Raw genomic sequence first — 57,104 nt, 5'->3', positions numbered from 1 at the left:
CATCAGCCCTGGGACGACACTGACTCGAGCCTCGATGACCAGGTCGATCCGGCGCTCGTAGCCCTCCATCATGCCGCCCAGGACGCGCTTGAAAGGACTCGGCATGTCGAAGCCGAGCACGCCCTCGTGCATGTCGTGACACAGGGCGGCGAGCGCGAAGTGCGGGAGACCGGTACGCTCCATGACGACGCGCCCGCAGACCAGGCTGTGCATGCCGACGGTGTAGGGAACGATGATCTTGCCGCCCCAGCGCCGGATCCGGGAGAGCGAATGGACGACAGGGAAGATGTCGAAGTCTGCGGCGACAGGATCGAGCACGTTGAAGTACCTGAGCCCGCCGACCGACATGTCACCAAGCGCAAGTGGTTTCCGGATCATGCGTCCTCGTCTTCCGGCAGCGCGTTCTGGATCAGCCTCAGGACGCCGGGCAGCTCACGCTTGAGGGCGTCGACTGCAAGACGAGGGGGCTTGCTGCTCGGGGTGATGAGGGCGATCGTCAGCTTCTCCAGGCGGCTGAACGCGGTTCGGATGGCGGCCACATCGACGCCGGCCGGCTGCTCGTCGGGGAAAGCGGTTTCGGTGAAGTCCTGTTCGACGACTGGCGCCGGCGGCGCGGCTTCCCTGGGGCTCGGTCTCCGGCTCCTGGTGCTGGACGGACGGCGTCTGGGTTGAGACGTTCGGCGTGCGGGCCTGGAACTGCGGGCGTGGCTTGCTGCTCATGACAGCGGGGTTCCGTATCTGATTTCCGCCGGCTTATGCCGGGCGTGAACGTGGTGATGACGCGATCGCTACGGCAGATGAGGATGCGGTCGTGCGCGATGACGGCTCTCGCTCCCATAGCGAGGGTGCGAACCAGCCACTGCCTTAGCCCGAGGGTGGGTGGAGCAACATGTTCAGCGGAGGCGCGCTCCGCAGACCCCAGCCAAATGTTTGACACACCACGTCTTTTCGTCTTACTTATTTGGAATGTAACGCGGATTCGCATCGTGGTTGCGAGGAATGCAAGAATGCGCGAACGCAGATCGCTTCTCATAGACCCGATACAGAACCCGGACCTTCATCGTCATTTGACGCAACGAGTCGGGTATCATCCTGAATTCAACCTGCCTGATTTTCTGATTGAGAAGCTGGATCGGCTCGAGGCTGCTACGAATCCGCCAGTCGCGCCGACGTAGAGACTGCCGATCGGCTTCGCAAATCGCAGCAAGATCTATGCAGGCATCGGGAAGGCTAGCTGCGACCGAATTTCAGTCGAAGCCGTAAATCGATTTAGCTGCTGTCGGTGAATTGACATCATTACTCGATCGCCCAATTGCTTCTCCATTGAGTATGCGTGGAGGATGCAATGTCGTCGTTCAAATGTCCCGTTTGCAGCGAAGCTGCACACACTGTCCTCGATCTTTCGGAAGATGGCATTCGATGTGCTTGTCCCCACTGCGGGGAGTTCGGGCTGTCGGACGCCAGCTCTACTTCTCTCGCTAGATATAACGGCCAGGTTCGGCAGGGGCTCTTAGCCGCTGCCATCTCACGGACGCAGCCGGGTCAGTTGCCGGTCATTACTCATATCGACTGAATGCTTGTGGCGTCGATGCTGGAAAGCGGAAGTTGAAGGCGCCCACAATTGCCCCGCCGCAGGAAAACGTGCACGCGTGCTTACCTAGGTCAGGCGATGCGAGGACGCCCTTCTGGAAGAAAACGTTCGCGAAAGCCACGATCCACCGCTCGTAGTAACTGAGATCGACGAGCTTGGTGCCAGTGCGTCGACGCCCCGCCGCTTCTCTCCCGTGTTGATGATCTTCTGGAGTCGAGAACGTCGGCCAGGGCGTGGCATTGCTTGTCCCACGGGACGGCGCCGGGGAAGCAGCCGAACACGGCGCGGATCAGGCCAGATCGAAGTTTCGCCTCGTGCGACTGCGGACTAGGCTGGGCTCGATCGCAGCTTCGGCGCCAGACGAGATCGGTATGTGAAGATATGAAAGAGGAGTGCAATTTCTTGCACTCCTCTTATACCCGCTCGCGTATGGAGCGGACTCCGCAAGGACGGCGCCGGCTAGTCGACGCTGTGGTTCGCCCGCTCGCGAGTGGAGCGGTTTCGCCTGTCCAGCAACTTGCATATACGGGAACTGGATTTGCTTTGTAAGATGCGAACGTCGTCTTTAGACGTTTATCGTTAAATTCTGGTTTAGGTGAATTTCCCAATTCAATCCAACGCGTTGTGGGAAAACGATAAATTGCATGGCGACTATACCCTTGACCGAAGATCTTGCGCGAGCACCCGGGCGCATCGACTACGAGTCCGACTGATGCCCGCATCCAGGACCCCGATTGGGACTCCACGCTCGAGAAGCTGGTCCACGAAGAGGCCGCGTCGGGTAACTGATGAGCCCCGCCCGTCGTTGCCGATACAGCGAGCACGTCGTGAAGAAGTTCGACTTGTCGCAGCGCTTGGCATGCCGGGTCAGGGGCAGCATCGGTCGACACAGCGCAAGGTGCCGAAGGGCCATGTCGGTGATGCGACGCTGACCGCTGATATCGTTAAACTCCCTGGCCAGTATGGTCGCTCCGGCTACAGGCGGATCACCGCCTTGCTGCAAGAGGCGGCGAAATCGAGGAGGCGCTCCGCTCCGAGACTTCGGGTGGGAGGATGAGATCCTCCAGGCACCAGGTGACGATGTCGACGGGCTCGTTCGGGACGAGGTAGGACGGGGCCGTCGGCGATTTCTTCCAGGAAAAACCTAGGTACAAAGGCTGATCATTATACCGGCTCCGAAACATTCAGATGAAGCAACTGAGCGTCCGCTTGGGAGCACCCGGCCGTGAGGCAATAAGCTTCCATCCTGATTGTCTTGCCGCGGCTAGGAATTGTCGAAGGTCCCCAAAGGCGGCCCGAGACCTGAGGGTCCCTTCTGCGACCTCTGCCGCTGGCGCCGTCAATTTTGCAGGGGAGCTCGAGCTGATGAGCCGAGCCGCCGCCATCCCTCCTATCCCTCCGCCGACCTCGGACCGAGTCCTGCCGGGTGTCGGGCTTATGCTCGTCTTCTGCACGGTCGCGCCTTTGATCGACGTCGCGTCGAAGATGGCTGTCCAGACCGTTCCGGCCGGCACGGTGACACTGGCCCGATTCGTGATCCAGGCATTGCTGATGACGCCGATCGCTCTCGTGATGGGCCTGCCGACAGAGATCAATTCGAGGATCGTGCGGTTGACGCTGCTACGCGCGCTCGCCGCCATCGGCTCTACCTTCTGCTTCGTCGCCGCCGTCCGGCTGATGCCGATCGCCTATGCGCTGGCCATCGCCTTCGTATCCCCCTTCATCTTGTTGTTGATGGGAAGAGTGATTCTGAAGGAAGAAGTGGGCCCACGCCGGATCGCCGCCTCGGTCGTTGCTTTCCTCGGCACGGTCCTGGTGATCCAACCTTCTTTCGCCCGCTTTGGTACCACAGCTTTCCTTCCGATCGGCAGCGCCTTCTGCTTCGCGCTTTACATGCTGGTCACACGGCATCTCAGCTGCGTTCAGCATCTGGTGACGGTGCAGATCCACACTGCCCTGGCCGCGAGTCTCCTATGCCTACCACTCTTGGCCATTGGTAGCTTTGCGGACGTCGAGCCCATCCGTTTCGTTCTTCCGCACGGGGTGGTTTGGCTGTCATGCCTGTCCGTCGGTATCGCCGCGACCGTGAGCCACCTTGCCATGACATTCGCGCTGGCTCTCGCGCCATCGTCCACTCTGGCACCCCTGAACTATCTGGAGATCGTGACGGCGACGCTCTTCGGTTTCCTGTCTTTGGCGACTTCCGGAGGGAATGACGTGGACCGGGATCGCCGTCATCGTGAGTTCGGGCCTCTATGTCATCCATCGCGAGCGGCTCGTCGCGAGACTGCCCCGCTAATCTCGGGGCAGATCTTCTTGAAGAACCAACTGCAAGCGCTCTCGACATCCATCCAGTGGTCGCACCTCGCCAAGGATTGAGGGAATGAGGCAAGAGAGCCAGAGAGGGCGGCCCGGTCCAGCTTTGAAAGACTTCGGTCAGAAGGACCGTCCGGCGCTCCGCAACCGCTTACTCGCGGTCTGCACCAAGTGGAATGGCGTGCTTCAGGGTACAGTCCTCGCGATCATAAACCGAACCGTCGGATCTCGTTCTTGCCCCGAATCCGGGAGCGCTCGGTGTAGGTGCCCACTTGTCGATGCCTACCTGCATCGCGGTCTTCAGTCAGGGATCTTGATACCCAGTCGCCCTCACGGAAACTTCGTAGAGTCGGGGATCCTGACGGAACCACAGCCCTCCGCTTTCGTCCGAATCACGCGGAACGTAGTCGAAGGTCACACGACTCGTCTCTATCGTTTCGCTGCCGCGTTTCAGGGTCCCCTCGACCTCCAATGCCGTGGCCGTGGCGCCAGAGAGGTTTCGGGCCCTGATGCGCACGAGGTACCCACCGCTCGTGGGCTCGACGCCTGTCACCATAAGACGAACGTCAGGCACGTCGGCCTCCTCGCCGGGCAGCTCCAGCGCGACTACCGTAAATGTTCCGATTGCGATGATCGCGCCGAGGCCCGCGCAGATCCATTCGGTCAGCGGCTTTCCCATCTAAACCACCAACCGCGCAATGCCTGCGCCCAGCGCGGCGGGAAACCCAAGCACGACCGAGGTCGTGGCGGCGAGCGAGAGCGAGCCCCCATCCAACGAGCCGAAGGTCCAAAGGACGTAACAGCTCGCAACCAGGACGAGGCCGTAACCAGCTACGGTGAAATGCAGGAAGGTCCTCCAGAAACCCACGCCCTCCGCTCGCTCCTCCTGGCCGGCGAAACCGACTGTATAGACGAAGAGATGGAGAAGGATGACAGACAGCGCCATCAGGCCCATCGTACGACCCGGCGTCATGCTGACGGCAATAAGCAGCATTTCCTCGGTCGGCGCGACGTTGAGGGCCATAAATAGCGCCCCCGCCAGCATCAGGAAAAGCTCGGCTGCGTAGCCCTTACGCGTGGCTCCGGCTTGATCACCGGCGCCCAGTTGCTTCCGGGCGAGCACGGCACCCATACCCGCGGGAACTGCCTGCACCGCTGCCATTCCTACGACATCGCTGAAACTGCTTCCGGCCTTGAGGATTCCGAGCACCCACAGGATCGCGATGCTGGTGACCATACCGACACCAAAGGCGACGATCCCGTCAAGGAGGGCGTCCAACGGTCCATCCGCTTCCTCGAAGCCTGAATAATAGGCTAGCAATATCATCACCAGGAGGCCCATCACCAGGAAGGCAAGAAACCGGCCGGCGTCGATCGACGCGCCGATCTCCCACATCTCCATCGTCATGAACATCGGCAAAGCAAAGAGAATGGCCCCGCCGAAGGCTCGGGCGAGTCCGAGCAGGAACTCCACATCGTCTCGGTCGGCGTCGACATCGAGAGCATCGGTTTCAGCGATGGCCATTTCTCCTCCCCACGGATTTCCCGGTGCCACATACAACAGGACAGCAGGTGGAAAGCCAGCGGGTCGAACCGCAGCTTCGCCGTCCGCCACTAGTGTCTATCAAACCGGCAGCGGGCCACGATCTCCGTTGTCAGACAGGTCAAGGGCGTTGAACCAGTGCCTCCGGGCCACGACCGGTTTCGCTGTGGTCACTGATCGGATCGCGTCTCGAGGAAGGCTGTGACAATTCCAACTGTCAGAATGCCAAGCAGCACTTCTATCCTTACCTCAAAGGCGACGCGAAGGACGAAGACCGTAGCCAGTACTGCGATCAGTATCGTGGCGAAGTTTTGGAGATTGGACATGTAATTGCACCGGGATGGATTGAGAGATCGGGCCGTCGTTAACCAAGCGCTGGGCGGTCGAGCTCGAGATCTTGACATCGTGCGGCTGCTCCGCGGCGAGATCGTCATCAGCGTGCTGCCGGCATCAAACTGCGTCACTTCTCTTCACACAGTGCTCTTACGACCGCGTCGCGGAGCGCTGGGAGGATGTCAGCTTCAAATTCAGGATTTTCAGCTGCCCAACGCCGTACCCGCCACGAAGGATGAGGCAAGGGAAACACGGTCGGAAGATAACTGCGGAAGCTAGCGACGCGCTCCGAGACCTTGCCTCTTCCGAGCATGTGGTCCTGAGCATAGCTTCCCACCAACAGGGTGAGGCGAATGTTTGGCATTTTTTCGAGTAGCCGCTCACGCCAAAGGGGTGCGCATTCTCTTCGAGGAGCCGCATCTCCACCGCCAGGTTGACGGCCCGGATAACACAGTCCCATAGGCAGGATTGCCACGCTTTCCGAATCATAGAACACGTCCTTCGACAGGCCCGTCCATTGCCGAAGACGGTCTCCGGAATCGTCGGAGAAAGGAATCCCGCTCTCGTGAGCTTTGCTTCCAGGAGCCTGGCTCGCTATGAGGATTCGTGCTGCTTCAGAGATCTGGAAGATCGGCCTAGGCCCTCGTGGCAACACGAGCGAACATACCCTGCATGCTCTTACTTCAAGCGAAAGCTGCTTCATCTAGCCCTGACTTGCAAATTATGGACGCTGGACTGAGACACCAGCGACGCGATCGTTGGGTCTGGATCCGTCTTCCAGAACTACAGCCATCTACGGGCGGCGCGTTTGCCGCCATGTGCCGGAGGAAGGGAGCAGAAAATCATTCCGGCACGGTCACGCCTCGCTGCTTCAGCCAGTTCTGCATCCTCTGGATCTCCACAGTCTGGTGCTGGATTATCTCAGCCGCGAGTTGGCGGTTTGCAGGATCGGTGCCGTAGCGAAGCTGGACTTCCGCCATGTCCACCGCGCCCTGGTGGTGCGGAAGCATGCCGAGCACGAAGGCGACGTCCGGGTCGGGATGCGCCATCCCCTCCATCATCGGCTTGTGCATCTTCGCCATGGTCGCCTCGTAGGCCGCCCTGGAATCGCGGGGAGCGCCAGTGTTCGTAGTTGGAGCGCCTGCGGACACCTCCTCGAGGTCCGGCTCTCCCATTGGCGGAGCGCCGATCCCGCCGATCGCCTGAGGTCCATGCGGTTGCTCAGGATTGTGCGAATGGGTAGCCATCTCCGTGGCGGCCGCCGGGGCAACGCGTCCCTCAATGCCGTAGAAAGTCATGTGAAGCCCCCAGTACCCGGTGGCGAACACCACCAGCGCCGCCATGAGACCCACCGGGACGCCTGCAAGCGAGCGCTTGATGGCAGGCAGGAAGTGAACCTGCCTCGTATGGTCCGCGGCGATCGCCACGATGATGGCCATGATGAGAGCGTGACCGATGAGGTCCACGCGCCCGAAGGGGTAGACGGCAGCGTTGAAGATGAAGAAGAGCGAAATCGCGGACAGGCGGCGCACGAGAGGCGTCCAGAGCAAGCCGAAACCCATCGTGAACTCGGCGACACCTGCCATCGGGATGAAGACGTCGCGGGGCATGCCGAAGGTCAGGAAGGGCTTCTCCTCGACGAGGGGATAGAACCAGTCGGGATAGGCGAACTTCTCAAGGCTCGACCACATCAAGGCAATAGCCACACCCCAGCGGAGAGCCTCGAAGCGGTGCTTTTTCCACTCCGGGTTTTTGGAGGAGGCCAGTACAAGGTAGGCGGCCACGCCAACGCCGAGCGCTAGATAATCAAACAGGTGGAAGAGGTCGTAATCTCGTAGGGCCAAAACCCAAAGGAGGATGATGCCCGCTGCCGAAAGCGGCATTGTCCGTTTCGAGAAAACGCCGAACGCGATCAGGAGCTGGACCCAGGACACCCATTCCGCGGGTGTCTTGAGATCAGGCGTAAGGTAGACGCCGCCGACCGCGAAGATCGCAACGAAGAACGCCCCGATGACGACGTGAACGAAGTCGTCGAGACGGTTCCAGAGCGGATCAGAGATCCGGTCCATGCCTTTGAGGATTACCTCACCAGTGGCCGATCGTTCGATGGCGCGGGTGGCGACGAAGAAGACAAGCACAAGGACGATGCCCGCCCAGAACCAGGGATCGGCCAGCGTCCGGGAGATCGGCGCGGGCGGCGCGCCTACGATGTACGGCGCGAACCACTTGACGTGAGCTTCGGCCACGGAAGGGAGCAGGGCGAGGACCGCCGTAACGAAGGCGGTCGCTGTCGCAGCCTTGACCGGCACGCCGCAGTGGCCAGATGGTTCAGCCGTTCGCCCGGAGAGGGGGAGGAGATTGCGGAGCATCTTATGGGTCTCGTACGGGAGAAAGCAGGGAAAGGTAGAATCCGCTGACCGGCGGGTTCGTGGAGTCAGGCGACCAGACGATCAGCCGGATCGTCATCCAGTTCGTCAGCAGGGCCGAAAAACTCGTAATGGACGCGGTCGCCGGTCACGCCGGAGCGCCGAAGGCCGTGCACGAGTGCCGCCAAGAAAGGCTTCGGGCCGCAAAGGTAATAGTCCGCATTCTCGACGGCGGTGTTCTGTCGGAGCCAGTCGATCGTGATGACGCCCTCGGCATCGTGGGTTTGCCCCAGCACGTCGCCGTCTCGTGGCGAGAGATAGAAGGTCGTAGCCTTCATGTTCGGACGACCGTCCACGAGCCCACGAACATGATCACCCATGGCATGGGTGCTGCCGTCCTGCGTGCCGTGGATGTAGTGGATGTGAACACCTGCCCCCCGTGTCGCCACCGCTTCGAGCATGCTGACCATCGGTGTGAGACCGACGCCGCCCGACAAGAGCACGACCGGGCGCTCGATCTTGTCCCCCAGAAAGAACTCCCCGGACGGCGGCGCAACCTTCAATATCGAGCCGACCTCGACCTGGTCATGTAGCCAGTTCGAGACCTGGCCCAGCAGCTCCCGCTTCACCGAGATCCGATAGGTCTCGTCGTTCGGCGCGGACGAAACGGAATAGTTGCGCTTCACCGTCTCGCCACCCTGAAGTTCGAGCTGGAAGGTCAGGTACTGACCCGGGCGATGACGCAGGATTGGGCTGCCGTCCACGGGGCGCAGCACGAAGGACGTGACGATGTCGCTCTCCCGCCGCTTCTGCTCGACACGGAATTCGCGCCATCCGGACCAGCCCCCATCAGAGGTGGCGAGATCGTTGTAGAGCTTCTTCTCCCGGCCAATGAGGATGTTGGCGAGGAACCAGTAGGCTTCGCCCCAGGCGGCGAGGACTTCCTCCGTCGCCGCGTCTCCCAAGACGTCCTTGATGGCGGCCAGGAGCGCGTTCGCCACGGCCGGATAGTGTTCTGGAAGGATCTGAAGACCGACATGCTTCTGCGCGATCCGTTCGACCGCGGGGCCAAGAACGCCAAGATTGTCGATGTTCTTAGCGTAGGCGAGGATTGCGCCGGTCAGCGCCTTCGGCTGGGATCCGGTCTCCCCGTGATGCGACGGGTTGAAAAGAGCCCGGATCGCCGGATCCTCGAACATGTGCGCATACATGGTCCGCACGATCTCCAGGCCGTGTGCCTCGAGGGCCGGAACGGTCGCCTTGACGATCGCGGTAGTTCGTTCGCTTAGGGGCGAAGTCATGGGAAGCCTCTTGTCATGGTGGTTGAACCGACGCCTGAGTTCGCCGAGCGCTTCAGGGCACTAGTGGCGGCGGATTTGTTCGCGTTGGCGAAGGAACGGGCCTGAAGAGCACACCGGCCATCAGGCTCTCGGCGATGCGATGCGCCTTCTGCTCGATCTGAGCGGCCGCGGACGGCTTAAGGGTCCGACGTGCCGCATCGCCCCAGAGAGAAAGCCAGCGATGGAAGTGTTGCGGTCCAATGAATTCTCGCAGAGAAGTGTGGGCACCGAAGGGATTTCCCTTGTAGCGCCCGCTGCCAAGCATCACCGAAGACCAGAAGTCGCTGATCTTCGCGATGTGCACATCCCAGTCAGAGACCTTCGCAGCGAAAATCGGCCCAAGGAGCGGGTCGGCTCGAGCGTCCGAATAGAACGCGCGAACCAACTGGCCGAGCTCGGCTTCAGATGGGAGCACAACGTTCTCGGCGTCGGGATCGGGCGGCATTGAGGTCTTCCGCTAAAACATGCACGAATAGTGCATCAATAGGGGCGGTGTAGCACGTTGCGGAAAAGATGCAACGGGTTTACATGTTTCTAAAGCGAAGGATCCCGACCCCGTGCGGCTCACCCTCTACACCGACTATTCCATTCGCGTTCTGGTGTTTCTCACGGCCCGAACAGGAGGCCTGGCGTCGATCGCGGAGATCTCCGAGACCTATGGCATCTCAAAGAACCACCTGATGAAGGTGGTGCAGGATCTGGGCAAGGCGGGGCTCGTCAGGACCGTCAGAGGACGCTCCGGCGGAATCGAGCTAGCGCGGCCGGCGGACGAGATCACGGTTGGAGAGGTCGTTCGGCGAACAGAGGACGGCTTCGAGCTCGTTGATTGCGGATCCTGCATCATCGCTAAAGCGTGTGGCATCCGCGGCATCTTGAAGGAAGCCACACAGGCATTCCTCGCCGTGCTCGACCGCTACACGTTCGGCGACCTTCCGAAGAGCGAACTCGATATCCTCGACATATTGGCGGCCTTCCCGGACGTCAGGCGAAAGACGGCGGAATGCGTTGGTGGCCCCGACGCAGTCTGAACGACGGGCGCAGGGCATCGCCGGGTTGGTGGCTGCGGCAGACTGGAGCGAAAAAATTGGATGAGCCTTACTACACCATCGGCCATTCCACACGGTCCATCGAGGAGTTCGTCGAGCTTCTGCAGGGCTCGCAGGTTCAGATGGTGATTGACGTCAGGACGGTCCCCCGCTCCCGAACGAACCCGCAATACAATCGCGATACCCTTGGCGCTACTCTGGAGCCGCATCAGGTAGGGTACGAGCACATTCCGGAGCTCGGCGGACTGCGGGGAAAGCAGCGGGACGGGGAAGCCTCGCGGAACGGCTTTTGGAAAAACACGAGCTTTCGAAACTATGCCGACTATGCGGAAACGGATGCCTTTCTGCATGGTATGGCTCGACTGCGGACGTTGGGCGGTGACCGGCGGGTGGCCCTCATGTGTGCCGAGGCCGTCTGGTGGCGGTGTCACCGGCGTATCATCGCCGACCATCTGCTCAGCGCGGGTCAATCGGTCTTTCACATCCTCGGGAAGAATCATGTCGACCCCGCCGAGCTTAATCCCGGTGCAAAGGTGGCGCCGGACGGATCGTTGTTCTATCCAAAAGGTGATGACTAGCAGGGCCACCAGTTTTTGCTGTCATTTTGGGTCGCCATCGAGGATGCTTTCCCTCGTGCAGTTAGCGCCTGCATTTGCGAAACATCTTTCTGAGGTGAGTCGCAATTTAATATGTACGCGTAAAAATAGATAAACTTGAATACCTGCCGCCAATCACTTAGTGATTTACACATGGATAGCGAGCTTTGACCGCGATGAAAGCCGCCAGCAAATGAGTTGATGCCTTGGTCCAGGCTGTAGGGAGTGTTCTTTTGATCATGGCAATCGGTCTCGGTCTGCCAAGCTTCCTCGCTCTGGTCGAAGGGGATGTGCCGAGAACCAACGTCGCAACTGCGGCTGCCACTGTGGGAACCAGCGCGGCGTTCACAGGAATCGGAATGGCGTTCCAGAATTACGGCTACCTACAGGCCTTGCTGTGCGTCCTTCTGGCGATGGCAATTGGCGTCGCTATAGTGTGGCTAGTGCCAAGAAATCGAGGCATGTCGCTGATGCCGTTCGTATCTATCGCCTTTCTCATGTCATACTACTCAGCGATCTAGGCCCGCCCGGCGGGCACAAGCGAGCGGCGGAGCTGCGATGGGCAACGATGTCGATTTTCCTCGAGACGAGCCGAGCGAGTATTCGTCTCCTGCTTGCTTCCTTCACGAGCTGGATCCGGACTTCGCAGGCACCAACAATGCCGGAACTGACGGAGCTGTGGGCGTAATCCGCTGGCGCAAGTTCGAGCGTCCAAGACTAATCGAGATGCGCAAAGCAATAGCCGCCGACGACCGCAAGAGCATGGACACCGTCCTAGCCGCCAAGCTGTCACGTCTGCTCTCGTCGCCAGGTGGGAGGGTCGTCAGCATCTACTGGCCGATGAAAGGTGAGCCCAATCTGATCCCCTGGGTCAAGAACTCGCTTCCGGACGGGGGCACGGTTGCTCTTCCCGTCGTTGTGAGCAAGGGCGCCCCGATGGAGTTTCGCAGCTGGTCGCCTGGAGAGCCACTCATCAGGGGAGTCTGGAACATTCCCGTTCCGGAGAGCGGCGTAACCGTCGTTCCGGACGTCGTGATCGCGCCTGTCGTCGGATTCGACAAGCGTGGCTATCGGCTGGGATATGGCGGCGGGTACTTCGATCGCACCCTCGCTGCCCTTGCGCGCAAACCGTACGTCATTGGCATCGGTTATGCGCAAGCGGAGATCGAGACGATCTACCCGATGGAGCACGACATCCCGATGGACGTGATCCTGACCGAAAAGTCCTGCACTGCCTACGCCCCCTCCAGCCGTCTCGCCAGCACCCTGGACATCGCGGACAGCAGATCCGTCTGAGTGACGAGGCCGCGAATCCACCGGTCGTCGTCGACGATGACCACGGAGTGCGTCATTCCGTCGGTAAGGGGCCCGATCAACTCGATGGCGGGGGACCTGGGGGTACTGATGGCCGCTTCGGCCATCACATCTCCGACGAGACCGCTACGCCGGGTCAGTTCCCGAAGTCCCACTATTCCTACGAGCCGGCCGCTTTCGTCGGTGACCGGCAGCGTTCGCACGCCGTGGTCCAGCAGCAGAGCGAGTGCCACTTCGGCGTCGGCCATTTGACTGACCGAGATCACGTCCCTGGACATGATGTCGGCGCACGAAAAGTCGTCGTGCTCCCTCAACAGGGAACGCAGCTCGATCCGGCGAAGCAGCCTGTCGAGATCCTGCGGGTCGATGTCGAAGGTTTCTCCCAGGTCCGCCAGGGCGCCTTGGATGTCCTCCGCCCGAAAGCCGACACGTGCGGCCGGCGGCAGGTCTGATGTGCCGTGGGTGTTGACCGGCGCGGCCTTCGGGACGTGGGGGTACGAGTGAGATGAGAACCGATGGAAAAACAGGCCCAGGAGGACGAGCACCACTGAGTTGACGGCGATTGGAACGAATGCGAAGGCGTACCCCGCCGCCAGTACCGTCGGACCGCCAATCACTGCCGTCAGTGCGGCCGCTCCCCCGGGGGGATGCAGGCAGCGTGTCAGGGACATCGCGGCGATGGCCAGCGCGACGGAAAGGCCGATCGCCAGCATCGGGTCGTCCACGAAGTGGACTACGGTAATGCCGACGAGCGCGGAAACCGTGTTCCCTCCGATGATCGACCACGGCTGAGCTAACGGACTGGCGGGGACCGCGAAGAGCAAGACCGCAGACGCGCCGATCGGCGCCACGATGAACGGCAGGAATGGATCGCGCCCCAGTGCCGACGAGCAGATGAATCCTGTTAGGCAGATGCCGATGAAAGCACCCACGCACGCAATGGCGCGATCACGAAGCGTGGCGCCGGCAAGTATGGGGACGAAGAACCTGAAAGGCTTCCGCGTCGGCGGATCGCCCGGGAGGGGCGGGGGTGTGAACATTAGGTTACCTGATCGAGAGATTGTCGCCACCGCTATGCCGAACGTGCAAACACTTCAAGGGTCTGCAACGCGGCGCGAAGCAAGCCGAGCCGCAGATTTGCTCGGTTTGCCCCTTTAAGCAGGCATGGGCGGGTTAATCTGGAGAATCCCTTCCGATCCGGCATGGCTGGCAAAGTCACCTGATGAGCGCATCTGCGGGTGAGGGATTCGCCCAATAGGATTCCCCGCGTTCCCACATGCGCCCGACCGCTACAACCGGCTGGGTCCCATCCGCGGCAAAAGGCGTCGTCAGGCCTAGCAGCGGCAGGTAAGACACGGCGCTGTAGACAAACTCGATCCCGCGAGTGTCGGCGAAGCTACCAAGGACCGCAGCCCCTAGACCTCCCGCACCGAAGGCGAAGCCGAAGAATATGCCGGCGACGAGGCCAACCCGACCTGGCAGCAGCTCCTGGGCGAAGACGACGATCGCCGGGAACGCTGAGGCGAGGATCAATCCGATGATGGCGCTGAGAAGGCCGGTGAAGAAGAGGTCGGCGTAGGGGAGCATCAGCGCGAAGGGAATGACCCCGAGGATCGAGAACCAGATCACGAAGCGAGCGCCCAACCGATCGCCGATCGGGCCGCCGACAAAAGTGCCGACCGCCGCTGCTCCGAGGAACAGGAACAGCATGAGTTGGGCTTCCCGGACGGTAAGGTTAAACTTCTCGATGACGAAGAACGTGAAATAGCTGGAGATGCTTGCCATGTAGACATTCTTCGTGGCCGTCAGCAGGATCAGGATGACGAGGGCCCAGAGCACCTCCTTGCGGGGCAGGGGGAGGCTGCGGCTGGCTGGCGCGCGAGTCGCGTTCAATCGTTGCTGGGCCGAATACCAGCGGCCAGCCCAGCTAAGGATCACGATCCCCAGCATGGCGATCAAGGCGAACCACGCAATGCTGCGCTGACCGAAGGGTAGAACGACGAAAGCGGCAAGGAGGGGGCCGATCGCGGTTCCCGCATTTCCGCCGAGCTGGAATAACGACTGGGCGAAGCCGTGGCGACCGCCGGAGGCGAGCCGTGCGATGCGCGAGGATTCCGGATGAAAGACTGCCGAGCCGAAGCCAACGAAGCTCGCCGCAACGAGAAGCAGCGCAAAACTGTCGGCCCGGGAAAGTAGAGGAGGAGCCCGCACATCGTGCTCAGCATTCCGACTGGGAGTGAATAGGGCAGTGGCCAGCGGTCCGTGACGATGCCGACTGCCGGCTGAAGTAGCGACGCCGTGACCTGGAAGGTCATCGTCAGGAGGCCGATCTGCACGAAGTCGAGATCGTAGTTCTGCTTCAGGAGCGGATAAAGCGAGGCCAGAAGCGACTGCATGATGTCGTTCAGCATATGGCAAACGCTGACGGCGACCAGTACCGACAGCGTCACCCGCTCGAAGCGGGGTGCGGCGGGAGCGACAAGGGTCATGGCGCGGACTCCTTCGGCCACCGCAGCTTCAGTGCATTGGGGGCGCGAGCAAACGAGGAGGTCATAGCGCCGTCAGGAGGGCTTCTCAATTAGCTTCACGGACGATCAGGATGGACGGTGGAGGTTGCCGGCGCAAAGCCACCGAGGGCCCCGGTAACTCCGGAGCAGAGTCGCGTCGGCTGACGATCTGCTGACGTGGGTCTTCGGTCAAGAGGGACGCAGTGGGCGGAAACAGGGTCGTTGAGCCAACGGTCGGTGCGAAGCGTGGCAGCATTGTAGTGTCGGCACTGCTTCACGTATCGGGCTGCTCCTGCGAGGCGGGAACGGCCTCTTCCGCTGCCACGAAACCGATTTTCGAGTGGGTGCCGTCAGAAAAAGGTTTGGTGGTCGATGCGCCGCAGCGACAAAGCGCCGTCAATGATTTTGACGTGTAGACGTTTCCAGCGGTATCAACCAGCCGGATGTTGCCCTTCACAATGTAAGGCCCATTCTTCTTTGCTTTTATTGTGAAATCAGACAAGTTACTCTCCTGGTTTTAGTGCGGTGGCACGTCATCAAATATTTTCGGCCATATCCAAGCATTAAGGTGTCTTGGCGGCCTCCGGTTCGTTGGTCTGACGTTTCCCTTTGGCCAATACCGCGACCTAGGTCCAATGAGATCCAGCGACTTGGCAGCCTCGATCGTAGCTAAAGGCGCATCGTTTCAGCCGTAGCGTCGATATACGTTTCAGCAGCGGACCCTACCGCGACACAGGCCTGTAGCGATTGACGCTAAGCTTCAAATAGCTGGGTATTCCGACAGGGGCAGGACCAGCATAGACCGCTGATCCTCAATCCGCCGGACACCGTCGACATTCTCGATGAGTACATGACAGGCATCCCGTTCGGCGACAGAATTGTAATATCCGCGCAAGAGGACAATGCCATCCTCCACCGCGACATCACCCGCCCTGGCCGTCGACCAAGGCTCCATTCTGAGCTCCTGCAGAATGCGGCTGCGAATACCGACATCGTCGTTGGCTGCTCCTACCAAGGGCCGCTGCGCCTTCGCAATTGCGCTAACGAGGTTTGCACGGCTGACGATGCCGACCACCTTGCCATCCTTCATGACGGGTAGTCGCTTGACGCGCTTGGTTTCGAGAATCTCCGCGATCTCCGCCACGGGCGTGTCTGGAGTCGTTGTGAAGACCCTGTCCGTCATGACGTCGGCCACATGTTGAGCGTGGGATTTGATATATTCTGCCGCGAGGGCGGCATTCCCGGTCAGCAGTTCCAGCCACCAGGAACGATGGTGTCCACAGGTACCAAGCTCGTCCCGGTGGAGGAGGTCTCCCTCGCTGACGATCCCAATCAGTCCTCCGTCGTCGACGACCGGAACGGCGCTGATGCCATACGTCGTCATCAGCAACGCAACGTTCTTGACGGTGTCCTGGGGTCCAACCGTCACGACCTCTGTGGTCATGACATCTCTAGCTGTGAGCATTGTAGCCTCCTTTCTAAATCGGCGCCCTGCTGGGGGCAGGCGCGCTCAAGACACGGAAGTCTCATCACCATAGAAGTGAATGGCTCCCTGCAGCTGCTTGGCGTGGAACGCGTAAGCCTCGTTCCCCTTGGGCTCGCCATCGAATCTTCCGGCGCTGCGGGCCTTGCGGAAGAACCATTCTGGAGGGATGCCCGGAACAACGCTCTCCAGAGCAATCGCGGCTAGGAAGGGCCGGTTACCCTGAACGTCGTCGTCCATCATCTCTTCAAGCGCGGAGTCGATCGTCTTGATCGCCCGGCCCGACCGGAAACCGATGCGCTCCGCCAAGCGGGCGTAGGTGATTGGCGAGTGGGCCGCGGCCTGCTCAACCAGAACCTGCCTGAGCCGCGATCTAAGGACGTCCTTTCTCGCGGGGTAAGTTGAAGTGCGTAAGTCTTGCTCGCTCACGTTTCCGTCGCGATCGACTGTCATGCGCAGCTCGCGGCCGCGGTAACGGAAGGACAGACGATGCTGGCCGTCATCCTCGTCTGTCCCACGCTCGACTATCCCGTGGACATTGCCGCGGCGCATCTCAAGCATGAAGTGGGCAATTGGCATATTGAATGCGCGAGCGAGAACCGAACCGTCCATCTGAAACGCTTCACCTTGCCTCGACACGGGGCCACTTTGCATTGCAACCGTCATTTGATGCGTCCTTTCAGATATCCACGGATCGCCCTGTGTCGGAGAGTCCGCTGCCTCGCGCTTCGCTCTAGACGGGACCAAGTCCGGGAACGGACCCAAGCCTCCCAGTTTCTGGATCGACGCTCACCGAACCTGATCCCTTTGAAGAAGATGGCAGCAACGAACGGAAAGGAAAACGAAACTCAATGCACGGTACGTGCAATAAAGTTGCACTCAGCCTTGCGTGCATGTGATGTTGTCACCGCATGCGCGGACGAGCCTGGGAAGTGCGAGGTTGACCTGCGTCGGCGCGTACAAAGCGCCACCTAGGTGGCAACCCATTCACGTACCGGCCGGGTTGGAACCAGGCCAAACCCGTTCCGTCACCGCTCGATTTCAGTTCGCCGTCAGTTATGACCGGCGCTTTCTCTCCGACAGCCATGCGCGCCGACTGTCGAAGAGCGAGATGCTCGTCCGTCGGTGCCCACGATGTATCGCGACCCGAATCCCATGGTGCGAGGGAAGGGCGCACTTGATGGTCCTGGGCGTTATCTGCAGTCCGTATGGAGCCGAGGGAGCGAGATCCGGTTGCTTGTGATCAAGACGGCTGCTGGCGCCAGTCCGGGAGTCGATTGAAGCGGCCTCGGAGAACTATGCTTCCCTCTGGCCCGCCACCGCCCGCATCCCCTCCAGGGCAGACTGAATCAGTGCTTCGTCCGTGGTAGCCGAGTACACCGCGTACGTGTGGTGAGAGAACTCCGGTGCCTTCGGAACCAGGTGAAGTCGCTTAGCGGCCAGATGCGGGCGGACGGCGCTGAGGCGAAAATATCCGGATCCTCCCGCAGCGAGGATGTAGTCCAGGCCCAAGGGGCCGAGGCCGACGAAAAGCCCGGGATTGGCGAGATCCGGGAAGCTGAGGTTATGCTGCGCCGTGAAGTCCGAACCCCAATCGACATAGACGTAATCGGAAAAGTCCGAGCTCCCGTTCTCGCCGCCGCATCTTACGAGCACGAGTTTTTCCTCCAGCAGCAGCTCGACCTTCAGGCCAGGTCGTTGCTGCGGAGCATACATGATTGCCAGATCCAGCAAGCCATCGGCGACCTGCCTCGCCAGATCGGCCGCAAGGTCCACGCTCATCCGCAACGCGATGTCGGGAGCGCATCTTTTCATCCAAAGGAGCCAGTCGATCAACAATGGATGCCAAAGGCTGAGTTCGCCCCCGACCGATAGAAGTGCGCGTCGGCCTGGGGGTACCGCAACCTGATGCCGAGCCCGCTCCCATAGCTGTACGAAGCCTGGGGCATAGCGGAGGAACTGTTCACCGGCCGGAGTGAGAGTAGCGCCTGACTTGTTGCGGACGAACAAGGAACGACCGAGCCGATCTTCCAAGGTTCGTACCCGGGCACTGACGGCGGTCTGGCTTATGTGGAGGCGCTCTGCGGCGCGTATGAAGCTCCTCGTCGAGACGATCTCGAGGAAGGTGCGTGCCAGTTCGGTATCCATCAAATTTCCCAGTTAGGACGCGTTCCTCATATGAGGATAATTGCACTGAAAGAGCAATAATATTCATTGTCGTGGTCGGAGGCGGGTCGCTAAGTTCGTCTCAGTTTTCGCTGAACCTCGGCTGCGTCTGACTGATGTTCGGGACCGAGCCGCTGACGGGATACGTGCAGCGCCAACGTGTCAGGGCGTTCCGCTTCTGGCGCGGAGTTGGCGGATCGGTCTTGCGACCAGCTTCGATGGTAGTCGGTCATGACAATCTGGAGCAACCGAGACTGCGGTTTCGCGAGACTCCGCTGAACTGAGGGATGCGATATGAAGACCGAACGTGCGGCAGTCGGGCTCCCTGCTTCGAGGCCTGTCGGATGGACCCGCTGGATCCAGTCGACCAATCATAAAGACATCGGCACGCTTTATCTAATCTTCTCTATCACTGCCGGAATTGTCGGAGCGTTGTTATCGATTGCCATGAGGTTGGAGTTGCAGTCACCTGGACTGCAGCTTTTCGGAGACCCTCAGACATACAACGTGTTGGTGACCGCTCACGGCCTGATCATGATTTTCTTCGCCGTGATGCCAGCGCTGATGGGCGGCTTCGCTAACTGGATGCTTCCGATCATGATCGGTGCTCCGGACATGGCCTTCCCGCGCCTGAACAACATCTCCTTCTGGCTGCTCGTGACCGCGTTCGTCCTGTTTCTGCTCTCGCTCTTCGTCGAGGGCACGCCGGGATCGAACGGGGCAGGCACAGGTTGGACCATGTACCCGCCGCTCTCCACGACGGGTCACCCGGGGCCCGCTGTCGATCTCGCTATCTTCGCGCTGCACGTCGCCGGCGCCTCCTCGATCCTCGGCGCGATCAACTTCATCACCACGATCCTGAACATGCGCGCTCCCGGCATGACGCTGCACAAGATGCCCCTGTTCGCCTGGTCGGTGCTCGGAACCGCCTTTCTGCTGCTCCTGTCGCTTCCGGTCCTTGCCGGCGCGATCACCATGCTTCTCACCGATCGCAACTTCGGCACCACCTTCTTCTCCCCATCCGGCGGCGGTGACCCAATCCTCTACCAACATCTGTTCTGGTTCTTCGGACATCCGGAGGTGTACATCATGATCCTCCCGGGGTTCGGCGTCGTGAGCCACGTGGTTTCGACGTTCTCGAAGAAGCCGATCTTCGGCTATCTCGGGATGGCCTATGCCATCGTGGCCATCGGCGTGATCGGATTTGTCGTGTGGGCACACCACATGTTCACGACAGGCATCTCGCTGAATGCCCAACGCTACTTCATGTTTTCGTCCATGGTCATCGCGATCCCGACGGGCATCAAAGTGTTCTCCTGGATCGCTACCATGTGGGGCGGGTCGATATCTTTCAAGACTCCCATGCTCTGGGCGATCGGCTTCATCTTCCTGTTCACGCTGGGCGGGGTGACCGGGGTGAAGCTCGCCAATGCGGGCATCGATCGTGTCCTGCACGACACCTACTACGTCGTCGCGCACTTCCACTACGTGCTGTCGCTGGGTGCCGTCTTCGCGATCTTCGCGGGCTGGTACTACTGGTTCCCCAAGATGACCGGCTACATGTACAACGAGACGATCGGCAAGATTCACTTCTACGTCACCTTCATCGGCGTGAACCTCGTCTTCTTCCCGCAGCATTTCCTGGGCGCCCAGGGCATGCCCCGCCGCTACGCCGACTATCCCGACGCCTATGCCGGATGGAATTACGTCTCGTCGCTTGGCTCCTACCTCTCCGGCGCTGCGGTTCTGGTCTTTCTATACGGAGTCTACGAAGCGTTTTCGAAGAAGCGCGTCGCGGGCGACAATCCCTGGGGCGTCGGGGCCACGACACTGGAATGGCATCTCTCGTCACCGCCTCCTTTCCACCAGTGGGAAACGCTTCCTCGCATCCGCTGAGCGCACCCGGCATATTGTTGGCTTGAATGCTTGGAACGCCCAAAGGCGGATCGGAAATCATTTCCGGTCCCCCCGTGCCCGGAACAGGCCCATTTGGCCGTCGTCATAGGTGACGGTGGTCGAGCCGCACTCGCCTTGAAGAAACAGCCAGGGGAAATGGAGTGACGCATGCCGGTGACCAGAGAACCAGAAACTGCGGCTGTCCGCGCAGGGGTCGACCGCGACCCGACCTTTGGCGCCGTGATGCCGCCGTTGTACCTTTCGACCAATTACACATTCGCCGGCTTCGACGAGAAGCGGCAGTACGACTACTCCCGCTTTGCCAATCCCACGCGGGACCTGCTGGCGGAAGCTCTGTCGGAGTTGGAGGGAGGCGCTGGAACCGTGGTCACCAGTTCCGGAATGTCGGCCATCGACCTGGTCCTTTCGATGCTGAAGGTCGGCGAAACGGTGGTCGCGCCGCACGACTGTTATGGCGGTACCAATCGGCTGCTGAAAGGGCGTCAACGCAAGGGTGCTTTCAACGTCGAGTTCGTTGACCAGACAGACGAGGGCGCGTTGGCATCCTCACTTGCCAGGAGACCAAGGCTGTTGCTCCTGGAAACTCCATCCAACCCCTTGATGCGGATCGTCGATATCAAGGCTGCCGCCGACGCGGCCCATGCAGTGGGAGGACAGGTGGTCGTGGACAACACCTTCCTCTCTCCTGCACTTCAACAACCGTTGAGACTGGGCGCTGATTTCGTTGTCCACTCCACGACCAAGTACCTGAACGGTCACTCTGACGTCATTGGGGGAGCCGTGGTGTCTGCGGATAAGGCGGCTGCCGAGGAGCTCGGTTCGTGGGCCAACTGCACTGGCGTCACAGGATCGCCGTACGACGCCTATCTGACGCTTCGTGGTCTCAAGACCCTGTTTGCCCGCCTAGAGCGTCAACAGGAGAGTGCGGCGCGTATCGCCGGTCTGCTGAGCGCTCATCCAAAGGTGACGGCAGTTCATTACCCAGGGCTACCCTCCCACCCCGGTCACCTGCTCGCAAAGCGGCAACAACTCGGATTTGGCGCCATGCTGAGCTTCGAACTGTCCGGCGGCGTTCCGGCGATCCGTACTCTGCTCACCGGGCTGAAACTCTTCACGCTGGCCGAGTCCCTTGGAGGAGTGGAAAGTCTTGTCGCTCACCCCGCAACCATGACCCACGCTTCGATGGATCCGGAAGAGCGGCGTCTCTGTGGGATCGGAGACGATTTGCTCCGCCTGTCCATCGGCTTGGAGCACGTCGATGATCTCCTGGCGGACATGACGAGGGCCCTCGAGGGACTCTGACCCGGATCGGCAAAGGCCCTGACCAGCACCTGGTCCCCGGTCACCGACCTGCTACGTTGGTCCACCAGTTGCTCCAGAACAATCCGTCAATCCGGGCGCAACTCGCGCAAGCCGCATGCCAGGGATGGGGTTCTGCTGCTTCCTGTAGGTGCGCGCCAACAGGAGGTAGGGTCCGCCCGGAGCCTACGTTTACGCTTTGGCCTGGCAGGCGAGACTCTCCATCCGACAAGGATCGTGTCCCACGTGTGGAGTAGCTCGGTGGTAACGTCGCCGATCTCGTCCGCGCCTTTGATCGCGATGTAGGACGGAATCGCCAAAGGGGTGGTCACCGGCGGTCCCAACTAGGCTTTGGTTGCGACAACGACCTGCCCGGAATGCATCCGATCTGGACCATGAGCGTCGGTCAAAGCCATGGTTGGACTCCTGCAAGAGCGAGCGCAAGCGCCGCAGCCATGATCTGACGTATCAGCGTCCTCTCGATTGACTCAACGGCAGTGCGCTCATGATTCATCGGCTGCCTAGGGCGTGGTAGCATCTGCTCGCGATCAAAGCAGGCCCGGGACTGGGCTCCAGCGAAGCGCGATCACGCTTCAGGACCAAGCCTTTCTCCAGTATCAAGAGTAACCGAGGAACGTTGATGCCACGGCGCTGTTTCCGCCTTTTAGGAAAGGCGTCGCAATGGAGGAGCCGCGGAAGCAAGTCGTGAGGTCGGATAAAAGCGTCAGCATCATAGAGCGGATTCCTGCGATACGGTCCTCGCCTCGTCGACCGACGCCAATCCCGATCTCCGGAGCCCTCCGAAACCTGATCGTCCTGGCGATAGTCGCCGTTCTGGTGCTGATCTTGTGGGCCGTGCCGGTAGTACTCGTTGTGGCTCTAGGCGGCTTTTCCGTCGCCATGGTGCTCTCGTTCCCGGTGCGCCTCTTTTCGCGCGTTATGCCGCGAAGCCTGGCAATGCGGCGCGACAGATGATGTCCAGCGCCGTGCGGAGCGGACGGGACATCAGCGGCTGGGCCATCGAGATCGCCGACCGGGACGGAGTCGTGCTCGACCGGCTGCAGTTCGCCTCGACGCTTCGTCCTGCCTGACAGGGAGCCCATTCGGTGACGGTGAAAACGCGTGGTGGTGGTGTTTCCCCACTATCGCCGCAAGAGATCAGTGGCTACCGTTGTCAGGCTATCAATTCGTCGCCGTCTGCATTGGAATTGCCGGATGTCCAAGTCCCTCGATGCTCTTCCTCCGACCACTACCGACACCGACTTCGGGGAGCTTGCGGAAGATCTCGTCACTCTGTCGAAGCGCATCAGGGCCGTGTTCGGTACCGCGTTGGCGGAGACGGATTTTCATAATGGGCAGGATCACATGATCATGGTCCTCGTCCCGGGAACCGACATCGCGGTTTCGGAGCTTGCCATGGAACTCGACGTTCGACCGTCGACAGTCTCTAAGATGGTCGACCGCCTGGCCGAGAGAGGCCTGGTCATCCGTCTTCCCGACCCGAAGGATTCCCGAAAGACCCTCCTGAGGATCACTGCCGAAGGGGTCCGGACGCAAGCGACGATTCGGACGCTGTGGGCGGAGATAGGTCGTCGTCTTGCTCCGAAGCAGCACGACGAAGCCGCGGTTATGATGACCCAGATAAAACGGCTGAACGAGGCCGTGCACGCGCTTCTCCTCCGCCATCGGTGACGGAAGCGCCGCCGGATGGACACCGGCGGCGGACTGGAATGTCAGAGCAGGCGGGCGAAGGCTGCGGTCGGCCAAGCAGAGCGCCGGCAAAGGCAATGATGGTGTTGTATTCCGCCTGCCAACGAATCTGGCTCGCTCGCGCTCGGTCCAACGAGACGAACTCCCGTTGACAAACCAGTTACGCAAACGACCATAAGAACTCACGTTCAAGGCATCTTGCGTCGCCTTTCCCGGCACAAGCACCACTCCCTCTTTTGCTGAGAACTATCATCTTTCAAGGCAGAACGACCAATGCGGACCCCGGCCGAACACGGTCGTACAGGTCGATGATGTCTTGGTGCAGCAGGCGCACGCAGCCGGACGAGACCGACTTGCCGATCGTGCGAACTTCCCCCGTTCCATGCAGACGATAGAGCGTGTCCCGGTTGCCTTGGTGAATGTAGAGGGCGCGGGCACCCAGAGGGTTATCGATCCCCGGCGGCTGCCCGTGCCTCCACCTTCCCACCGAAGGCTGGCGCTCGATCATGTCGCTAGGAGGCGTCCAGACAGGCCATCTTCGCCCGTAGGCGACGTGTGCCCGCCCGGACCATTCAAAGCCGGCCTTGCCGACACCCACACCGTAGCGCATTGCCTTTCCACCAGCTTGGACATGGTAGAGGTAGCGGTTGGCGGGATCGACGATCACCGTTCCAACCTCTTCCGGAGTGGAAAAGTCGACCACCTGCCGATAGTGCCGTGGAGCAAGCTTGGCGAGGTCGACCGCCGGGATCGGAAACTCCTCATCGGGCAATGCTCGGTACATAAGAAGGACCTCGGCGGGTATCGCCGGTATCGCTGGCCGCTCGGGCGCCACCCTTGGCCTCGGCGGGAGCGAAGTGGTCGTGCAGCCAGCTACCGCGAGCGTCAGCAGGCTGCCGATAGAGACCAGGACGTTTCTCCGAGAGGGTCCGGAGGGCCTTGAGGTGAACGTCGCTTTCATCTCACGGGTCCCGAGGAGCCCGAGGATGCGTGACGGCTATCCCCCGCACGGGCAAAAAGCCCCTCGGCAACTCGAGGGATCTCGTTTCTGGCAATCCCGATGTCTTCGAGTTGACGGTCACTTAGCTGTTGCAGTGTCTCGATCACGCGCCTCTTCTGCCAACGTCGGAAACCTTGGGCAAAGAAGGATGACAAGGCCACAAGGCCAGACCGTCCGGGCCTGCTTGCAACAGCGGAATTCAGGTTCTTTGAGTGTATGTGCATGGTGCTCTCGCGGCATGGGTCAGCCCTTCCGCGATCAACTTCTGGCGGAAAAACGGCTGTGACAGAGGATTTGGCCAGTTTCACCGGGACTGGAGACATACCGGGAGCTTTTGCCGAGCTTGGACAAACGGAGCCCCGAGCCGGCGGACATCATTGTCCAGCCGCCCCGGGGCTACGAGCAGTGCAGCAAGGGTCCCGTAAGGACCAAATATCGATAGATCGAATCGGCCATAACTTTGATATAGTATTATTCCGTAATAAAATCAATATCGAAAATACAGTTTACAAACTGCAATCGGAAATCTTTTCTATGAAGGATGGCACTGCAATACGGCATTGATTGTTGACAAACACATATTGTATCTTCTTCAGAAGGAATCCTGTAGTTAAAAAACTGAGCGGCGATCAATCGTAAAGAATAATTGCCCGCAGAGCAGTCTATCGAACGTTCGTTCTGTTAGCGCAGCTATTTGTTATGACTCGCGCTGCCCATCCCACTGGGCGTCGGCGGGCTCAGTACGCGCCGACGCTTTCACTCCGAGGAAATGTTAAGCGGCTGCGGGGCCGGGATCATCGCAGCCACCAGACACCAGTCGCGGTGGCCCGGAGGCCGCCCCCATGATAATTCGAAGAGGGGGGCGGGTGTGCGGAGACGACCTGTTTACCGTCATGGCGTGCTTTTCACGCGCCGCCGCTTCCGGCTGGTACGGAACACTTTCGAGCAGAATACGCTCTTCAATGCCGTCCTGGTTCACCAGGCGATATTCCTGACCTTCGGCGAGACCCAGAAGCGCCAGCCCGCGAGCTGTCGTAATTGGAAGGCACATGCCGACGGCCCCCGCCCTATCGTCGTGCGATATGATGCGCGTGTCGGGATCGCGGCCATCCACGCTGAAGGTGACTCGGCTGTTCAGCGTCGCGACGTTAACTGGAATGTCGTCGCGAAAGACCACCAAGGCGTGTTTGATCTTTTCTTTCAGGATTGGCGCCAGCGGATCCTTTTCACTGAAATGACGATTGCGCATGACTTCAAGCAAGGTGAAGTCCTTGGCCGTAAGGAAGAAGGTGTCGATGTTCATCGCAGTTCTCCATCGCTCCGTTCTGGAGCAATTGCATTGAAAGGTTATGGAGAAGCCCCTGCGCACCGGGCGCAGGGGCTAGTGTCCTGCGATGAGGCAACCTCCAAAGAGGGAGAGCCGACAGGGAGAGATCAAGATATTCATGCCGTAAGCACTGCGAAATGCGCGTGATCGGGGACGGAGGCCCTCGGCGTCTCCACATGTTCAACGGTCAGCCGGTTGGGCCGGCCGTCTCGGGTGGTCCAGCCCATCGACTGGCCGGCCGAAAGGCCGATCAGGGCGACGCCGATTGGCGTAAGGATCGAGACCCTACCTTCTGCGATATCCGCGTCGCCAGGGAATACCAGTGTCACGGTGCGGTCGTCGCCGGAGTCGGTGACATAGCGCAGTGTCGATCCAATGCGGACGACGTCCGACCCAATCCGAGCGTCGTCGACGACGCGAGCGCGATCGAGTTCTGCGAGGAGCTGGTCGGCAATGGTCGAACTCGCGGCGGGAAGCGCATTCGCCATGCGGGAAAGCCGTGCATGGTCTGAACGTGTTACTCTGATTTGCGGTTTGCCGTATTGTGGCGTCCTGAGAGCCATGTTGGCCTCCTTGTCGATATGCTGCCGCCGCGCTTTAGCGCTTGCGGGGCACCTTTTGTGTAATAGATGAGAGTCGCCGTCTTCGGAGAATCGGTCGCAATGCCGACTAGATTCCGAAACCCACGACCGGCGCGCGACGCAACCGGATCGTGGGTTAATGTCCCGCGATGGGAAAAGCCCGATTTACGGGGAGGGGGGAGCGGCAGATCAGCATCCCCAAAAGGTGGGGTGTTGCGTATGGAATGTCAAGCTCGCAACAGACGCAGGTCGGGACGATACGACTTTGCCGATATGCATCAAAGATCCTCGTTGATCGGCGGTCGGACTATGCGCGGCGGCCGCCTATGCCAAAAATCCGCGCAGCCGCAGTCCGCGTCGTTGTAGCCTCCCTGCGGCGAAGTCAGGTACGAAAGTAGGTTCCTTTGACCGATGCCAAAATATGTTCTTTGCATTCTAGCTTATTCCTTATAATATAATCCAGTAAATGATCGAATCCGTATAAACTTAATACGAGAATTCTGCTGGGCGTTATTTTGAAGGGCGCGGCCTGTGAGAGCCCTACCGTTATTTTGAGCCCGGCTTGACAATGGGGCTCAGAACTTTCATCTTCAAAACACGGCAGCCGTTTTTTGTCTTCGGAAGCGCAACTACTGGGTATTGCTCGTAGCGGGCCACTAGCCGGGCATGAGGACCATCCCCGGTTGGGCAAAGGCTTATGCGCACCGACGCGGTAGATCGAATCGGCTTGAAGCGAGCAACCGCGGAATAGATGATTACAACTGCGATCGCGCTACGTGCCGATGTAGTTAAAACGCTAGAGGAGGGCCAAGAATGGCTCCCGACACAAGAAAATGCTGCAGCCAGCAAATTGCACGCGTCCATTCGAGCCACGATACATTGGCATCTCTTTTTGCAACGACCTTGAGCGCGAATGACCATCCGCCAAGGCTGAATAGCGCGTGCGTGGGAGCCGCCGACCCTCGGATGCGCCTTGATGCGCTGCGAGCATGCCCTGAGATGGGATCCGTCTGGCATCCACTCGGCTCAGCTTCGGTTGAGCTTGCTCACGGGCATGCATTTAGCCCGGGTGAATACGATGAGCCAATTTTTTGGCTCCCTGTCGTAATGGCGGCGAGTCCGGTCACGAAATTGGCGGCCACGAAGGCGGCGGTTGAAACACGGGCGCAATGATGGCGGCGCGCTCTCTGTGTCGCCTCTCGATCTTCGGAGGGTGTCTCATCGCAGGATAGCTGCCCCTGTGCTGCCGAACGGCGGCCAGGGGCGTCTCCACTGTCGTCTCAACAGAAACGCTCCGACCTGGAGCGATGGAGAACTACGATGTCCCACGATGCCTGCATCCTACCGACCAGAACTCTGGCGATATTGAAAACCACCAAGGACCTGCATCCCGGGCGACCGGACTCCACGTGGTCGATCCTGCGGCGGAAGCTGGTCTCGGCGCATGCCGTTTCAGACGAAGATGTCCCGGCGGATGTCGCGACGTTGGGCAGCCGGCTCCTTTCCAACGTCGATGAAGGAAACCCCGACACCCGGGTGATTTCCGATTCACATAAATCGCCATCGAATGGATGCTTCCTTCCGATTACGGACTTGAGGGGCCCGACCCTCCTCAGCCTTCGCGAAGGACGGGCGTTCAGCTAATCCGGGCATGCCCTGGGGAACACGGTTCTTCTGGAAGGGACCCTTTACTAGCCGGAGATGGCGCGGCGAGAAGCACTGGCGCTGGGCAAGACGTGTCACTGCCGAAAACAGGTCTACAACTGGTCTCGCAGAACGCACCTTTCCGTTCCCCGATCGTCGGCACCATTGGCACTCCATCCCACGGCAGCGGTGGATCTCCAGCCGTTTGACGGCGGACGATCGACCTTAGGGGCAGCCGAGGCTGCCGAGACGCTACATCGAATTAACCATGTGCCGCGGGCCTGGACGCAGTTCCGCTGTCGGTACGTTGGTCAGCAAGACTGGATGATTACATGAGCAAGACCACATGGCCACAACACGGCAGAATCTCAGGCCCGCTGGTGATGATCGGCTTCGGTTCGATCGGCAGGGGGATGCTGCATCTGCTGGAGCGTCATTTCGAGTTCGACAGGACACGTTTCGTAGTCGTTGACCCAAACGACGCCGACCGAGCCTTGCTGGACGCGAAAGGCATCAGATTCATCCACGCAGCCGTTACGCGGGGCGGCTATCGCGATTTGCTTACGCCACTGCTGACAAACGGCGAAGGAACGGGCTTCTGCGTCAACGTTTCGGTCGACGTCTCCTCGCGGGCTGTCATGGAGCTTTGCCGAGAAGTCGGTGCGCTGTACATCGATACCGTAGCCGAACCGTGGTCCGGCTTCTACCTCGACGAGGACGCAGGCCCGGAGGCTCGCACCAACTACGCACTGCGCGAGATTATCCTGGACGCACGTGCCAGAAATCCTGGCGGTCCGACGGCTGTATCCTGTTGTGGCGCCAATCCCGGGCTGGTGTCTTGGCTAGTCAAGCAGGCCCTCATGAACCTGGCGGGCGACCTCGGGATCGAGGGGGACATACCGAGACGCCGGGAAGAGTGGGCTGCGCTAATGCGACGCGTCGGCGTGAAGGGAATCCACATCGCCGAGCGGGACACTCAGCGCTCGCTTTCCCCCAAGCCGATCGGAACCTTCGTCAACACCTGGTCTGTCGAGGGCTTCGTGGCGGAGGGCCTACAGCCCGCCGAGCTAGGCTGGGGAACACATGAGACCTGGATGCCGGATAACGGCCGGAAACATCGAGAAGGCTCCAAGGCTGCGATCTACCTGCTTCAGCCAGGCGCCGCTACACGCGTCTATTCATGGACCCCGATCGGGGGCCCGCAGCAGGCTTTCCTTGTCACCCACAACGAGGCGATAACCCTCTCCGACTACTTCACGGTGCGCGGCGAAGACGGTACTGCAGCCTATCGGCCCACCTGCCATTACGCCTACCATCCTTGTGACGATGCCGTATTGTCGCTCCATGAAATGTTCGGGAAGGCCGGCGACCCGCAGCAAACCTTCCATATCCTCGAGGAGCACGAGATTGCCGATGGCGTCGACCAGCTGGGGGTTCTTCTCTACGGCCACGGCAAAAATGCCTATTGGTATGGCTCTACCCTTTCGATCGACCAAGCGCGATCGCTTGCCCCGCACCACAATGCTACGGGACTGCAGGTAACCTCCGCCATCCTTGCCGGCATGGTTTGGGCGCTCGAAAATCCTTCAGCTGGCATCGTCGAGGTCGAGGAGCTCGATTTTCGCCGCTGCTTGGAGATTCAAGCGCCCTACTTGGGCGAGGTGTCGGGCGTCTACACCGACTGGACACCGCTCGAAGGTCGTCCCGGATTTTTTCCCGAAAGCATCGATGCGTCGGATCCCTGGCAGTTTCGGAACGTCCTGGCTTCTTGACCTGAATGGTGCGATCGCGTCACGGCCCTTTTAGCGTGGGCGAGTGAGGCGACTGATCGCGCCCAGTAATGCCTGAATTTACGTATCCCATACAGCGAGTGCAGCGTATCGGCCCATATCCGTCAACTACCCAGCCCTGAAGGGCCGAGCTTGAGGAGAGGGTGGCCGCTTCTTCCGCTGGGTTGACCAGCCTCTGACCGGCGTATCTCGCGAGCCGCCGGTCTACGTCGAAATCAGGTCGGTAAGACTCACCATGGGAGTGCTTCCCATGCGAAGTCGCGATTCCGTCCGCTACGCTGAACGAACTTGATGGCAGGGATGCGCGGAAACTCGTGAAAAACGGTGTGGTGGCGGTGAGCGAAGGCGCCAACATAGCCCGACGAGCTCGAATTTCGCGCAACTCATCGCGATCGTCGACATGCAGGATCTGACGACGAACGAGATGGGGGAGAGCCTCGCACGCTGACGCTGACAAGCACCTCGACTACGAAGAAGTTCATGCGGACCACCGGTGTCCGACTTGTGGCCAGGCCGCAAGCAGTCACGGTCAGAAGAGGATCGGCACCATCCTCCAAGGCGCCGGCGATAAAGTCACCCAGGGTCCGCTCGCCTTCTAGGACGCTGTTGGCCAGGCCTGGAGCGGGAGCCGCGGAGTGACGAACTTGCTGGACATTACGCTCTCGATAATCGACAGGATCCGCCATGACCTCTTCGGCCTGTAGAAGCCACGAGCCCTCGGAGCGCTCGATCATGTCGTGCGCGGCCTCGAGAAGGGCGAGATGCCGGCTCCCGTCGACAACTGGAAATAACGAATAGAACGCAGCAACAAAAGATCAGCCATGAATTCGAATTCGATGGGGAAATTGTATAGGGCGCGCATGGTAGTCGCTGAGCAGTGATTGCTAGAATCTGATTCTGCACAAAAACACGTTTCGCAATCGCGTGGCTGCGTAGGCTTGCATTATAAGGATCGCTGATCTAGCATCCACCTCATGGTTTCCGGCTTCAAGGCCGCCAGTATCGGGAGTACTGGCGAACTTTCGCAGGCCACGGTAGGGCGGTTTCAACGGTGCCCACCTAGACCCCTATTGGCGGTCGTGACACGCTGCCGGAAACCTTCCCCATTGTGATCGAGGCGGTCGCTCGCGAACACTCCGTTCGCGGGAGCCGTTGGGTTTAGTTCCTTGGGAGGAAACTGATGCTTAAGATGATGACGAAGGCGGCACTGGCGACAAGCCTGATGATCGGCCTCGGGGCAGGGGTCGCCACGGCGAACGAAGCTCTGGCGACAATGCAGAAGAACGCTGCCGACTGGGTCATGCCCACGGGCGACTATGCCAACACCCGCTACTCGACGCTGGATGCGATCAACAAGAGCAATGTCAAAGATCTCGTCCCGGCCTGGACCTTCTCGACCGGCGTGCTGCGCGGTCACGAGGGCGCTCCGCTGGTGATCGGGGACACGATGTATGTCCACACGCCTTTCCCGAACATCGTCTACGCGCTCGACCTGACGGACAATGGGTCGATCAAGTGGAAGTATGAGCCGACCCAGGATCCGAACGTCATTCCCGTAATGTGCTGTGACACCGTCAACCGCGGCGTCGCCTATGCTCCGGCCGAAGGCGATCGTCCGGCCCTGATCATCCTGCACCAAGCCGACACCACGCTGGTAGCGCTGAACGCCGAAACTGGCGAGCAGGTCTGGTCGGTGAAGAATGGCGATCCGTCCAAAGGTGAGACGGGAACGATGGCTCCGCAGGTCATCAAGGACAAGGTCTTCGTCGGCAACTCAGGTGGTGAGTTCGGCGTGCGCGGCACGATGACCGGCTACAACCTCAAGGATGGCACGCAGGCCTGGCGTGCATTTGCGACCGGGCCAGACAACGAAATGCTGCTCGATCCAGAGAAGACGACGCATCTCGGCAAGCCGATCGGCCCCGACTCCTCGCTGAAGACTTGGGAAGGCGATCAGTGGAAAATCGGTGGCGGCACGTTCTGGGGCTGGATTTCCTATGATCCGGAACTGAACCTCGTCTACTACGGAACTGCGAATCCCTCGACCTGGAACCCCTCGCAGCGTCCGGGTGACAACCGGTGGACCATGACGATTACGGCTCGTGACGTAGATACGGGCATGGCGAAGTGGCTCTACCAGATGACCCCGCACGACGAGTGGGACTACGACGGCGTCAACGAGAACATCCTCACGGAAATCGATGTCGGCGGCCAGCTCCGAAAGGTTCTGACCCACTTCGACCGGAACGGCTTCGCCTACACCCTCGACCGCGCCACCGGCGAGCTGCTAGTTGCCAAGAAGTACGATCCGGCCGTGAACTGGGCGACGGAAGTCGTCATGGACCCGGCCTCCGACCAGTACGGCCGTCCACAGGTGGTCGCGCAGTACTCGACCGAGCAGAACGGCGAAGACGTGAACTCGACGGGCATCTGCCCGGCGGCGCTCGGCACCAAGGATCAGCAGCCCGCGGCCTTCTCGCCGAAGACCAAGCTGTTCTACGTGCCGACCAACCACGTCTGCATGGACTACGAGCCGTTCCGCGTCGCCTACACCGCCGGTCAGCCCTATGTCGGCGCGACGCTGTCGATGTATCCGGCTCCGAACAGCCATGGCGGCATGGGCAACTTCATCGCCTGGGACGCCGGCAAGGGCGAGATCGTCTGGTCGCTGCCAGAGCAGTTCTCGGTGTGGTCTGGTGCACTCGCCACGGCTGGCGACATCGTGTTCTACGGCACGCTCGAAGGCTACCTGAAGGCGGTCGATGCGACGACGGGCGAGGAACTCTACAAGTTCAAGACCCCGTCCGGCATCGTCGGCAACGTCATGACCTATGAGAATAAGGGTCAGCAGTATATCGCCATTCTCTCGGGCATCGGCGGCTGGGCCGGCATCGGCCTTGCGGCCGGCCTGACCGACCCCAATGCCGGTCTCGGCGCGGTCGGTGGCTATGCCGCTCTGTCGAAGTACACCGCCCTTGGCGGTCAGTTGACGGTCTTTACCGTTCCAAACCAGACCGCGTCGAAATAGTCGCGATCAACTCTCGACCTCGCCGCTCCGGCGGCGAGGTCACTTGCCACCGAACCCGACGAGCGGCCGTGGCTGATCGCCGGGTTTTGGTTTTCTAGAGCTGCTGAACCGAGGCCTGTGACCGCCGCTGGCCTGCAGCTTTGCCAGCGTCGGTGGCTAATGTTCGCACATCGCCGTGTGTATAGTAGGATCGGCGGATTAGTCTTTAAATTTGCGCACCCGTCACATAACGGCACGTTGTAGATGTTGTGCTTCTCGTAATTTTCAGCATCGATCGGGCTGGTCGATAAGGCTCCGGTTATTCATGAGGTTTCGATGACCCGCATTCTCTTCGGTGTTGCAGGTACCGCCCTGGTGGCGGCGACGTCTCTCGCTTTGGCGCAGAACCCCGCGCAGATCGTGCCGACAGGTAGCGAGGCGACCGTACCAACCGCTGCACCCGCCGCCACGCCTGCGACAGCAGCTCCCGCGGCAGCACCGGCGGTTCCCGCAGCGGGCGCCGCGCCGGCTGTCGCCCCTGCAAAGGCCGATGCCGCAGCACCTGCCGCAGTCGGCGCGATGTCGGCCGATTCCAAGGCGAACGGCACTGAAGCAACGCCTGGCGAAGTCGGCAAATTCGTCGATGCCGACGGCAATCCAATTTACCACAAGAACGACGACGGCACGTTCGACTACTACACCTGGCGCGGCTACAAGAAGTATTCAGCCAACTGCTTCCAGTGCCACGGCCCGGATGGTCTGGGTTCGTCCTTCGCGCCCAATCTCACCGAGCAGCTGCAGCATCTCAACTATTACGACTTCACCGGGATCGTGGTGAACGGTCAGCAGAACAAGTGGCACCCCGTCAATTCGATCATGCCCGCCTGGGGCGAGGACGTGAACGTGATGTGCTTCCTCGACAGTATATACGTCTACCTGCGCGGTCGGACCGACGGCGCCATTCCGAGGGGCGAGCCGAAGAAGCCGGGTATCAATAAGGAAGCGCAGGCGGCAGAAAATTCCTGCCTGGGGTTCTAAGGCGATGAACGGGTTTCGCATCAGCCTCCGTCTTGTCGCTGCCGTTCTTTCATTTGCCGGCACCGCGCACGCGCAGGACCGCGAATTCGGCGGTTCGATCGAGCTGGTCGATCCCAATGTTGTGCGCGTCTGCGCCGATCCCAGCAACCTGCCCTTCTCCAACGACAAGGGCGCGGGCTTCGAGAATGCCCTCGCCGATTTCGTCGCGGCAAAGCTCGGGCGAAAATCGGTCAGCTATAGCTTCTTTCCGCAGGCTACCGGCTTCGTGCGGATGACGCTCGGCGCCAGTGCCTGCGACATCATCATGAGTTATCCGCAAGGCGACGACCTCGTCCAGAACACCAATGGGTACTACCGCACGGCCTATTCGCTGGTCGTGCCGAAGGACGGTCCCCTTGCCGGCGTCACCACGATCGAGGATCCGCTTCTCAAGGACAAGGTGACTGGCGTCGTTGCCGGCACACCGCCCGGGACATACATGGCCCGCGCCGGGCTGATCGGCAAAGCGCGGGCTATCAGCTGATGGTTGACACGCGCTACGACGATTCGGCGCAGAAGATGATCGACGATCTTGGCAAGGGCGAAATCGACGCAGCGATCCTCTGGGGGCCGCAGGCCGGCTACTACGCCCGCGAGTCCAAGAAGGACTATGTCGTGACGCCGCTCGTGAAGGAGACGAAGGGTCCGTCCATGGCCTTTCGCATCACGGTTATGTTGCACACAAGGTTGCTGGGTAGCCTGCTACCTGGTTCGCAGGTCCAAACCGCGGGACCTGCTGGGACGCCTTCCTGGCCTTACGGCCAGTCGGACGCTTAGGAGGAATCCCACCTCCACACCGGACGGAGGTTACCCTCCACCTCTCCGCGCCTTTGCCGAGGGGGTTGGACTCCCCAAGGTGCTATCGAAGGGTCGTACGCCTTTCGGCAACGGCCCGGAAGGTCCTGCAAGGACCGCCCTTCTCTTCCTCGCGACGATCCTCCACGCCGACCACACATGCCCGACTTGCGTCGACCCCTTGCGAGGGGTTGGACCATTCCACTCGTGATGGTCCAGGGTGACCTGGTCGGCATGCCTTGGTCGGTACAGACGCACCTGGGACGGAAGCCGCTCCGAAAAACGCATGGCACGTCGAGCGATGACACAGCCGGCGGCAGCGTGCACGGAATATCCATAACGCCTCGCGTAGCTGATGTCGCCGATCACCGACGTATAAGCCGGATTCACCCGGCGCAGATGGATGGAATGGCGGACGCAGGCGCTGGAAAGCGCCGCGTCGAACGCCGAATAGGCAAAGGAGGAAAGCACACGGGCGTATCTCGGCCCATGGCTATCCCTGAGCTGCGCTTTCTTGTCCTTGAAGTCCAGCAACTCGGAGACGATCGGAAGATCCAGCCTGACGGCGATCATCACGACGGCGAAGGCTGCCTTGCGGACGGCGTCTTCACGCTGAGCCTGGGTCTTGCCGTAGCAGTTGAGCGGGATGTTCCACGTCTCGACAGGATTGCCATGGCGATCGACATGCGTGACTGAGACATGGCCGACGTTCACATCGACGCCCACAGCGCCGCTACTGTATCGGTATCCGCCGAACTTCTCCTGCTCGGCATATTCCCGGGTGATCATGGCGAAGATCCGCCATGAATCGCCATCGCGCATCAGGCGCCAGGAGATCGGCAGCTTCCAGTGCAAGGCACGACGAATCTCGTCGGCACCGTGCTCGAACTTCAATCCCTGAAAATGGATGGCGTGTTGGATCGTCCCGCCCGACTTCCCATGCGTCTCGGCGAGGTGCTGAAGCCTTTCCGGGAGACGAATTTCGACATTGAACGTACCGTCTTCGCCTTGGGTCAGTCGAACGAACTGATTCCCGGATGCATAGGCAGCGTCGCCTTCAATGAAAAACTGGCCGTTTCGTGCATCGATCCATTTTTCCTTCCATTCCGCATGATCCTTGTGACCATTCTCCTCGAGATGGTGCTGCTCGTTCAGCAGCTTCCTGCCGCCGAAGCACAAGGTGCGAGGAAGCCTCGAGGCTTCGAGCACAAACACAAGCGCATCCAGCTTGCGCTTGTGTTTGTGCAGGTAGAAAGGAGTGTTGGCGAAGATCCTCGCCGACCTCTCGTACATGACCGAGTCGAACTGCTTCTTCGGCGGCTTCTTGCCCGCTGCGATCGCGAGATCCGTCTTCGCCTGAAGCTCCTCCTGCGCCAACATGAACTTGTCGGCCTTCACGAGGCGTTTTTCCGAGGCAAGAATCGCCTTGCGCTTGCTGGTCACACGCTTCTGCAGGTTCTCAGTGTTGAGCTTATCGCACTCGCGCTGCGACGCGACCCTACCCATGAGATCGCGCCAGCAGTGTTCCCACTGTTTGGCCGAAAGGCCGTAGTCGGCGTAGTGCTTGATCGCAATATCACCTGCCCATTCGCAACCAGACAGGAACTGACTGTAGAGGAAGTGCTGCGCGGCGGCCCACAGGATCCCCATCTCCGCCATGGCGGGGTGAGAATCAATTCGTTCATGGAAAGTGCGGGTTAGAGATTTCATTGAAGAATCGACTACCACACGAACGAAGGGCGAACAATCGATACCGGTGGAGATGGTTTAGAGGAAATTAACCATGATAGCGTTTTCGGTCAGCAACCTCCTGTGCAACAGAACCCGCATCACGATGGGCGTCCGCGTCTCCGACCAGGAGTGGAAGCGGACGCTGAATGAGATGATCCGCGAAAACCAGGACGAGCTGAACGAAATCCTCCTTTCATTTGGTGTTCCGCTGCTCGACGAGCACGACAAGCCGATTGGGTCAAAAAAAGGGCGGCGGGTAAGGATGAACTGCCTGTCGTTGCTGTGGCGCCGCTGGCTCGGGTTTCCCGCGCCGCGACGACGATTGCATCTTCGGGCTCGTTGATCCTGTCACGGGCGGTGACCCGGGCGGCCCGGCTGTGATTGCGCCTGGGTCTCTTGGTCATCCTCTCCTGGTCACGACGGTCCTGGCCGTCTTCAGGAAGACAACCCACTCAACCCGCTGTGCAGATATACCGAGCCACTTCCATGTTGGCGGGCACTCGTCGGAATGCGCAGACTTATTTGGAAAGAAGAGCGGCGCAGCCGTTGGGAGCGCACTGCGCCGCGACCTTTCGGTCAGTTCCCGAATGTAGAGAACATACATATCTGACTATATGATTTTGGCCCGCTGGTAAAGCGGATGATTGATGAGCAACATGCATCTTTCGATTTGCGTGAGAGCGATGCGTTGACCATGGTGGTGACGTGCTCGATCGGCTGACTCACCATGTCGATCTCTTGATGATGAATGGCGACCGCGCATCCGCCGGGTCACGGCGCGTTGCCGCCAGGGCGGAGCAAAACCAGGCCGCGACCGGAACTTTTGGTTCCTGGACCGGCAAGATCACCGAACCTGAAATGCCCTCGGCACAGGAAAGGGCCCGATCGTTTCTTTCCTGTGTCGTGCCTCTCTCGGAGACGCAGCCTCGTTTTGATCCGACACTGGTCTGCATGTGCTCTCGCCTTTCACGCCTTGTGGCGCGGAATTCCAAGTCATTGCTGATAAGGCGCCAAGTTTAGCATTGGTTTTTCAAAGAATGCAGGGAAAAGGGGCATTCATGCCTGGGTGCCGATGGTGCCTGTCGGTAGCTTGCAATACGTCACCTCTCTGAAGGAATTCCCGTGAAACGCCTCCTCCTCGTCGGCGCCGCTATCGCCATGCTCTCTTTGCCTGCAGCGGCACAGACTCCGGACAAGCTGCTGAACGCCTCCTACGACGTGGCACGTGAGCTTTTCGCCGACATCGATAGGGCGTTCGTGCTGCGGTATACAGCCGAGACCGGGCAAGCCGTCAGCATCGACCAGTCGCATGCGGGGTCGTCGAAGCAGGCACGTGCGATCATGGAGGGCCTGCAGGCGGATGTCGTGACCTTCAACCAGGTGACCGACGTTTCCGCCCTTGTCGATGGCGGGTTCGTCTCCGGCGATTGGCAGACGGAGTTTCCCAATGCTGCATCGCCCTTCTTTTCGTTTCCCGCTTTCCTCGTGCGGGAAGGCAACCCCAAGGCCATCAAGGACTGGTCGGATCTGGTGCGTGAGGACGTGAAGGTCGTTTTTCCCAACCCGAAGACCTCCGGTAATGCGCGCTATACCTATCTGGCCGCGACGGCCTATGCACGCGAAGCCTTCAAGGGCGATGAGACGAAGGTGAAGGCGTTCGTCGCCAAGCTCTTCGACAATGTGCCCGTCTTCGACACCGGCGGCCGGGCCGCCACGACCACTTTCGTCGAGCGCCAGATCGGCGACGTCCTCGTCACTTTCGAATCGGAGACGAAGGGCATCGCCAAGGAGTTCGGCGAGGACAAGTTCAACATTGTCATTCCGTCGATGAGTCTTCTGGCTGAATTTCCGGTGGCGATCATCGACAAGGTGGTCGATGAGCGCGGATCGCGCAGCGTCGCAAAGGCCTATCTCGACTTCCTCTACACACCGGAGGGGCAGAAGATCAGTGCCGACCATGGTAACCGGGTAATAGACGAGAGCGTCGCTGCCGAATTCGCGGATCAGTTCCCGAAGGTGCGGCTGGTGACGGTAGAGGACATCTTCGGCGGCTGGAAGAAGGCCAGTGCGGACCATTTTGCCGCCGGTGCTATGGTCGACCAGATCTACGGCAACCGCTGACCCTGCCGGCTCCGGCTTGCCACGGATAACGCCCCGTCAGGACGCGTCGACAAGCGGCGCGAACTGTCTTCCCCACGGCCGCTGATGCGCCGCTGGCAAACCTGTTCCGCGGTGTCTCGCTTTCTGTCGCCCAGTATCCTAGACCCGGTACCTGACTTTCCCACCACGCGAGGATCCTGCATTGCGACGACGTGTGCTGCCAGGCCTTCCGCTGTCGCTCGGGCTGACCCTGTCTTACGTAGGCCTGATCATACTCCTCCCGATCTGCGCGCTGGTCTACAAGGCGGCTAGTCTCGGCCCGGTCGCCTACTGGGAGATCGTGTCGTCGCCCCGCGCCATCGCCAGCTACCGGGTCACCGGGCTGTCGGCACTGGGCGCCACCCTGTTCAACCTGTTCTTCGGCTTCGCGCTCGCCTGGGTGCTGGTGCGCTACCGGTTTCCGGGTCGGCGGCTGGTCGATGCGATCGTCGACCTGCCCTTTGCCCTTCCCACCGCCGTTGCCGGAATAGCGCTGACCTCGCTGTTCGCGGCGAATGGCTGGTTCGGCAGCGCGCTGGCGGGTATCGGCATCCAGGTGGCCTACACGCCGCTTGGAATCATGGTCGCCATGGCCTTCACCAGCTTGCCCTTCATCGTGCGAACCGTCCAGCCGGTGCTGGAGGACCTGGACCCCGCGTTGGAGGAAGGGGCGCAGTCGCTCGGGGCCAGCGATCTCTCGATCTTCTTCAGGGTGATCTTGCCATTGCTCGGGCCGGCGCTCCTGGCCGGCGTGTCGCTGTCCTTCGCCCGCAGCCTGGGCGAATTCGGGGCGATCATCTTCATCGCCGGCAATCTGCCCAACCAGACCGAGATCACCGCGCTCCTCACCTATATTCGGCTGGAGGAATACGACTACCAGGCGGCGGCGGCCATCGCCTCGGTCCTGTTGATCACTGCCTTCGTCATGCTGGCAGTCACCAACATTCTGCAGGCCTATGGCCTGCGCTATACGCAGAAGGGCTGACGGCATGGTGATCTCCCGCCCAATGCGCCCACCGAGGGTCGGCGACCACCCGGTCTTTCGCTGCATCCTGATCGCGATCGTCCTGTTACTCGGTGCCGTTCTGGTCATCGCGCCGCTGGCGGTGATCGGCGTCCGCGCCTTCTCGATGGGCTTCGACGCCTTCGCCCGCACCCTGGCGCACCCCGACACCGTTCATGCGATCGGGCTGACCGTCCTTGCAGCGCTGATCGCCGTGCCAGTCAACACCGCCTTCGGCATCGCCGCCGCCTGGTCGATCACAAAGTTCGAATTCCCCGGACGGCGCCTGCTGCTGGTAATCATCGAGATCCCCTTCTCGATCTCGCCCGTCGTCGCGGGTGTTGCCTATCTCTTCGTCTACGGGCTTCAGGGCCTGTTCGGCCAGGCGCTGCAGTCTGCCAACATCCCGGTCCTTTTCGCCCTGCCGGGCATCGTGCTCGCCTCGATGTTCGTCACCGCGCCCTTTGTTGCCCGCGAACTCATCCCGCTGATGCAGGCTCAGGGACGGGATCTCGAAGAGGCCGCGACATCGCTCGGCGCATCCGGCTGGCGCACGTTCCTGTCGGTGACGCTGCCCAACGTCAAATGGGCGCTGCTCTATGGGGTAATCCTGTGCAATGCCCGCGTCATGGGCGAGTTCGGCGCGGTGTCGATCGTCTCCGGCAATGTTCGCGGCCAGACTAATACGCTGCCGCTGCATATCGAGTTGCTGTACAACGACTACAACACGACGGGCGCCTTCGCGGCCGCCTCGGTTCTCGCCGTGCTGGCCGTCGTCACGCTTGTCGCTAAGGTGGCGCTCGAGCAGAAGGGAGCGGGGCGGATTCCCTCACCCGCACCCACCGTCCCCCCCTTGGAGGCTCCGCAATGAAGATACGCCTCGAAAACGTGGTCAAGACCTTCCAGACGTTTCGCGCCGTGCGCGACGTCTCGCTGGAGATCGAGAGCGGCGAGTTGCTGGCGCTGCTGGGGCCATCCGGCTCGGGCAAGACGACGATCCTGCGCATGGTCGCCGGACTGGAAATCCCCGATGCCGGCCGCATTCTCTTCGGGGACACCGACGCCACGGATATTTCCGTACGCGACCGCGGCGTTGGCTTCGTCTTCCAGCATTATGCCCTGTTTCCGCACATGACCGTCGGCAGGAACATCGCCTTCGGCATGCAGGTCTCGAAAGTTAAACGGCCCCGTGCCGCCATTGCTACGCGGGTCGACGACTTGCTGCGGCTGGTCCGCCTCGAGGGGCTTGGCGATCGCTTTCCGGCACAGATCTCTGGTGGGCAACGGCAGCGTGTCGCCCTGGCCCGCGCCCTGGCAGTCGATCCGAAGGTGCTGCTTCTCGACGAGCCGTTCGGCGCGCTGGACGCCAATGTCCGACGCGATCTCCGACGCTGGCTGCGCGAGATTCATGACGAACTCGGCATCACCACGCTGTTCGTTACCCACGACCAGGAAGAGGCACTCGACCTTGCCGACCGGGTTGTCATCCTCAACGGCGGCAAGGTCGTGCAGGAGGGGACGCCCGAGGAAGTCTGCCGTCACCCCGTTTCGGGCTTTGTCATGAATTTCCTCGGCGACACGATGCGCTTCGACGCAACGGTCTGGAATGGCCATGCAAGGGTCGGTTCGGTCGATATCGCCGCGCCGGGGATGCCGGATGGACCGGCCGTCATGTATCTGCGGGCCCGATCACTGGAATGGGCCCCGGCCGAGGGCGGCATACCGGCGCAGATCCTTCGTGTCCTCGACCGGCCCGACGGGCGGCGCGTTCTGGCGGCCACGGGCCTCGGCGCGCCCGTCGAGTTCGATGTGGCTCCGCAAGTTGCGATCAGGCCGCTGGATCATGGTACCCTCGCCATTCGCGATCCCACATTCTTTCCGGCTGCCTGAAGCGCAGCAAGTGCTGTGGCCTGAGGTGTCACGTCGCATCCACGCCTTAGGAAGTCGCGGCAATCTTTGCCGGCCTATTAAAACGAGCATCCGCATGATCGCCCCCGTGTCCGTCCCGCTGAAACCCCGGACCTACATGGCGGTCCTCGTCGTCCTCGGTATTTCCCATCTCCTGAACGACCTGATCCAGTCGCTGATTCCGGCGATCTACCCGATCATCCGGGAAAGTTACCGGCTGGACTTCCAGCAGATCGGCCTGATCACACTCACTTTCCAGATCGCAGGCTCGCTCCTCCAGCCGCTGGTGGGATTCTACACCGATCGCCGTCCCGCTCCCTATTCGCCCGTCATGGGCATGGTGTTCACCCTGTCCGGCCTCGCCGGTCTCGCCTATGCTTCGAGCTATGAGCTCATCCTGTGCGCCGTGGCCCTGATAGGGGTTGGGTCCTCGATCTTCCATCCGGAGGCGACGCGGATGGCCCGCTATGCTGCGGGAGGCCGGCAGGGGCTGGCGCAGGGGATCTTCCAGGTCGGCGGCCAGGCAGGCGGTGCCCTCGGCCCGGTCTCCGCAGCGTTCGTCATCGTGCCGATGGGGCAGCCGAGCCTGGCGTGGTTCACGGCCGCCGCGATGGCGGCCATGCTGCTTCTAACTTGGATCGGCGGACAACAGGGCACCATCAGCCGCCATTTTATGGAGCTGCGGACGTCCGCGTCCGCGCAAGCCTCCGACCTGCCCCGCCACGGAACTGCAACGATCGCAATAGGGCTGGGCGTCCTGACACTTCTCATGTTTTCAAAGAACGCCTATGGCGAGAGCTTTCGCTCCTTCTACACCTTCTACCTCATCGAACGGTTTGGCCTCTCCATCCCAAGCGCGCAGATGATGCTGTTCATCTTCCTCCTGGCATCGGCGGCTGGCGCCCTCATCGGAGGGATCGTCGGAGACCGGATCGGCCGCTACCGGGTCATCTGGATCTCGGTAATCGGGCCGCTGCCGTTGACGCTCCTCCTGCCCTATGCCGATCTGCTGTGGACCGGTATTCTAACCGTCTCGATCAATCTCATCATGGCGAGCGCCTTTGCCTCGATTCTCATCTATGCCATGGAATTGCTGCCAAACCGAATCGGGCTCGTTGGCGGGCTATTCTACGGGCTGAATTTCGGCCTGGGCGGCATCGCGGCTGCGATCCTTGGCGGCATGGCCGACAGCTACGGCATCGAGGCCGTCTACGGCTTCTGCTCATTTCTTCCCATTGCGGGATTGCTGACCTGGTTCCTGCCGAGACTAGACGAAGAACGCCACCGAATCGCGATGAGGGGCAAGCCTGAGCTTCCGCTGCGGGGGGTAGCCTGATCAGCAGGACGCGAGCCCGGTGTCTGCTGCTAGACGGCGTGCCTTTCTTGCACGGATTGCCAGACGTCACCTAAAACTTCGATGCGCCCGAATAGGCGCTGACCGAACCAATGCTGCCGCGGGCCAGGCGAGGAGGGAGACGGCGGACGGCATGTCTTAGGCCGTGGTGAATGCACTATTCTTTATATCGCATCGAGTGGTTGCCAGTGGTGAATGCTACCCTCGGATTTTGCGCGGCGTCCACAGCCCTGGGCACACGGAAGGCTTCGCGGTCGCACCCTTCCTTCAGGCGGGACATGTCGTGAGGAGAAATATACCTTATCGAGGCATCTACATCGTCCTCCGAAACTGCCGTCGATAAAGGAAAGCGTCCCTTGCCGTTGAGCCCCTCGAGAGTCCAGTGCTCCGCTGCGGGAGCAGGTCCGCCCTGATTCATGCTGTCGCGATCGAGCACTCGAGGCAGTCATCGTCGCAGGCGGGCATTGGCGTTCTCGACACCCGCTTTGTAAGAAGCCATAAGCATCGCAGAATCAGGGCGTGATGCCGAACATGTCGGTGATGCGGCTCCGACGCGGGACCGAGCCAGGCGCACCGCATTGGGATTCAGGACCTTCTTTCATGCCCTCAAAGGATGGGTAAGATCGAGCGCGCCTCAGGGCCTTTTTGGCCTTGCACATAGATGATTAACACCCTCTGGCCTTCCGTCAGCGTGGCGACGCGTGAACGGGTCAGAATGCTGACATGGACGAACACGTCCTTCTCACCACTATCAAGGCCGATGAAGCCAAAGCCCTTCTCCGAGTTGTACCACTTCACCGAGCCGAGGCCTTCCTTCTCTGCGCCGTCAGGGGCTGAATTCCGTGCCGGGGGGCGGGCGGGAGACTTCGTGACAGATCCAGGAGCGGCCTCGGCGCCGATTTCCAGCACCTCTGCCACCTGCTTGCCTTTCTGGCCCTGCTCGATCCTGACCTTCAGCCGTGCGCCTTCAGCAATGCTGCTTCTGCCCGCTGCTTCCAGCGCTCGGATGTGAAGGAAAGCTTCGGATCCGTCTGTGGCCTTCACGAAGCCAAAGCCCTTATCGCCATTGAACCACAGGACCTCGGCTTCAACTGGCGGCGACGACGATGCAAGTGCTCGCTGGAAGTAGCTAGGTTCTTCGGAGCGACCTGTAGATGCTGCGTTGTCGTCGTCAAAGTCGCGGCGGCGGGAACCGCGTCGGTCAACGTATTTGTTCATGTGTCTCGGCCTGGAAGAGGATCGCTTTCATCCTAGCTGGAGAAAAGCGTTCCCTCAACGCCCAGGAGGCGCGGTTTTTTGGGTGCTGTGCCACAGGAATGGCTGGAGTGGCCCCCATTTTGCCGGACAGGCGGCGGCTGGATTTTAGCACCGAGCCTGATGAATTCGCCTGGCGAGCGAAACTTCAATTCTGGTTGCGAGTGAACCTCGCGATAGTCCTCGATCCAGTCGGCGAGCAAGGTGGAAATGTTTGCGGCGCCGGGCAGGACGGTGATGCTGGTGTAATCCCGTTTCAGCGCTTTGACGCAGGCCTCCGACATGCCGTTCGACTCCGAGCTGCTGACGGGCGTGAAGAGCAGCGTCAGGCCGAGGTCCAGCTGGTGTCGGCCGTGTCCTTGGCAATGTAGGCGCTGCCATTGTCCGACAGCTATTCGGCGGCATGCGGCACCTTGATCTTACCGAAGCGGCGCTCGACGGCGGTGACTATGAGGTCGCGCACCATCTCGCGGGAGATGCCAGCCTGCGCCACTGCTACGCCAACCCAAGCTGCTGCGCCGGCCACCTCAAACGTGGCCGCCAAGGCCATAATTCATTAGATTTGAACCGGACCACCTAACGGGGGCAGGCCAGCAGGGAGCCTTGAAGTACGTTCCGAGCTCATCGCTTCACTTCCGTGCGGATGGTCGGCGGGACTGCTCGTATGCTACCTGTCGGATCTAGCCACAATGCCGAAGATCCAGCGCTCGATCGCCAGTCATCCATCCATGTTATGCGAGTGCCGCTAAATTGACCCAGGTCGACGAAAAACTCGAACCCATTCTCGCTGAAGTGCTCCACCGTAACGCGGGGGAGGCCGAATTCCACCAAGCCGTTCGGGAGGTGTTCGAGAGCCTCGGCCGCGTCGTCGCCAAGCACCCCGCCTATACCGACCAGGCGTTGATCGAGCGAATCTGCGAGCCGGAGCGACAGATCATCTTCCGCGTCCCCTGGGTGGATGACAGTGGACAGGTGCAGATAAACAGGGGCTTCCGGGTTCAGTTCAACTCTGCTCTCGGTCCCTACAAAGGCGGGATCCGGTTCCATCCCTCGGTCAACCTGGGGATCATCAAGTTCTTGGGATTCGAGCAGACCTTTAAAAACGCTTTGACCGGGCTGCCGATCGGCGGTGGCAAGGGTGGCGCGGACTTCAATCCGCGTGGTCGGTCCGATGGGGAGGTCATGCGCTTCTGCCAGTCCTTCATGACCGAACTCCATCGCCACATCGGCGAGTACATCGATGTTCCGGCTGGCGACATCGGAGTCGGAGGTCGCGAAATCGGATATATGTTTGGCCAGTACAAGCGACTGACAAACCGCTACGAGGCGGGCGTTCTGACCGGCAAGGGTCTCGTCTATGGCGGCTCCCGCGCACGCAAGGAAGCAACTGGGTACGGAACCGTTTATTTCGTGGAGCGGATGCTTGCCACGAGGGGGGCCGATCTGGAAGGCAAGCGTGTGGTCGTTTCCGGTTCTGGAAATGTCGCCCTTTATGCAATGGAGAAAATTATCGCCTACGGCGGCATCGTCGTCGCCTGCTCGGACTCGAGCGGCTACATCGTCGATGAGAACGGCGTTGATCTCGAACTCGTCAAGATGATCAAGGAAGTACGTCGCGAGCGGATCTCCGAGTATTCCCGTCTCAAGGGGACCGGCGCCCACTACATCGAGAACGGTTCGATCTGGGACGTTCCGTGCGAAGTCGCGATCCCGTCGGCAACGCAGAACGAACTCGACGGCAAGGATGCGCGGACTCTCGTCAAGAACGGCGTGATGGCGGTGAGCGAAGGCGCCAACATGCCGTGTACGCCCGAGGCTGTGCAGGTATTCCAGGCTGCGAACGTGCTGTTCGCCCCGGGCAAGGCCGCGAATGCCGGCGGCGTTGCCACTTCGGCTCTGGAGATGCAGCAGAACGCGTCCCGTGACAGCTGGTCGTTCGAGCGCACCGAGGAACGGCTTGCCGACATCATGCGCGACATCCACGACACATGTGCTCGGACGGCGGACGAATACGGTGCGCCCGGGAACTATGTCCTTGGCGCGAACATCGCCGGATTCGTGCGGGTCGCAGAGGCCATGAGGGCGTTGGGGGTGATTTAAAGTCCAGGTGCCAGTGATGAGTCGCACTGACGGGCCGATGCCCATGGTCTATCGGCTATGCCTCCTGTCCAGTCAAAACGGCTGCGCCCAGCAGTCGATGTGCGCGAAGTGGAGGATGTGGACCGGTTGATCGAAGGCTCGGAAAAACGGCTTGGCGATGAGTGGTCACCGCCAAGCTCGAATGCTTATTCTACCATGCGTGATCGACGTCGCGGGATCCCGAGACGGTCGCAGCGCTCCATCCACGATCGCATCGGAGGTCGTGTCCGATCATTCACCGTTTTATTGATCTCGCAGTGAACGGCGGCCAGGGGTAAGCGATCTCCGAGATTGCAAATGCCGCTTGCGCGAATGGCGGAGGAGGCGGCCTGACGCCCCCTCCGCCATCTTGCTGTCAGCGGACGCCGCTCTGGGTCTCGACGGCGTCGCCCTTGCTCAGGGAGTTCTTCACCAGTGGCTCGGGACGAGGGGTGGTCGAGGTGCTCGGCGGCAGGATCGGCAGTTCGACGCGGGGAGGCTCGCCCGTCAGGGTGCCGAGGAATGCCGCGATCGCGCTCGTCTCGTCCGGCGTCAGTTCCTGGCCGAGCTGGGCGACGCCCATGACGGCCACGGCCTGCTCGAGGCTCCACACCTTGCCGCTGTGGAAGTATGGGGCCGTCAACGCGACGTTTCGCAGCGGGACTGCTCGGAACACGTACTCGTCGCTGGCCGTCTTCGTGACAGCGAAGCGGCCCTTATCCTCGAGCGGAAGGATGTCGCTGCCTGGGCGCTCGACGACGCCGAACGGGTAGTATTCCTGGCCGCCGAGGTTGACGCCGCTGTGGCAAGCCGAGCACCCGGTATCCATGAAGAGCTTCAGGCCGTGCTTCTCCTTGTCGTCGAGCACCGCGAGATTGCCCTCGAGGAACTGGTCGAACCGGGCGCCGGGCGTGATGAGGGTGGCCTCGAACGCCTCGATGGCCTTCGCGACATTGTCGAACGTCACCGGGTCGGCTTCACCGGGGAAGGCGGTCCGGAAGTGCTCCTGGTAGGTCGGGATGCTGTTCAGGACGTTGACCACGTGGTCCGGTGTCGCGGCCATTTCGACCGCTGCCTGAATAGGGCCCTTCGCCTGCGAACGGAGGTCGTCGGCTCGTCCGTCCCAGAACTGGGCGACGTTGAAGATCGAGTTGAACACGGTGGGAGAGTTGCGTGGTCCCTTCTGCCATCCGTGACCGATCGAGGTCTCCAGGTTGTCCGTGCCGCCGCCCGCGAGGTTGTGGCAGGAGTTGCAGTTCAGGATGCCGCTTGCCGACAGGCGGGTGTCGAACCAGAGCATCTGGCCGAGCTCCGTCTTCTCGCGGGTGACGGCGTTGTCCTTCACCTTGGGAACGGCGGAGGGAATGGCATCGAAGATTTCGTCGGCGGCAGCACGTAGCTGCTCGATCTCCTCTGGGGACATCGCGGGAGCAGACGTCACGACCGCATCGGTTGCCGCGGACTGTGCGAAAGCTGCTGGCATGAGATTCGGCAGGAACACCGCGGAGAGCAGGGTCAACGACACCCCGCTAGCCAAAAATCCGAACAGATGGCGTCTCATGAACTTCCTCCTGGTTGGCCAAGTCGCGGTCGTATCCAATGCCGCTGCGGGCTCCCACGCAGGTACAATGGCCTGATCGCGACCCGATAGGAACCCTGTATCAGCGGGATCATCTAGGAAGGGCCACCGTATAAGTCCCTAGTTCCAAAAGGCGATTCTCATCCGGCTTCAGGCGATGGGTCCACGGGGCTTCAGCCCAGCTCGATGTCCCTGTTCTCGAGGCTGGTGGTTGCTGCCTGGCAGGACAACTGCCCTGGCGGAATGGCCTGCACGCCAGGGGGGGCATCCGGCTTGATCCACTGCAACATCCTGAAGGAATACGAACATTGATCCAGCGCAACCCGCCTCTGGCTGATTGCGCCTATGTTCTTCCCAGGCCCGGTCGCAGACGCGAAGGTTTGCGTATTTCCCGGGACGGAAAAGGAAGACAAACGATGAAATCTCTTATCCTCATGGGCGCTGCCGCGGCTCTGGCTTTCGCCGGCCCGTCCTTCGCCGCCGACCACCAGGTCAAGATGCAGAACAAGGGCGAGAAGGGCGCAATGGTCTTCGAGCCCGATTTCATCCAGGCAGTGACCGGCGACACCGTGACGTTCGTCATCGTCGACAAGGGGCACAATGCCGAAACCATTAAGGGCATGGTTCCAGAAGGTGCCGAGCCGTTCAAGGGCAAGATCAACGAAGAGATCAAGATCACGCTCGAGCAGGAGGGCGTCTGGGGAGTCAAGTGCACTCCGCACTACGGCATGGGCATGGTCGCTCTGATCAAGGTCGGCGAAGCGGCGGCATCCGAAGAAGCCCAGGCCGTGAAACATCCCGGCAAGGCCAAGACGAAGATGGCCGAACTGCTGGCCCAGACGGCCCAGTGAAAAGCCGGGCCTGAGCCCACCATACCGATCAGCATGCGAGAAGACACCATGGACAAGATCTTACAAGACGTCGACGACGTGCATCGCGTCAACCTTTCGCGGCGCAACCTCCTGAGGGGATCGGCCGGCCTCGCCGTGGCGGGTGCGGTCCTGGCCGCAGGCGTGTCTCCGGTCGCCGCACAGCACGTCCATGGAGCGCACGGCGCCGGCACGACGCCTTCGCCCGGCGGAAGCCTCAGCAACCGCATCTATCAGGTCGTGGAAGGGCTGACCGACATCGGCAAGAACCCGATCGACATCCCGCCGCCGATCACCCGCAAGCAGCCTGAAACGGTCAAGGTCGAACTGGAGACGGTCGAGCTGGAAGCACGGCTCGATGGCCGCACCACCTTCCGGTACTGGACCTTCAACGGCACGGTGCCAGGGCCCTTCGTTCGAGTGCGCGTCGGCGACACCGTCGAGGTGACGCTGAAGAACGCCGAAGACAGCTCGATGATGCACAACGTCGATTTCCATGCCGTGACCGGACCCGGCGGCGGCGCGGAAGCCACCTCGGCAGCTCCCGGCGAAACCAAGGGCTTCACCTTCAAGGCGTTGAAGCCGGGCATTTACGTCTACCATTGCGCCGTGCCCCCGGTGGCCATGCACATCGCCAACGGCATGTACGGGCTGATCCTGGTGGAACCGGAAGAAGGCCTGCCGCCCGTCGACCGCGAGTTCTACGTCATGCAGGGCGAGATTTATACGGAGGAAGCCTTCGGTTCTTCCGGCCTGCTGACGGAGAGCTACGAGAAGCTCCTCAACGAGCGCCCGGAATATTTCGTTCTCAACGGCCACGTCGGCGCGCTGACGGAGCACTTCCCCCTCAAGGCGAAGGTCGGCGAGACGGTCCGCATCTATTTCGGCGTAGGCGGTCCGAACTTCACCTCGTCCTTCCACGTCATCGGCGAGATATTCGACAAGGTCTACCAGCTCGGTTCGGTGACCTCGCCGCCGCTCACCGACGTGCAGACCGTTCTGGTTCCTGCCGGCGGTGCCACCATCGTGGAACTCAAGGTCGAGGTTCCCGGACGCTACGTCCTGGTCGATCACGCCCTGTCGCGGGTCGAGCGCGGGCTTGCCGGCTTCCTGATCGTTGAAGGCGACGAGAACCACGAGACATTCAATCCTGGCGAACACAAGGAATAGAGGGCTCCGGCCTCAGGAACCCGGCAAGGACAAGACGGCCGGACAGGTTCCGGCCGTTCTCCCTCGACACGCCCGGGGACTGGCTGTCCCCCTTGGGAGTTTCCCGAAGCCAAGAGCGAAAAGGATTTCCATCATGAGAATGCTGAAGTTGCTGGCTGCGGCAGCTATGACGGCGGCGTTGACGGGACAGGCGCTGGCGCATGTTTCCATAGAGCCGACGGAAGCGCCGTCCGAAAGCACCTACAAGGGCGTGCTCAAGGTCGGCCACGGCTGCGAGGGCGCCGCAACCACTTCCATCCGGGTTCAGATACCCGAGGGCGTATCGCGGTGAAGCCCATGCCCAAGGCAGGGTGGGAACTCACCACCAAGGTCGAACCCTACAGCGAGCCCGTGAAATATTACGACCAGACCCTGAAGGAGGGCGTCAGGGAGATCGCCTGGACCGGAGGCAAGCTTCCCGACGACTGGTACGACGAGTTCGTGTTCAGGGCGCGGCTGCCCAAGGCCGAATCGGGCACGGTGATCCGGTTTCCGATAGTGCAGGAATGTGAAGGCGCCACGGTACGCTGGATCGAGGTGCCGACTGAGGGGCAGGATTCCCATGACCTCGAGGAGCCGGCGCCCGAGGTCACGATCACCCCTGCAGCGTCGCACCACCATTGACAGCCTGCCGCGTCCAGGTGCGCTCGCTCGCAAGGGCGATAGTACTTGCGATGGCAGCCCTGACCCTGATGGCGTTGCTGACGCCGCCCGCTTGGGCGCATGCCGTTCTCGTCTCGTCTCAGCCTAGGGACGGCAGCCACGCTCAGAACCAACCTTCCGAGGTGGTTCTGCGGTTCAGCGAGCCAGTCGCTCCCGTCAAGCTTCGCTTGGCAGGATCGGTTGGGCCGCTGCCGGAGCTGCGAGGCAGCGCGACCGACAGCAACGTGATCCGGGTGCCGCTACCGGCTGATCTTGCTCGAGGAAGCTATGTCCTCAGCTACAGCGTGACCTCGCTCGATGGTCACCCCGTCACGGGCGCCATCTCCTTCGGGGTAGGGGCGAGCGCGGCGACTGTTTCGGTGCAGGAAGCGGCAAAGGTTTTCGACCTCGTTCCAGCCTTCGTCCGTGCGCTACACTACGGCTTCCTGCTGGCCGCGACCGGAGGCGGCCTGTTCGTCCTGCTAGTGCGCAAGGGCGAACATGTCCCGCTTCCACTCCTGCGTGGCTTGCTCGCCTTCGCGGCCACCGCCGCGGCAACGCTTGTGCTGCTGGTCGGGCTCAACGGCCTGCAGCTGACAGGACGCCCGCTTGCTGGACTGCTGACAAGTGAAGCGTGGGCCGCAGGGGCGAGGACGACCCTGCTGAGGAGCTCCATCGCGGGAGTGGCAGGCCTGCTGTTGCTCGCGGTCGGGCTTTCGCAGCGGCTGTCCAGGCTCGACCGTCTCCTGGTCGGCGGCGGGAGCCTCCTGGCGCTCGCGTCGCTTCCACTGACAGGCCATGCGGCCATTGCCCCGCCTGCCTGGGCCGCCGCTCCTGCCGTCTACGTCCACGGTGTGGCTGCGGCCTTCTGGTTGGGATCCTTGTGGCCGTTGTGGATCATGCTTCCTCGGATGTCTTCCGAGGACGGCGTGCGGATGGTCGCCCGGTTCTCGAGCCTGGCGATCGGCCTTGTCGTTGTTCTGGTCCTGGCCGGATTCCTCCTGAGCTTCCTCCAGATCGGCGGGCCGGACGCCGTTTCGACCAGTGCGTACGGATGGACGTGGGCGGCGAAGATCTGCCTGGTTCTCCCCTTGCTCGGGCTGGCTGCGCTCAACAGGCTGGTGCTTCTGCCGAACCTTGCAAGAAGGGGGCCGCTCTTCCTGCGGCGCAGTCTCGTCGCGGAGATCGTCGTGATAGCCGCAATCGTCATGGCCACCTCGATGCTCGGCCAGACGCCGCCGCCGCGAGCCTTTGCCGTTCAGAAACAGACACAAGAGGCTCTTGCCGCCAGCCCAGTCCATTCCACGGCCACGTCTGGTCAGCGACGTCTAGACATGACGATGCATCCCGGCGCGCCCGGCAAACACCACGTGATGGTTGCCATGTCCGACGCGAACGGGAATACGGTTCCAGCGCGGGAGTTCACGACGATCTGGTCGCTCCCCTCGTCGGGGATCGAAGGCCTGAAACGGCCTCTGGAGGTCGTCACTGGCCGCGGTGCTTCAGGTATGGTCGACCTTCCGCTTTGCGGCACCTGGAACGTTCAGGTCGAGGCGCTGGTGAGCGACTTTGAGAAGGCCGTCTTCCAGATGGAGGTGCAGATTGCCGTTCGGTGACGGCCATGCCGAGCTACCGGGCCAGAATGATCGTGAGGAGCAAGGAGGAGGGCTGAAGGCCTCTTACCGCATGGACCTGACCACCCTCGAGGTAGATCCACTGGCCGGCAGAAAGTTCCTGGCTGCCGGCGCCAAGCTCGATCTCCACGCATCCTTCGAGACAATGCAACGTGAGTTCACCGGGTACCTGATGGGCAGGGAGAACCGTCCCTTCCGGCACTACGAGGCGGATGGCCTCGAAGGACGTGGATTTCACGATCGCCCTGGTTTTCGCCCCGTGGATAGCCTCGCCCAGAGGCGAGATATCGACCACTTCTCCGGCCTCTGCATGCTTGAGTGCCATGTCTGCTCCCGCAACAGGTCGCAAGCCGACCCTTCTGCCCCGTTTATCTGGGCCAGATCGATCTTCTCGACAGCCCGGCCATGACGATTCTGTTTACCTTCCAGCAGCAGGAAGCACTAGCCTCGGACCCCATGAAACATGAAATGGACTGGAACAATGAAAAAGATCGCTCTTTCAGTCGCCGCATTCGCCCTACTTTCCTTCGGCGGCGTCGCGGCGGCACAGGATCACTCAGACCATGACACGAAATCCGGTCATGGTGAGCATTGGAGTCATCAGGGAAATGCCGTCGCACCGGCCATAGGCGATCAGGCGCCTTCCACGAAGGCATTTGAGCATGCCAACTCCGCCATGCACAAGGGGATGGCGATCGAGTTCTCGGGCAACCCGGACTTGGACTTTGTCCGCGGCATGATCGCGCATCACCAGGGCGCCGTGGATATGGCCCGGGTTCAGCTGCAGTACGGGACGGATCCCGAGATGCGAGAACTCGCCGAGGAGATCATTGCGAACCAGGAGCCCGAGATCGCGGCGATGAAGGCCTGGCTCGAGAAGCACGCACATTAGTTCCAGGGATGGCACGGACTGCCGGTGGCAGCCCGTTTCAGGGCGGTATTGAACGCGGCGAGCTCCCGTTCTGTTCGCCCGGATCGGCAGCGGATCAATTGGAGAATCGAAGCATGTCGCGTGAATTCAAGAACGTACTCGTTGCCTTGGTCTCCCAGGATAAGGCTGTCGACAACCCGACCGCTGCCCTGACGATGGGACTGGCCCTGGCCCGGATGGCAAGCGCATTCGTGACGGTGAACTATCTTTCACCGCGTCCGGACCGGACCCCCTTCAGTCTGTTTTCCGACGACATGGCTGAGGTGATTGCGAAAGAGGGCGCTGGGCTCGACGCCTCGGCGCACGCTTGTCTGGCCGCAGCCACTGTCGCCGCCGACGCTGCCGACGTGCCATCCAGTACGGAAGTCTTGGCCCTCGAATTCATCGCGCTGGTACATCGGAGTTCGCAGCTTGCACAGATGCAGGATGTCGTCGTGATGGATGCCAGAAGCGGGGCGCTCGAGGGGTACTCCGAATTCATACAGGGCATGCTGTTCCGCAGCGGACGACCGGTCGTTCTGGTCCCGGAAGGCTGGCGACAGGGCGTTCCGCGCACCGTATCGATCGCATGGGACGGAAGCGTGCAGGCAACGCGTGCCGTCACCGAGGCGCTGCCGATCCTCCAGAATGCGGCCAAGGTCGACTTGGTGTCGGTGACGGACGAGAAGAATGTCGTGGATGCCTCGCTTCGCGGACGCCTGAACGTCTATCTCGATCGCCATGGTGTTCAGGCGAGCGAGGTAACGCTGACTACCAGGGGCGGCAAGGCCGCCGACGCGCTTTGTCACCATGTCGCATCAAGTGGATCGGAGATGATCGTGATGGGAGCATATGGCCACTCGCGCATTCGCGAGTTCGTGCTCGGAGGGGTCACACGATCGCTTCTGGGCAGCAGCCCCGTGCCCCTATTCCTGTGCCACTGAGGCCACGATTTCTCATCTGCGCACGGGTTAAGCGAACCGTCGACAGGCGGGCAGAGGATGCCGTCGACGGTTTGATGTCGATGCGGACCAACGAAGAAGGCGGCAACCAGGCCGGCATGCCGTCAACGATAGCCGATCCCCATCACGTATTCCCGCAAGAGTTCCTCCTCGCTTCCGAGTTCCTCCATCAACGCCTGCACAGCCTGTCGAGCGTTGAGAACGCCCAATGGACGCAATTCCCGGTCGACGATCGGTACGTGCTTCAGGTCGCTCTTCCTCATCCGCTCCCAGACGGACCTGAGGAGGACATGAGGGTGGCAGAAGGTGACGTCCCGGGTCATGACGACCGAAGCCGCTGTCATGCAACTGCTTCCCTGACATCCGCTGATCTGACCGACGACATCGGACTTCGTGATGACACCGACCATCACGCCGTCGACATTCAAGACGACTACGAGGCTTGCGCTCCTACCATGGAGCAGTCTCGCCGCCTCGATAAGCGGTGCGTCGTCCTTGATCGTCACAAGTTGGTCTCGCGCAGAAGGCAGTAGCTGATCGACAAGCATGGGGATCCTTTTTCGCTAGTGGTGCAGCCGACATTGCCTACATCCTGGCGCGAATGACATCGACAGGAGCGAGCCAGATCCTTCCGTTTCGGATGCGCGGGTCGGCGCTATTCCGAAACTTCCGGGGAATCGGAAACGTTCAAGACGAGGGTGTTGCTGCGATGACCCGATGATCATCCTCGCCGCAGAACTTGGCTTTTCGTCATCCGCCCGGTCGATGCAAGGAAGCGGGAAGCGGTCGTTTGCCGAAATCGATCGTCGAGCTTTTGACGATCGTGCCTGCCTCGTCGACGATCAGGCGAAGTCGTCGGTTCCCTAAAAAGAATGTCAGGCGGTAACGTCCATCGTCATCGCCGACGCCACGCTCGCAAGTGCTTGTGATTTGTCCGTCGCGCATGAGGGAATGGACTGCAGCAGCCTCGATCCCAAGGCTGGCCGCGATCACCCCTGCGTCGACCTGGAAAGCATCGGGTTCAAGTTCGATCGTCGACATGGCGTCACCGGAAAACCTTCTGCTCGCCATCCGAGCGGCATCGCCAGGATTGGCGAAGGGCGACTATCGCAGGTGCAGGGCAGATAGAACTGACCCATGTTTGCCTGTGCGTGCGATAGACTGGAAATCGGCAGTCCTCTTGCCCGAAGAGTCTGGAACAAGACAGCGTCTCTGCGCGGGGGAGGGGCCGCCGGCCTCGGTGGGCATGCGAGACCTAGCGACCCGCCGCGTCATGCGTCTGCGAGGGCTGCTGCAGTGCTTCGGGTCACCTCATCGACTGGCCTGGAGAAATCGATGACGACCCGCGACGGCACATCGCCATGCTCGATCCGGTCCAGCACATTGTTGATCGCCGATAGTGGCTGCAGTTCGATGTCAGCCTTGACCTTGCCGTCGGCGGCAAATTGAAGGCACTCGGCCATGTCCTTCCGGGTGCCGACGAACGAGCCGCGCACCGTGATGCAGTTTGCGACGACGTCGAACAGCGGCACCGGGAATTCACCCGGCGGCAGCCCGACGAGCACGCAGGTCCCGCGCTTGCGGGTCATTTCCACGCCCTGTTTGAAGGCGGCAAGCGATGGTGCGGTGATCAGAAAGCCGTGCGCGCCCCCGCCGGTTTCCTTCTTCAACTGCGCCGCCACATCGTCGCCCCTCGCATTGATCACGAGATCGGCGCCGAGACGCGTGGCGTGGGCCAGCTTGCCGTCGTCGATGTCTATGCCGGCCACCTTGAAGCCCATCGCCTTGGCGTACTGGATCGCCATGTGCCCGAGGCCGCCGCAACCGGAAATCGCGACCCACTCGCCTGGTCGGGCTTGAGTTTCCTTGATGCCCTTGTAGGTCGTGACGCCGGCGCAGATCAACGGCGCCGCCTCGACGGCGCTGAGGCCAGCGGGAATGTGCGCAACGAAATTGGGGTCGGCGAGAAGGTATTCGGCAAAGCCGCCGTTCTGCGTATAGCCGCCGAACTCGGCCTCGCCGCAAACCGTCTCCCAGGCGGAAAGGCAATGCTCGCAGTGGCCGCAGGCCGAATAGAGCCAAGGCACGCCGACGCGGTCGCCTTCCTTGACGGCGGTCACGCCCGCGCCGAGCGCGACCACGATGCCGATCGCCTCGTGCCCGGGAATGAAGGGCGGAGTGGGTTTGAGAGGCCAATCCCCCTTGGCTGCGTGGAGATCGGTATGACACACACCGCACGCCTCGGTCTTGACGAGAATCTGGCCGGCGCCGGGGGACGGGATATTGAGCTGTTGAATCTCCAGTGGCTGTCCGAATGCCGTGACAACGGCGGCCTGCATCGTCTTCGCCATGAAATCTGTCCATTTCGTAGGTTGCGCCGGTTCCGCGCACTACCGATGCCGCTTCGAGCGTCTGCACAGAATTCTGGTCTGCGTATTACGTCGTTCGCTGCCGAGGCTTCTGCTACGGAACGCGACCATCCGAGCGATATCGATCGCTTGGTCTGTCGATGGCAGAAGCGACGGACGGCATCGGCTGGTATGCCTTTCGGCAACACCATGATTCCATGCACCCTTTCTCCATTCATCGACACCTTGGGGAAATACGTAGGTGTTCCGATAAGGCCCGATGCAGGTGAAAAGCCGACAAAGATGGAAGCCGCAACTGCTATCACCGGGTTTCCGAATATCCGATGCGATCGAACCGGGCTGATCCATATCAATATCGAGCGGCTCAATGTGCGATAATCGACTGCGGTGATGGGGGCTCCCACTGCGATCTGATCCAGCGCCGGGCCCTCGCCAAATTTTCCTCGGTTCGTAACATCCGACAATCGTTCGAGATCGAGCCCAGACCGGTTAGAATTCTCATGCGTCAGACTACTGCCCAATCCTCGATCGTACGAACGGCCAGTCCGTTGCGCTGGACGGCATCGCTAGCCGGATTGACCTGTGTCGTCGGTGCGTTGGGACTCGCCTTCACGTCCCAAGCCGATGCGCATGTAAAATGGTTCGCTCCGTACATCGTGGGAGCACCGCCGACCG

At 61.0% G+C, this 57,104-nt stretch carries 51 protein-coding genes and 5 pseudogenes (2 of these 56 running past the window's edge); 28 read left to right on the top strand and 28 right to left on the bottom strand.

The annotated features are described in order from the left end of the window. The 3 genes and pseudogenes from IEX88_RS22890 to IEX88_RS26945 all read right to left on the bottom strand — a co-directional run. A protein-coding gene (locus IEX88_RS22890) for a hypothetical protein (RefSeq protein ID WP_188854803.1) crosses the window boundary here: on the bottom strand, positions 1 to 378 show its 5' portion. It extends 231 nt beyond the left edge of the window; only the first 378 of its 609 coding nucleotides appear in the window; the start codon lies at positions 376 to 378; its stop codon lies off the left edge, out of view. Further along, positions 375 to 539, bottom strand: a complete 165-nt coding sequence (locus IEX88_RS22885; RefSeq protein ID WP_188854802.1) for a hypothetical protein — start codon at positions 537 to 539, stop codon at positions 375 to 377. The genes IEX88_RS22890 and IEX88_RS22885 overlap by 4 nt, the downstream gene beginning before the upstream one ends. A 1,017-nt stretch (positions 540 to 1,556) precedes the next feature. After that, positions 1,557 to 1,848: pseudogene (locus tag IEX88_RS26945) on the bottom strand (hypothetical protein); the annotation flags it as partial. A 481-nt stretch (positions 1,849 to 2,329) separates the two neighbouring features. Here IEX88_RS26945 and IEX88_RS26940 point away from each other — a divergent pair. Beyond that, positions 2,330 to 2,600: pseudogene (locus IEX88_RS26940) on the top strand (IS3 family transposase); the annotation flags it as partial. 356 nt (positions 2,601 to 2,956) lie between these two features. After that, complete coding sequence (locus tag IEX88_RS22880) at positions 2,957 to 3,970, top strand: DMT family transporter (RefSeq protein WP_210319323.1); 1,014 nt, start codon at positions 2,957 to 2,959, stop codon at positions 3,968 to 3,970. Positions 3,971 to 4,211: 241 nt separating this feature from the next. Here the strand turns inward: IEX88_RS22880 and IEX88_RS22875 are convergent, their stop codons facing one another. The 6 genes from IEX88_RS22875 to IEX88_RS22850 form a co-directional block, all read right to left on the bottom strand. Next, positions 4,212 to 4,586, bottom strand: coding sequence for a hypothetical protein (locus tag IEX88_RS22875; protein ID WP_188854801.1), 375 nt, complete (start codon positions 4,584 to 4,586; stop codon positions 4,212 to 4,214). Further along, positions 4,587 to 5,432 (bottom strand): TIGR02587 family membrane protein, encoded by an 846-nt coding sequence (locus IEX88_RS22870; RefSeq protein WP_188854800.1) that lies wholly within the window; start codon positions 5,430 to 5,432, stop codon positions 4,587 to 4,589. A 478-nt stretch (positions 5,433 to 5,910) separates the two neighbouring features. Beyond that, on the bottom strand, positions 5,911 to 6,486 hold the full coding sequence (locus IEX88_RS22865; protein WP_188854799.1) for a uracil-DNA glycosylase family protein: 576 nt from the start codon (positions 6,484 to 6,486) through the stop codon (positions 5,911 to 5,913). A gap of 139 nt (positions 6,487 to 6,625) precedes the next feature. Further along, entirely contained in the window at positions 6,626 to 8,152 is a 1,527-nt protein-coding gene (gene copM, locus IEX88_RS22860) for a CopM family metallochaperone (protein WP_188854798.1), read from the bottom strand. Between the two features lie 65 nt (positions 8,153 to 8,217). Continuing rightward, positions 8,218 to 9,450 (bottom strand): NO-inducible flavohemoprotein, encoded by a 1,233-nt coding sequence (gene hmpA, locus IEX88_RS22855; protein ID WP_188854797.1) that lies wholly within the window; start codon positions 9,448 to 9,450, stop codon positions 8,218 to 8,220. A 52-nt stretch (positions 9,451 to 9,502) separates the two neighbouring features. Beyond that, positions 9,503 to 9,934 (bottom strand): group III truncated hemoglobin, encoded by a 432-nt coding sequence (locus IEX88_RS22850; protein ID WP_188854796.1) that lies wholly within the window; start codon positions 9,932 to 9,934, stop codon positions 9,503 to 9,505. 112 nt (positions 9,935 to 10,046) lie between these two features. On the opposite strand from IEX88_RS22850, the gene IEX88_RS22845 reads away from it, so the two are divergent. The 3 genes from IEX88_RS22845 (at position 10,047) to IEX88_RS22835 (ending at position 12,427) form a co-directional block, all read left to right on the top strand. Further along, complete coding sequence (locus IEX88_RS22845) at positions 10,047 to 10,517, top strand: RrF2 family transcriptional regulator (RefSeq protein WP_188854795.1); 471 nt, start codon at positions 10,047 to 10,049, stop codon at positions 10,515 to 10,517. Between the two features lie 56 nt (positions 10,518 to 10,573). Continuing rightward, positions 10,574 to 11,113, top strand: coding sequence for a DUF488 domain-containing protein (locus IEX88_RS22840; protein ID WP_188854794.1), 540 nt, complete (start codon positions 10,574 to 10,576; stop codon positions 11,111 to 11,113). A gap of 576 nt (positions 11,114 to 11,689) precedes the next feature. After that, positions 11,690 to 12,427 carry a 5-formyltetrahydrofolate cyclo-ligase gene (locus tag IEX88_RS22835; RefSeq protein ID WP_188854793.1) on the top strand — a complete coding sequence of 246 codons (738 nt, stop codon included), beginning with the start codon at positions 11,690 to 11,692 and terminating at the stop codon, positions 12,425 to 12,427. On the opposite strand, the gene IEX88_RS22830 is transcribed toward IEX88_RS22835, so the two are convergent. The 6 genes and pseudogenes from IEX88_RS22830 to IEX88_RS22805 form a co-directional block, all read right to left on the bottom strand. After that, entirely contained in the window at positions 12,367 to 13,485 is a 1,119-nt protein-coding gene (locus IEX88_RS22830) for an HPP family protein (protein ID WP_188854792.1), read from the bottom strand. The genes IEX88_RS22835 and IEX88_RS22830 overlap by 61 nt on opposite strands. A gap of 277 nt (positions 13,486 to 13,762) precedes the next feature. Then, a pseudogene (locus tag IEX88_RS22825) lies at positions 13,763 to 14,934 on the bottom strand (MFS transporter); the annotation flags it as partial. Positions 14,935 to 15,226: 292 nt separating this feature from the next. After that, positions 15,227 to 15,454, bottom strand: coding sequence for a CDGSH iron-sulfur domain-containing protein (locus IEX88_RS22820; RefSeq protein WP_188854791.1), 228 nt, complete (start codon positions 15,452 to 15,454; stop codon positions 15,227 to 15,229). A 258-nt stretch (positions 15,455 to 15,712) separates the two neighbouring features. Next, positions 15,713 to 16,396, bottom strand: coding sequence for a CBS domain-containing protein (locus tag IEX88_RS22815; protein ID WP_188854790.1), 684 nt, complete (start codon positions 16,394 to 16,396; stop codon positions 15,713 to 15,715). Positions 16,397 to 16,462: 66 nt separating this feature from the next. Further along, positions 16,463 to 17,101, bottom strand: a complete 639-nt coding sequence (locus IEX88_RS22810; protein WP_188854789.1) for a DUF6522 family protein — start codon at positions 17,099 to 17,101, stop codon at positions 16,463 to 16,465. A gap of 630 nt (positions 17,102 to 17,731) precedes the next feature. Beyond that, a complete protein-coding gene (locus tag IEX88_RS22805; protein ID WP_188854788.1) occupies positions 17,732 to 18,583 on the bottom strand; it encodes a LysR family transcriptional regulator in 852 nt (283 codons plus the stop codon). A 312-nt stretch (positions 18,584 to 18,895) separates the two neighbouring features. Here IEX88_RS22805 and ctaD point away from each other — a divergent pair, with 312 nt between their 5' ends. From ctaD to IEX88_RS22790, 3 genes are all read left to right on the top strand, one after another. Further along, entirely contained in the window at positions 18,896 to 20,497 is a 1,602-nt protein-coding gene (gene ctaD, locus IEX88_RS22800) for a cytochrome c oxidase subunit I (protein ID WP_188854787.1), read from the top strand. Between the two features lie 168 nt (positions 20,498 to 20,665). Continuing rightward, on the top strand, positions 20,666 to 21,820 hold the full coding sequence (gene metB, locus IEX88_RS22795) for a cystathionine gamma-synthase (RefSeq protein ID WP_188854786.1): 1,155 nt from the start codon (positions 20,666 to 20,668) through the stop codon (positions 21,818 to 21,820). A 1,212-nt stretch (positions 21,821 to 23,032) separates the two neighbouring features. Next, the gene (locus tag IEX88_RS22790; RefSeq protein ID WP_188854785.1) at positions 23,033 to 23,509 is read left to right on the top strand and encodes a MarR family winged helix-turn-helix transcriptional regulator; all 477 of its coding nucleotides are present in this window, start codon (positions 23,033 to 23,035) and stop codon (positions 23,507 to 23,509) included. A 274-nt stretch (positions 23,510 to 23,783) separates the two neighbouring features. Here the strand turns inward: IEX88_RS22790 and IEX88_RS22785 are convergent, their stop codons facing one another. From IEX88_RS22785 to rnk, 4 genes are all read right to left on the bottom strand, one after another. Further along, entirely contained in the window at positions 23,784 to 24,311 is a 528-nt protein-coding gene (locus tag IEX88_RS22785; protein WP_244640447.1) for a L,D-transpeptidase, read from the bottom strand. A 173-nt stretch (positions 24,312 to 24,484) separates the two neighbouring features. Then, entirely contained in the window at positions 24,485 to 24,751 is a 267-nt protein-coding gene (locus IEX88_RS27230) for a DUF1127 domain-containing protein (RefSeq protein WP_188854783.1), read from the bottom strand. A gap of 548 nt (positions 24,752 to 25,299) precedes the next feature. Further along, the gene (locus IEX88_RS22775) at positions 25,300 to 25,830 is read right to left on the bottom strand and encodes a GreA/GreB family elongation factor (RefSeq protein ID WP_188854782.1); all 531 of its coding nucleotides are present in this window, start codon (positions 25,828 to 25,830) and stop codon (positions 25,300 to 25,302) included. A gap of 140 nt (positions 25,831 to 25,970) precedes the next feature. Continuing rightward, positions 25,971 to 26,417, bottom strand: coding sequence for a nucleoside diphosphate kinase regulator (gene rnk / locus IEX88_RS22770; protein ID WP_188854781.1), 447 nt, complete (start codon positions 26,415 to 26,417; stop codon positions 25,971 to 25,973). 1,338 nt (positions 26,418 to 27,755) lie between these two features. On the opposite strand from rnk, the gene IEX88_RS22765 reads away from it, so the two are divergent. The 6 genes and pseudogenes from IEX88_RS22765 to IEX88_RS22740 form a co-directional block, all read left to right on the top strand. Then, positions 27,756 to 28,079: a hypothetical protein gene (locus tag IEX88_RS22765; RefSeq protein ID WP_188854780.1), complete on the top strand. Its 324-nt coding sequence runs from the start codon at positions 27,756 to 27,758 to the stop codon at positions 28,077 to 28,079. Between the two features lie 332 nt (positions 28,080 to 28,411). Further along, on the top strand, positions 28,412 to 29,851 hold the full coding sequence (locus IEX88_RS22760) for a homospermidine synthase (RefSeq protein ID WP_188854779.1): 1,440 nt from the start codon (positions 28,412 to 28,414) through the stop codon (positions 29,849 to 29,851). A 281-nt stretch (positions 29,852 to 30,132) separates the two neighbouring features. Beyond that, a complete protein-coding gene (locus IEX88_RS27345) occupies positions 30,133 to 30,282 on the top strand; it encodes a hypothetical protein (protein ID WP_188854844.1) in 150 nt (49 codons plus the stop codon). Positions 30,283 to 31,049: 767 nt separating this feature from the next. Further along, the gene (locus IEX88_RS22750) at positions 31,050 to 32,897 is read left to right on the top strand and encodes a methanol/ethanol family PQQ-dependent dehydrogenase (protein WP_188854778.1); all 1,848 of its coding nucleotides are present in this window, start codon (positions 31,050 to 31,052) and stop codon (positions 32,895 to 32,897) included. Positions 32,898 to 33,212: 315 nt separating this feature from the next. Further along, positions 33,213 to 33,914 carry a c-type cytochrome gene (locus IEX88_RS22745; RefSeq protein ID WP_244640446.1) on the top strand — a complete coding sequence of 234 codons (702 nt, stop codon included), beginning with the start codon at positions 33,213 to 33,215 and terminating at the stop codon, positions 33,912 to 33,914. A 4-nt stretch (positions 33,915 to 33,918) separates the two neighbouring features. After that, positions 33,919 to 34,625 (top strand): annotated as a pseudogene (locus IEX88_RS22740) (quinoprotein dehydrogenase-associated putative ABC transporter substrate-binding protein); the annotation flags it as partial. 135 nt (positions 34,626 to 34,760) lie between these two features. On the opposite strand, the gene IEX88_RS22730 reads toward IEX88_RS22740, so the two are convergent. Then, entirely contained in the window at positions 34,761 to 36,458 is a 1,698-nt protein-coding gene (locus IEX88_RS22730; RefSeq protein ID WP_188854775.1) for a hypothetical protein, read from the bottom strand. Positions 36,459 to 36,531: 73 nt separating this feature from the next. On the opposite strand from IEX88_RS22730, the gene IEX88_RS26925 reads away from it, so the two are divergent. The 6 genes from IEX88_RS26925 to IEX88_RS22700 all read left to right on the top strand — a co-directional run bounded on the left by IEX88_RS26925 (position 36,532) and on the right by IEX88_RS22700 (position 42,865). Further along, on the top strand, positions 36,532 to 36,822 hold the full coding sequence (locus IEX88_RS26925; protein ID WP_373289654.1) for a hypothetical protein: 291 nt from the start codon (positions 36,532 to 36,534) through the stop codon (positions 36,820 to 36,822). A 779-nt stretch (positions 36,823 to 37,601) separates the two neighbouring features. Then, complete coding sequence (locus IEX88_RS22720) at positions 37,602 to 38,600, top strand: sulfate ABC transporter substrate-binding protein (RefSeq protein ID WP_188854774.1); 999 nt, start codon at positions 37,602 to 37,604, stop codon at positions 38,598 to 38,600. Positions 38,601 to 38,781: 181 nt separating this feature from the next. Continuing rightward, positions 38,782 to 39,603: a sulfate ABC transporter permease subunit CysT gene (gene cysT / locus IEX88_RS22715; protein WP_188854773.1), complete on the top strand. Its 822-nt coding sequence runs from the start codon at positions 38,782 to 38,784 to the stop codon at positions 39,601 to 39,603. A 4-nt stretch (positions 39,604 to 39,607) separates the two neighbouring features. Further along, positions 39,608 to 40,492 carry a sulfate ABC transporter permease subunit CysW gene (gene cysW, locus IEX88_RS22710; protein ID WP_188854772.1) on the top strand — a complete coding sequence of 295 codons (885 nt, stop codon included), beginning with the start codon at positions 39,608 to 39,610 and terminating at the stop codon, positions 40,490 to 40,492. Next, positions 40,489 to 41,511: a sulfate/molybdate ABC transporter ATP-binding protein gene (locus tag IEX88_RS22705; RefSeq protein ID WP_188854771.1), complete on the top strand. Its 1,023-nt coding sequence runs from the start codon at positions 40,489 to 40,491 to the stop codon at positions 41,509 to 41,511. The genes cysW and IEX88_RS22705 overlap by 4 nt, the downstream gene beginning before the upstream one ends. Positions 41,512 to 41,647: 136 nt before the next feature. Beyond that, entirely contained in the window at positions 41,648 to 42,865 is a 1,218-nt protein-coding gene (locus IEX88_RS22700; protein ID WP_244640445.1) for an MFS transporter, read from the top strand. 624 nt (positions 42,866 to 43,489) lie between these two features. On the opposite strand, the gene IEX88_RS27095 is transcribed toward IEX88_RS22700, so the two are convergent. The 3 genes from IEX88_RS27095 to IEX88_RS22685 form a co-directional block, all read right to left on the bottom strand. Continuing rightward, entirely contained in the window at positions 43,490 to 44,101 is a 612-nt protein-coding gene (locus IEX88_RS27095) for a cold-shock protein (protein WP_188854770.1), read from the bottom strand. A gap of 32 nt (positions 44,102 to 44,133) precedes the next feature. Beyond that, on the bottom strand, positions 44,134 to 44,421 hold the full coding sequence (locus tag IEX88_RS22690; RefSeq protein WP_188854769.1) for a hypothetical protein: 288 nt from the start codon (positions 44,419 to 44,421) through the stop codon (positions 44,134 to 44,136). A gap of 107 nt (positions 44,422 to 44,528) precedes the next feature. Further along, on the bottom strand, positions 44,529 to 44,681 hold the full coding sequence (locus IEX88_RS22685) for a hypothetical protein (RefSeq protein ID WP_188854768.1): 153 nt from the start codon (positions 44,679 to 44,681) through the stop codon (positions 44,529 to 44,531). 206 nt (positions 44,682 to 44,887) lie between these two features. Here IEX88_RS22685 and gdhA point away from each other — a divergent pair, with 206 nt between their 5' ends. Continuing rightward, positions 44,888 to 46,237, top strand: a complete 1,350-nt coding sequence (gene gdhA / locus IEX88_RS22680; RefSeq protein ID WP_188854767.1) for an NADP-specific glutamate dehydrogenase — start codon at positions 44,888 to 44,890, stop codon at positions 46,235 to 46,237. 394 nt (positions 46,238 to 46,631) lie between these two features. Here the strand turns inward: gdhA and IEX88_RS22675 are convergent, their stop codons facing one another. Continuing rightward, on the bottom strand, positions 46,632 to 47,678 hold the full coding sequence (locus IEX88_RS22675; protein WP_244640450.1) for a cytochrome-c peroxidase: 1,047 nt from the start codon (positions 47,676 to 47,678) through the stop codon (positions 46,632 to 46,634). A gap of 464 nt (positions 47,679 to 48,142) precedes the next feature. Here IEX88_RS22675 and IEX88_RS22670 point away from each other — a divergent pair, with 464 nt between their 5' ends. From IEX88_RS22670 to IEX88_RS22655, 4 genes and pseudogenes are all read left to right on the top strand, one after another. After that, a complete protein-coding gene (locus tag IEX88_RS22670) occupies positions 48,143 to 48,685 on the top strand; it encodes a pseudoazurin (protein ID WP_373289652.1) in 543 nt (180 codons plus the stop codon). 48 nt (positions 48,686 to 48,733) lie between these two features. Beyond that, positions 48,734 to 49,873 carry a copper-containing nitrite reductase gene (gene nirK, locus IEX88_RS22665; protein ID WP_244640444.1) on the top strand — a complete coding sequence of 380 codons (1,140 nt, stop codon included), beginning with the start codon at positions 48,734 to 48,736 and terminating at the stop codon, positions 49,871 to 49,873. A gap of 133 nt (positions 49,874 to 50,006) precedes the next feature. Beyond that, positions 50,007 to 50,536: pseudogene (locus IEX88_RS27340) on the top strand (YcnI family copper-binding membrane protein). Positions 50,537 to 50,586: 50 nt separating this feature from the next. Next, on the top strand, positions 50,587 to 52,170 hold the full coding sequence (locus IEX88_RS22655; RefSeq protein WP_188854765.1) for a copper resistance CopC/CopD family protein: 1,584 nt from the start codon (positions 50,587 to 50,589) through the stop codon (positions 52,168 to 52,170). A gap of 13 nt (positions 52,171 to 52,183) precedes the next feature. On the opposite strand, the gene IEX88_RS22650 is transcribed toward IEX88_RS22655, so the two are convergent. After that, the gene (locus IEX88_RS22650; RefSeq protein WP_188854764.1) at positions 52,184 to 52,513 is read right to left on the bottom strand and encodes a cupin domain-containing protein; all 330 of its coding nucleotides are present in this window, start codon (positions 52,511 to 52,513) and stop codon (positions 52,184 to 52,186) included. 156 nt (positions 52,514 to 52,669) lie between these two features. On the opposite strand from IEX88_RS22650, the gene copM (IEX88_RS22645) reads away from it, so the two are divergent. Both copM (IEX88_RS22645) and IEX88_RS22640 read left to right on the top strand, forming a co-directional pair. Next, positions 52,670 to 53,080 (top strand): CopM family metallochaperone, encoded by a 411-nt coding sequence (copM, locus tag IEX88_RS22645; RefSeq protein ID WP_188854763.1) that lies wholly within the window; start codon positions 52,670 to 52,672, stop codon positions 53,078 to 53,080. A 113-nt stretch (positions 53,081 to 53,193) separates the two neighbouring features. Continuing rightward, positions 53,194 to 54,042, top strand: coding sequence for a universal stress protein (locus IEX88_RS22640; protein WP_188854762.1), 849 nt, complete (start codon positions 53,194 to 53,196; stop codon positions 54,040 to 54,042). A 122-nt stretch (positions 54,043 to 54,164) separates the two neighbouring features. Here IEX88_RS22640 and IEX88_RS22635 read toward each other — a convergent pair whose 3' ends face one another. From IEX88_RS22635 to IEX88_RS22625, 3 genes are all read right to left on the bottom strand, one after another. After that, complete coding sequence (locus IEX88_RS22635; RefSeq protein ID WP_210319322.1) at positions 54,165 to 54,566, bottom strand: CBS domain-containing protein; 402 nt, start codon at positions 54,564 to 54,566, stop codon at positions 54,165 to 54,167. A gap of 244 nt (positions 54,567 to 54,810) precedes the next feature. After that, complete coding sequence (locus IEX88_RS22630) at positions 54,811 to 55,101, bottom strand: DUF6522 family protein (RefSeq protein ID WP_188854760.1); 291 nt, start codon at positions 55,099 to 55,101, stop codon at positions 54,811 to 54,813. Between the two features lie 230 nt (positions 55,102 to 55,331). Then, positions 55,332 to 56,411, bottom strand: a complete 1,080-nt coding sequence (locus IEX88_RS22625; protein ID WP_188854759.1) for a zinc-dependent alcohol dehydrogenase — start codon at positions 56,409 to 56,411, stop codon at positions 55,332 to 55,334. 518 nt (positions 56,412 to 56,929) lie between these two features. Between IEX88_RS22625 and copM (IEX88_RS22620) the strand changes: the two genes are divergently transcribed. Further along, a protein-coding gene (copM, locus tag IEX88_RS22620; protein ID WP_188854758.1) for a CopM family metallochaperone crosses the window boundary here: on the top strand, positions 56,930 to 57,104 show its 5' portion. It continues 1,313 nt past the right edge of the window; 175 of the gene's 1,488 nt are visible here — the first part of the coding sequence; it begins with the start codon at positions 56,930 to 56,932; the stop codon falls past the right edge of the window.

Source organism: Aureimonas glaciei, from assembly GCF_014643375.1.
In the GTDB taxonomy this organism is placed as follows: domain Bacteria; phylum Pseudomonadota; class Alphaproteobacteria; order Rhizobiales; family Rhizobiaceae; genus Plantimonas; species Plantimonas glaciei.
Note: the sequence above shows the minus strand (reverse complement) of the source record. Positions and strands in the feature narration are given on the sequence as shown.

Excerpts from the sequence above, each read along its gene's own strand:
- IEX88_RS22880 (WP_210319323.1), top strand. The coding sequence starts at position 2,957 with ATGAGCCGAGCCGCCGCCATCCCTCCTATCCCTCCGCCGACCTCGGAC.
- IEX88_RS22875 (WP_188854801.1), bottom strand. The coding sequence starts at position 4,586 with ATGGGAAAGCCGCTGACCGAATGGATCTGCGCGGGCCTCGGCGCGATC.
- IEX88_RS22870 (WP_188854800.1), bottom strand. The coding sequence starts at position 5,432 with ATGGCCATCGCTGAAACCGATGCTCTCGATGTCGACGCCGACCGAGAC.
- IEX88_RS22865 (WP_188854799.1), bottom strand. The coding sequence starts at position 6,486 with ATGAAGCAGCTTTCGCTTGAAGTAAGAGCATGCAGGGTATGTTCGCTC.
- copM (WP_188854798.1), bottom strand. The coding sequence starts at position 8,152 with ATGCTCCGCAATCTCCTCCCCCTCTCCGGGCGAACGGCTGAACCATCT.
- hmpA (WP_188854797.1), bottom strand. The coding sequence starts at position 9,450 with ATGACTTCGCCCCTAAGCGAACGAACTACCGCGATCGTCAAGGCGACC.
- IEX88_RS22850 (WP_188854796.1), bottom strand. The coding sequence starts at position 9,934 with ATGCCGCCCGATCCCGACGCCGAGAACGTTGTGCTCCCATCTGAAGCC.
- IEX88_RS22835 (WP_188854793.1), top strand. The coding sequence starts at position 11,690 with ATGGGCAACGATGTCGATTTTCCTCGAGACGAGCCGAGCGAGTATTCG.
- IEX88_RS22830 (WP_188854792.1), bottom strand. The coding sequence starts at position 13,485 with ATGTTCACACCCCCGCCCCTCCCGGGCGATCCGCCGACGCGGAAGCCT.
- IEX88_RS22815 (WP_188854790.1), bottom strand. The coding sequence starts at position 16,396 with ATGACCACAGAGGTCGTGACGGTTGGACCCCAGGACACCGTCAAGAAC.
- IEX88_RS22810 (WP_188854789.1), bottom strand. The coding sequence starts at position 17,101 with ATGACGGTTGCAATGCAAAGTGGCCCCGTGTCGAGGCAAGGTGAAGCG.
- IEX88_RS22805 (WP_188854788.1), bottom strand. The coding sequence starts at position 18,583 with ATGGATACCGAACTGGCACGCACCTTCCTCGAGATCGTCTCGACGAGG.
- ctaD (WP_188854787.1), top strand. The coding sequence starts at position 18,896 with ATGAAGACCGAACGTGCGGCAGTCGGGCTCCCTGCTTCGAGGCCTGTC.
- metB (WP_188854786.1), top strand. The coding sequence starts at position 20,666 with ATGCCGGTGACCAGAGAACCAGAAACTGCGGCTGTCCGCGCAGGGGTC.
- IEX88_RS22790 (WP_188854785.1), top strand. The coding sequence starts at position 23,033 with ATGTCCAAGTCCCTCGATGCTCTTCCTCCGACCACTACCGACACCGAC.
- IEX88_RS22785 (WP_244640447.1), bottom strand. The coding sequence starts at position 24,311 with ATGTACCGAGCATTGCCCGATGAGGAGTTTCCGATCCCGGCGGTCGAC.
- IEX88_RS27230 (WP_188854783.1), bottom strand. The coding sequence starts at position 24,751 with ATGCACATACACTCAAAGAACCTGAATTCCGCTGTTGCAAGCAGGCCC.
- IEX88_RS22775 (WP_188854782.1), bottom strand. The coding sequence starts at position 25,830 with ATGAACATCGACACCTTCTTCCTTACGGCCAAGGACTTCACCTTGCTT.
- rnk (WP_188854781.1), bottom strand. The coding sequence starts at position 26,417 with ATGGCTCTCAGGACGCCACAATACGGCAAACCGCAAATCAGAGTAACA.
- IEX88_RS22765 (WP_188854780.1), top strand. The coding sequence starts at position 27,756 with ATGTCCCACGATGCCTGCATCCTACCGACCAGAACTCTGGCGATATTG.
- IEX88_RS22760 (WP_188854779.1), top strand. The coding sequence starts at position 28,412 with ATGAGCAAGACCACATGGCCACAACACGGCAGAATCTCAGGCCCGCTG.
- IEX88_RS22750 (WP_188854778.1), top strand. The coding sequence starts at position 31,050 with ATGCTTAAGATGATGACGAAGGCGGCACTGGCGACAAGCCTGATGATC.
- IEX88_RS22745 (WP_244640446.1), top strand. The coding sequence starts at position 33,213 with ATGACCCGCATTCTCTTCGGTGTTGCAGGTACCGCCCTGGTGGCGGCG.
- IEX88_RS22730 (WP_188854775.1), bottom strand. The coding sequence starts at position 36,458 with ATGAAATCTCTAACCCGCACTTTCCATGAACGAATTGATTCTCACCCC.
- IEX88_RS26925 (WP_373289654.1), top strand. The coding sequence starts at position 36,532 with ATGATAGCGTTTTCGGTCAGCAACCTCCTGTGCAACAGAACCCGCATC.
- cysW (WP_188854772.1), top strand. The coding sequence starts at position 39,608 with ATGGTGATCTCCCGCCCAATGCGCCCACCGAGGGTCGGCGACCACCCG.
- IEX88_RS22705 (WP_188854771.1), top strand. The coding sequence starts at position 40,489 with ATGAAGATACGCCTCGAAAACGTGGTCAAGACCTTCCAGACGTTTCGC.
- IEX88_RS22700 (WP_244640445.1), top strand. The coding sequence starts at position 41,648 with ATGGCGGTCCTCGTCGTCCTCGGTATTTCCCATCTCCTGAACGACCTG.
- IEX88_RS27095 (WP_188854770.1), bottom strand. The coding sequence starts at position 44,101 with ATGAACAAATACGTTGACCGACGCGGTTCCCGCCGCCGCGACTTTGAC.
- IEX88_RS22690 (WP_188854769.1), bottom strand. The coding sequence starts at position 44,421 with ATGTCGGAGGCCTGCGTCAAAGCGCTGAAACGGGATTACACCAGCATC.
- IEX88_RS22675 (WP_244640450.1), bottom strand. The coding sequence starts at position 47,678 with ATGTCCCCAGAGGAGATCGAGCAGCTACGTGCTGCCGCCGACGAAATC.
- nirK (WP_244640444.1), top strand. The coding sequence starts at position 48,734 with ATGGACAAGATCTTACAAGACGTCGACGACGTGCATCGCGTCAACCTT.
- IEX88_RS22655 (WP_188854765.1), top strand. The coding sequence starts at position 50,587 with ATGGCAGCCCTGACCCTGATGGCGTTGCTGACGCCGCCCGCTTGGGCG.
- IEX88_RS22650 (WP_188854764.1), bottom strand. The coding sequence starts at position 52,513 with ATGGCACTCAAGCATGCAGAGGCCGGAGAAGTGGTCGATATCTCGCCT.
- copM (WP_188854763.1), top strand. The coding sequence starts at position 52,670 with ATGAAAAAGATCGCTCTTTCAGTCGCCGCATTCGCCCTACTTTCCTTC.
- IEX88_RS22640 (WP_188854762.1), top strand. The coding sequence starts at position 53,194 with ATGTCGCGTGAATTCAAGAACGTACTCGTTGCCTTGGTCTCCCAGGAT.
- IEX88_RS22630 (WP_188854760.1), bottom strand. The coding sequence starts at position 55,101 with ATGTCGACGATCGAACTTGAACCCGATGCTTTCCAGGTCGACGCAGGG.
- IEX88_RS22625 (WP_188854759.1), bottom strand. The coding sequence starts at position 56,411 with ATGGCGAAGACGATGCAGGCCGCCGTTGTCACGGCATTCGGACAGCCA.